General features: G+C 68.5%; 59 protein-coding genes (1 of these 59 running past the window's edge). 28 read left to right on the top strand and 31 right to left on the bottom strand.

Annotated features, from left to right (window positions below):
• Positions 1–378 precede the first annotated feature (378 nt).
• The gene (locus ACFQU4_RS03495; protein WP_377486993.1) at positions 379–1,464 is read right to left on the bottom strand and encodes a helix-turn-helix domain-containing protein; all 1,086 of its coding nucleotides are present in this window, start codon (positions 1,462–1,464) and stop codon (positions 379–381) included.
• Positions 1,465–1,499: 35 nt separating this feature from the next.
• On the bottom strand, positions 1,500–2,162 hold the full coding sequence (locus tag ACFQU4_RS03500) for a hypothetical protein (RefSeq protein WP_377486996.1): 663 nt from the start codon (positions 2,160–2,162) through the stop codon (positions 1,500–1,502).
• Positions 2,163–3,689: 1,527 nt separating this feature from the next.
• Here ACFQU4_RS03500 and ACFQU4_RS03505 point away from each other — a divergent pair.
• Entirely contained in the window at positions 3,690–3,839 is a 150-nt protein-coding gene (locus ACFQU4_RS03505) for a hypothetical protein (protein WP_377486999.1), read from the top strand.
• 199 nt (positions 3,840–4,038) lie between these two features.
• On the opposite strand, the gene ACFQU4_RS03510 is transcribed toward ACFQU4_RS03505, so the two are convergent.
• Positions 4,039–5,658, bottom strand: coding sequence for a helix-turn-helix domain-containing protein (locus ACFQU4_RS03510; protein WP_377487002.1), 1,620 nt, complete (start codon positions 5,656–5,658; stop codon positions 4,039–4,041).
• A 169-nt stretch (positions 5,659–5,827) separates the two neighbouring features.
• Between ACFQU4_RS03510 and ACFQU4_RS03515 the strand changes: the two genes are divergently transcribed.
• From ACFQU4_RS03515 to ACFQU4_RS03540, 6 genes are all read left to right on the top strand, one after another.
• On the top strand, positions 5,828–7,657 hold the full coding sequence (locus ACFQU4_RS03515) for an SIP domain-containing protein (protein ID WP_377487005.1): 1,830 nt from the start codon (positions 5,828–5,830) through the stop codon (positions 7,655–7,657).
• Between the two features lie 41 nt (positions 7,658–7,698).
• On the top strand, positions 7,699–8,700 hold the full coding sequence (locus ACFQU4_RS03520) for an ABC transporter substrate-binding protein (RefSeq protein ID WP_377487007.1): 1,002 nt from the start codon (positions 7,699–7,701) through the stop codon (positions 8,698–8,700).
• Positions 8,701–8,753: 53 nt separating this feature from the next.
• A complete protein-coding gene (locus ACFQU4_RS03525) occupies positions 8,754–9,746 on the top strand; it encodes an ABC transporter substrate-binding protein (protein ID WP_377487010.1) in 993 nt (330 codons plus the stop codon).
• Positions 9,743–10,801 (top strand): FecCD family ABC transporter permease, encoded by a 1,059-nt coding sequence (locus tag ACFQU4_RS03530; protein WP_377487013.1) that lies wholly within the window; start codon positions 9,743–9,745, stop codon positions 10,799–10,801. Before ACFQU4_RS03525 ends, ACFQU4_RS03530 begins: the two co-directional genes overlap by 4 nt.
• A gap of 68 nt (positions 10,802–10,869) precedes the next feature.
• Positions 10,870–11,907, top strand: a complete 1,038-nt coding sequence (locus ACFQU4_RS03535; RefSeq protein WP_377487016.1) for a FecCD family ABC transporter permease — start codon at positions 10,870–10,872, stop codon at positions 11,905–11,907.
• Between the two features lie 68 nt (positions 11,908–11,975).
• A complete protein-coding gene (locus ACFQU4_RS03540; RefSeq protein ID WP_377487348.1) occupies positions 11,976–12,773 on the top strand; it encodes an ABC transporter ATP-binding protein in 798 nt (265 codons plus the stop codon).
• A gap of 284 nt (positions 12,774–13,057) precedes the next feature.
• Here ACFQU4_RS03540 and ACFQU4_RS03545 read toward each other — a convergent pair whose 3' ends face one another.
• The 3 genes from ACFQU4_RS03545 to ACFQU4_RS03555 are packed head-to-tail and all read right to left on the bottom strand — an operon-like array spanning position 13,058 to position 14,676.
• Complete coding sequence (locus ACFQU4_RS03545; RefSeq protein ID WP_377487019.1) at positions 13,058–13,441, bottom strand: hypothetical protein; 384 nt, start codon at positions 13,439–13,441, stop codon at positions 13,058–13,060.
• Positions 13,442–13,459: 18 nt separating this feature from the next.
• Positions 13,460–14,500 (bottom strand): methyltransferase, encoded by a 1,041-nt coding sequence (locus ACFQU4_RS03550; RefSeq protein ID WP_377487022.1) that lies wholly within the window; start codon positions 14,498–14,500, stop codon positions 13,460–13,462.
• Positions 14,497–14,676 carry a hypothetical protein gene (locus tag ACFQU4_RS03555; protein ID WP_377487024.1) on the bottom strand — a complete coding sequence of 60 codons (180 nt, stop codon included), beginning with the start codon at positions 14,674–14,676 and terminating at the stop codon, positions 14,497–14,499. The genes ACFQU4_RS03550 and ACFQU4_RS03555 overlap by 4 nt, the downstream gene beginning before the upstream one ends.
• A gap of 147 nt (positions 14,677–14,823) precedes the next feature.
• On the opposite strand from ACFQU4_RS03555, the gene ACFQU4_RS03560 reads away from it, so the two are divergent.
• Positions 14,824–17,325 (top strand): ATP-binding protein, encoded by a 2,502-nt coding sequence (locus ACFQU4_RS03560; RefSeq protein WP_377487026.1) that lies wholly within the window; start codon positions 14,824–14,826, stop codon positions 17,323–17,325.
• Between the two features lie 256 nt (positions 17,326–17,581).
• On the opposite strand, the gene ACFQU4_RS03565 is transcribed toward ACFQU4_RS03560, so the two are convergent.
• Positions 17,582–18,061 (bottom strand): VOC family protein, encoded by a 480-nt coding sequence (locus ACFQU4_RS03565; RefSeq protein WP_377487028.1) that lies wholly within the window; start codon positions 18,059–18,061, stop codon positions 17,582–17,584.
• 112 nt (positions 18,062–18,173) lie between these two features.
• Between ACFQU4_RS03565 and ACFQU4_RS03570 the strand changes: the two genes are divergently transcribed.
• From ACFQU4_RS03570 to ACFQU4_RS03580, 3 genes are all read left to right on the top strand, one after another.
• On the top strand, positions 18,174–19,391 hold the full coding sequence (locus tag ACFQU4_RS03570; protein WP_377487031.1) for a Gfo/Idh/MocA family protein: 1,218 nt from the start codon (positions 18,174–18,176) through the stop codon (positions 19,389–19,391).
• Between the two features lie 276 nt (positions 19,392–19,667).
• Positions 19,668–20,915 (top strand): formaldehyde dehydrogenase, glutathione-independent, encoded by a 1,248-nt coding sequence (gene fdhA, locus ACFQU4_RS03575; RefSeq protein ID WP_377487033.1) that lies wholly within the window; start codon positions 19,668–19,670, stop codon positions 20,913–20,915.
• Positions 20,912–21,901, top strand: coding sequence for a hypothetical protein (locus ACFQU4_RS03580; protein WP_377487035.1), 990 nt, complete (start codon positions 20,912–20,914; stop codon positions 21,899–21,901). Before fdhA ends, ACFQU4_RS03580 begins: the two co-directional genes overlap by 4 nt.
• A gap of 108 nt (positions 21,902–22,009) precedes the next feature.
• Here ACFQU4_RS03580 and ACFQU4_RS03585 read toward each other — a convergent pair whose 3' ends face one another.
• Complete coding sequence (locus ACFQU4_RS03585; RefSeq protein ID WP_377487037.1) at positions 22,010–22,771, bottom strand: IclR family transcriptional regulator; 762 nt, start codon at positions 22,769–22,771, stop codon at positions 22,010–22,012.
• A 164-nt stretch (positions 22,772–22,935) separates the two neighbouring features.
• Between ACFQU4_RS03585 and ACFQU4_RS03590 the strand changes: the two genes are divergently transcribed.
• Complete coding sequence (locus ACFQU4_RS03590) at positions 22,936–24,300, top strand: hypothetical protein (protein ID WP_377487040.1); 1,365 nt, start codon at positions 22,936–22,938, stop codon at positions 24,298–24,300.
• Positions 24,301–24,317: 17 nt separating this feature from the next.
• Here the strand turns inward: ACFQU4_RS03590 and ACFQU4_RS03595 are convergent, their stop codons facing one another.
• Positions 24,318–25,034: a helix-turn-helix domain-containing protein gene (locus tag ACFQU4_RS03595; RefSeq protein WP_377487042.1), complete on the bottom strand. Its 717-nt coding sequence runs from the start codon at positions 25,032–25,034 to the stop codon at positions 24,318–24,320.
• Between the two features lie 62 nt (positions 25,035–25,096).
• Between ACFQU4_RS03595 and ACFQU4_RS03600 the strand changes: the two genes are divergently transcribed.
• From ACFQU4_RS03600 to ACFQU4_RS03610, 3 genes are read left to right on the top strand one after another with little or no spacing between them, the layout of a single operon-like run.
• Positions 25,097–26,068: an ABC transporter permease gene (locus ACFQU4_RS03600; protein WP_377487045.1), complete on the top strand. Its 972-nt coding sequence runs from the start codon at positions 25,097–25,099 to the stop codon at positions 26,066–26,068.
• Complete coding sequence (locus ACFQU4_RS03605) at positions 26,061–26,993, top strand: carbohydrate ABC transporter permease (protein ID WP_377487048.1); 933 nt, start codon at positions 26,061–26,063, stop codon at positions 26,991–26,993. Before ACFQU4_RS03600 ends, ACFQU4_RS03605 begins: the two co-directional genes overlap by 8 nt.
• A 46-nt stretch (positions 26,994–27,039) precedes the next feature.
• Positions 27,040–28,701, top strand: coding sequence for a hypothetical protein (locus ACFQU4_RS03610; protein WP_377487050.1), 1,662 nt, complete (start codon positions 27,040–27,042; stop codon positions 28,699–28,701).
• An 87-nt stretch (positions 28,702–28,788) separates the two neighbouring features.
• On the opposite strand, the gene ykgO is transcribed toward ACFQU4_RS03610, so the two are convergent.
• From ykgO to ACFQU4_RS03625, 3 genes are read right to left on the bottom strand one after another with little or no spacing between them, the layout of a single operon-like run.
• Complete coding sequence (ykgO, locus tag ACFQU4_RS03615; protein WP_377487052.1) at positions 28,789–28,911, bottom strand: type B 50S ribosomal protein L36; 123 nt, start codon at positions 28,909–28,911, stop codon at positions 28,789–28,791.
• A 33-nt stretch (positions 28,912–28,944) separates the two neighbouring features.
• On the bottom strand, positions 28,945–30,150 hold the full coding sequence (locus tag ACFQU4_RS03620) for a GTP-binding protein (protein ID WP_377487054.1): 1,206 nt from the start codon (positions 30,148–30,150) through the stop codon (positions 28,945–28,947).
• Positions 30,147–30,419 (bottom strand): type B 50S ribosomal protein L31, encoded by a 273-nt coding sequence (locus tag ACFQU4_RS03625; protein ID WP_377487056.1) that lies wholly within the window; start codon positions 30,417–30,419, stop codon positions 30,147–30,149. Before ACFQU4_RS03625 ends, ACFQU4_RS03620 begins: the two co-directional genes overlap by 4 nt.
• An 83-nt stretch (positions 30,420–30,502) precedes the next feature.
• Between ACFQU4_RS03625 and rpmG the strand changes: the two genes are divergently transcribed.
• From rpmG to ACFQU4_RS03640, 3 genes are read left to right on the top strand one after another with little or no spacing between them, the layout of a single operon-like run.
• Positions 30,503–30,670 carry a 50S ribosomal protein L33 gene (rpmG, locus tag ACFQU4_RS03630; RefSeq protein ID WP_377487058.1) on the top strand — a complete coding sequence of 56 codons (168 nt, stop codon included), beginning with the start codon at positions 30,503–30,505 and terminating at the stop codon, positions 30,668–30,670.
• A gap of 7 nt (positions 30,671–30,677) precedes the next feature.
• Complete coding sequence (rpsN, locus tag ACFQU4_RS03635; protein ID WP_377487061.1) at positions 30,678–30,983, top strand: 30S ribosomal protein S14; 306 nt, start codon at positions 30,678–30,680, stop codon at positions 30,981–30,983.
• 58 nt (positions 30,984–31,041) lie between these two features.
• Complete coding sequence (locus ACFQU4_RS03640) at positions 31,042–31,317, top strand: HU family DNA-binding protein (RefSeq protein ID WP_377487064.1); 276 nt, start codon at positions 31,042–31,044, stop codon at positions 31,315–31,317.
• Between the two features lie 157 nt (positions 31,318–31,474).
• On the opposite strand, the gene ACFQU4_RS03645 is transcribed toward ACFQU4_RS03640, so the two are convergent.
• From ACFQU4_RS03645 to ACFQU4_RS03665, 5 genes are all read right to left on the bottom strand, one after another.
• The gene (locus ACFQU4_RS03645) at positions 31,475–31,750 is read right to left on the bottom strand and encodes a hypothetical protein (protein ID WP_377487066.1); all 276 of its coding nucleotides are present in this window, start codon (positions 31,748–31,750) and stop codon (positions 31,475–31,477) included.
• Positions 31,744–32,130 carry a maleylpyruvate isomerase N-terminal domain-containing protein gene (locus tag ACFQU4_RS03650; protein ID WP_377487069.1) on the bottom strand — a complete coding sequence of 129 codons (387 nt, stop codon included), beginning with the start codon at positions 32,128–32,130 and terminating at the stop codon, positions 31,744–31,746. The genes ACFQU4_RS03645 and ACFQU4_RS03650 overlap by 7 nt, the downstream gene beginning before the upstream one ends.
• A 94-nt stretch (positions 32,131–32,224) precedes the next feature.
• The gene (locus ACFQU4_RS03655) at positions 32,225–33,607 is read right to left on the bottom strand and encodes a wax ester/triacylglycerol synthase domain-containing protein (protein WP_377487072.1); all 1,383 of its coding nucleotides are present in this window, start codon (positions 33,605–33,607) and stop codon (positions 32,225–32,227) included.
• A 71-nt stretch (positions 33,608–33,678) separates the two neighbouring features.
• Entirely contained in the window at positions 33,679–34,128 is a 450-nt protein-coding gene (locus tag ACFQU4_RS03660; RefSeq protein WP_377487075.1) for a pyridoxamine 5'-phosphate oxidase family protein, read from the bottom strand.
• Positions 34,129–34,133: 5 nt separating this feature from the next.
• The gene (locus tag ACFQU4_RS03665) at positions 34,134–34,541 is read right to left on the bottom strand and encodes a pyridoxamine 5'-phosphate oxidase family protein (protein ID WP_377487078.1); all 408 of its coding nucleotides are present in this window, start codon (positions 34,539–34,541) and stop codon (positions 34,134–34,136) included.
• Between the two features lie 162 nt (positions 34,542–34,703).
• Between ACFQU4_RS03665 and ACFQU4_RS03670 the strand changes: the two genes are divergently transcribed.
• Positions 34,704–35,093 (top strand): pyridoxamine 5'-phosphate oxidase family protein, encoded by a 390-nt coding sequence (locus tag ACFQU4_RS03670; RefSeq protein ID WP_377487081.1) that lies wholly within the window; start codon positions 34,704–34,706, stop codon positions 35,091–35,093.
• The gene (locus tag ACFQU4_RS03675) at positions 35,083–35,418 is read left to right on the top strand and encodes a hypothetical protein (RefSeq protein WP_377487084.1); all 336 of its coding nucleotides are present in this window, start codon (positions 35,083–35,085) and stop codon (positions 35,416–35,418) included. Before ACFQU4_RS03670 ends, ACFQU4_RS03675 begins: the two co-directional genes overlap by 11 nt.
• An 80-nt stretch (positions 35,419–35,498) precedes the next feature.
• On the opposite strand, the gene ACFQU4_RS03680 is transcribed toward ACFQU4_RS03675, so the two are convergent.
• From ACFQU4_RS03680 to ACFQU4_RS03690, 3 genes are all read right to left on the bottom strand, one after another.
• Positions 35,499–35,720 carry a hypothetical protein gene (locus tag ACFQU4_RS03680; RefSeq protein WP_377487087.1) on the bottom strand — a complete coding sequence of 74 codons (222 nt, stop codon included), beginning with the start codon at positions 35,718–35,720 and terminating at the stop codon, positions 35,499–35,501.
• A gap of 142 nt (positions 35,721–35,862) precedes the next feature.
• The gene (locus tag ACFQU4_RS03685) at positions 35,863–36,765 is read right to left on the bottom strand and encodes a universal stress protein (protein WP_377487090.1); all 903 of its coding nucleotides are present in this window, start codon (positions 36,763–36,765) and stop codon (positions 35,863–35,865) included.
• 23 nt (positions 36,766–36,788) lie between these two features.
• Entirely contained in the window at positions 36,789–37,274 is a 486-nt protein-coding gene (locus ACFQU4_RS03690; RefSeq protein WP_377487093.1) for a universal stress protein, read from the bottom strand.
• Positions 37,275–37,447: 173 nt separating this feature from the next.
• Here ACFQU4_RS03690 and ACFQU4_RS03695 point away from each other — a divergent pair, with 173 nt between their 5' ends.
• From ACFQU4_RS03695 to ACFQU4_RS03710, 4 genes are all read left to right on the top strand, one after another.
• On the top strand, positions 37,448–38,038 hold the full coding sequence (locus ACFQU4_RS03695) for a flavodoxin domain-containing protein (RefSeq protein ID WP_377487096.1): 591 nt from the start codon (positions 37,448–37,450) through the stop codon (positions 38,036–38,038).
• A gap of 13 nt (positions 38,039–38,051) precedes the next feature.
• The gene (locus ACFQU4_RS03700; RefSeq protein WP_377487099.1) at positions 38,052–38,630 is read left to right on the top strand and encodes a DoxX family protein; all 579 of its coding nucleotides are present in this window, start codon (positions 38,052–38,054) and stop codon (positions 38,628–38,630) included.
• Between the two features lie 2 nt (positions 38,631–38,632).
• A complete protein-coding gene (locus ACFQU4_RS03705) occupies positions 38,633–39,253 on the top strand; it encodes a pyridoxamine 5'-phosphate oxidase family protein (protein ID WP_377487102.1) in 621 nt (206 codons plus the stop codon).
• 160 nt (positions 39,254–39,413) lie between these two features.
• Positions 39,414–41,105 (top strand): GAF domain-containing sensor histidine kinase, encoded by a 1,692-nt coding sequence (locus tag ACFQU4_RS03710; protein ID WP_377487105.1) that lies wholly within the window; start codon positions 39,414–39,416, stop codon positions 41,103–41,105.
• Positions 41,106–41,118: 13 nt separating this feature from the next.
• On the opposite strand, the gene ACFQU4_RS03715 is transcribed toward ACFQU4_RS03710, so the two are convergent.
• Positions 41,119–41,805 (bottom strand): response regulator, encoded by a 687-nt coding sequence (locus ACFQU4_RS03715; protein ID WP_377487108.1) that lies wholly within the window; start codon positions 41,803–41,805, stop codon positions 41,119–41,121.
• A gap of 155 nt (positions 41,806–41,960) precedes the next feature.
• On the opposite strand from ACFQU4_RS03715, the gene ACFQU4_RS03720 reads away from it, so the two are divergent.
• Positions 41,961–42,827 carry a universal stress protein gene (locus ACFQU4_RS03720; protein ID WP_377487111.1) on the top strand — a complete coding sequence of 289 codons (867 nt, stop codon included), beginning with the start codon at positions 41,961–41,963 and terminating at the stop codon, positions 42,825–42,827.
• Positions 42,828–43,106: 279 nt separating this feature from the next.
• Here the strand turns inward: ACFQU4_RS03720 and ACFQU4_RS03725 are convergent, their stop codons facing one another.
• The 3 genes from ACFQU4_RS03725 to ACFQU4_RS03735 all read right to left on the bottom strand — a co-directional run bounded on the left by ACFQU4_RS03725 (position 43,107) and on the right by ACFQU4_RS03735 (position 44,848).
• Entirely contained in the window at positions 43,107–43,364 is a 258-nt protein-coding gene (locus ACFQU4_RS03725) for an SHOCT domain-containing protein (protein ID WP_377487114.1), read from the bottom strand.
• A 169-nt stretch (positions 43,365–43,533) separates the two neighbouring features.
• Positions 43,534–44,070 (bottom strand): hypothetical protein, encoded by a 537-nt coding sequence (locus ACFQU4_RS03730; RefSeq protein WP_377487117.1) that lies wholly within the window; start codon positions 44,068–44,070, stop codon positions 43,534–43,536.
• Between the two features lie 58 nt (positions 44,071–44,128).
• A complete protein-coding gene (locus ACFQU4_RS03735; RefSeq protein ID WP_377487120.1) occupies positions 44,129–44,848 on the bottom strand; it encodes a DUF4389 domain-containing protein in 720 nt (239 codons plus the stop codon).
• A 175-nt stretch (positions 44,849–45,023) separates the two neighbouring features.
• Between ACFQU4_RS03735 and ACFQU4_RS03740 the strand changes: the two genes are divergently transcribed.
• Positions 45,024–45,671 carry a PIG-L family deacetylase gene (locus ACFQU4_RS03740; protein ID WP_377487123.1) on the top strand — a complete coding sequence of 216 codons (648 nt, stop codon included), beginning with the start codon at positions 45,024–45,026 and terminating at the stop codon, positions 45,669–45,671.
• A 12-nt stretch (positions 45,672–45,683) separates the two neighbouring features.
• On the opposite strand, the gene ACFQU4_RS03745 is transcribed toward ACFQU4_RS03740, so the two are convergent.
• Positions 45,684–46,589, bottom strand: coding sequence for a universal stress protein (locus ACFQU4_RS03745; RefSeq protein WP_377487127.1), 906 nt, complete (start codon positions 46,587–46,589; stop codon positions 45,684–45,686).
• Between the two features lie 350 nt (positions 46,590–46,939).
• On the opposite strand from ACFQU4_RS03745, the gene ACFQU4_RS03750 reads away from it, so the two are divergent.
• The gene (locus ACFQU4_RS03750; RefSeq protein ID WP_377487130.1) at positions 46,940–47,248 is read left to right on the top strand and encodes a hypothetical protein; all 309 of its coding nucleotides are present in this window, start codon (positions 46,940–46,942) and stop codon (positions 47,246–47,248) included.
• On the opposite strand, the gene ACFQU4_RS03755 is transcribed toward ACFQU4_RS03750, so the two are convergent.
• The 6 genes from ACFQU4_RS03755 to ACFQU4_RS03780 all read right to left on the bottom strand — a co-directional run bounded on the left by ACFQU4_RS03755 (position 47,199) and on the right by ACFQU4_RS03780 (position 54,746).
• Positions 47,199–48,218 (bottom strand): ABC transporter ATP-binding protein, encoded by a 1,020-nt coding sequence (locus tag ACFQU4_RS03755; RefSeq protein ID WP_377487133.1) that lies wholly within the window; start codon positions 48,216–48,218, stop codon positions 47,199–47,201. The genes ACFQU4_RS03750 and ACFQU4_RS03755 overlap by 50 nt on opposite strands.
• A complete protein-coding gene (locus tag ACFQU4_RS03760; protein WP_377487136.1) occupies positions 48,215–49,285 on the bottom strand; it encodes an ABC transporter ATP-binding protein in 1,071 nt (356 codons plus the stop codon). The genes ACFQU4_RS03755 and ACFQU4_RS03760 overlap by 4 nt, the downstream gene beginning before the upstream one ends.
• A gap of 1 nt (position 49,286) precedes the next feature.
• Positions 49,287–50,144, bottom strand: coding sequence for an ABC transporter permease (locus tag ACFQU4_RS03765; RefSeq protein ID WP_377487139.1), 858 nt, complete (start codon positions 50,142–50,144; stop codon positions 49,287–49,289).
• Between the two features lie 9 nt (positions 50,145–50,153).
• Complete coding sequence (locus tag ACFQU4_RS03770; RefSeq protein WP_377487142.1) at positions 50,154–51,164, bottom strand: ABC transporter permease; 1,011 nt, start codon at positions 51,162–51,164, stop codon at positions 50,154–50,156.
• A 64-nt stretch (positions 51,165–51,228) separates the two neighbouring features.
• The gene (locus ACFQU4_RS03775) at positions 51,229–53,199 is read right to left on the bottom strand and encodes an ABC transporter substrate-binding protein (RefSeq protein WP_377487145.1); all 1,971 of its coding nucleotides are present in this window, start codon (positions 53,197–53,199) and stop codon (positions 51,229–51,231) included.
• On the bottom strand, positions 53,196–54,746 hold the full coding sequence (locus tag ACFQU4_RS03780; RefSeq protein WP_377487148.1) for an alpha-N-arabinofuranosidase: 1,551 nt from the start codon (positions 54,744–54,746) through the stop codon (positions 53,196–53,198). Before ACFQU4_RS03780 ends, ACFQU4_RS03775 begins: the two co-directional genes overlap by 4 nt.
• 76 nt (positions 54,747–54,822) lie before the next feature.
• On the opposite strand from ACFQU4_RS03780, the gene ACFQU4_RS03785 reads away from it, so the two are divergent.
• Positions 54,823–54,926 carry the 5' portion of a LacI family DNA-binding transcriptional regulator gene (locus tag ACFQU4_RS03785; protein ID WP_377487151.1) on the top strand. 880 nt of this gene lie beyond the right edge of the window, so only the first 104 of its 984 coding nucleotides appear in the window; it begins with the start codon at positions 54,823–54,825; the stop codon falls past the right edge of the window.

Consider the following 54,926-nt stretch of genomic DNA (forward strand, 5'->3'; position numbering starts at 1 on the left):
CCTGTATGAACCGTGACGGCACGAGCACGGACCCGGCCAGTGCCGCACCAGTGGCGATACGCCACGTCCCACGGTTCACACCGAAGCCGGGCAGGCGAAACCGGCGCGACCGTTCAGAAACGGCCGTTTGTGAGCAGATGACGTGCCCACCTCCGAGAGGTTCTCAGCGGTCGCCGCCTAACTGGGTGGCCCGCTACTTTCGGGCTGTTGAGGTCGCGTACGGTCAGCTGTTCGTCCAGCCGGATGGCCGCGCGCCGGGCGAAGGGCGTCCTGGTGCGGTAGTCGTCGAAGTAGGTGTCCGGCACAGGGATCGGGTCGCGATGCATACCCGCGTGTTTCTGATCGAGCTCCCAGGGGCCGGTGGGGCGCCGACGACAGTCAGTCGACGAGATGGAGGTGGTTGCGGAGCTTTCGGTCGGCGTCGCCGGCCCTGCCGGGGAGGACGGTTGGAGTCAGCCCGAGCAGGTACGCCTTGACCTCGGCGACAGTGAGGCCGAGATCGGCGGCGATGGTTTGCAACCCGAGGCCGCGAGCACGGAGTTGCTGCAAGACCTTGGTGAAAAGCGGCGAGGACTCGTGGAGAATCCCGTTCGGCTCTCCGTTCCGGTACCCCATGCGTGAGAGGTCGACGCACGCGGTCCGGTACGCCCACTCGGTCATGAGTCCGAGTTCGTTGGCACGGTGTGCCATGGCCATGGCGGCAACATTCCAGCGTTTCTTCGCCTCAAGAAATCGTTGGGCATGCGCGTTGTGGAGTCCCTGAGCCAGGACACCGGCTCTCGGCATGAGGAACGCCGCGGCGAACCGGTTGGCTTCCACTTCTGCCTCAGGGCCGTTGGGAGCCTTGTCCTCGCCGTGGAGGATCAGGTGTCCGAGTTCGTGTGCGGCGTTGAAGCGGTGCCGCTCGCCGGACTTTTCCCGGCTGAGGAAGATGAGGGGCCGCCCCTGCCAGGTCAGGCAATAGGCATCGAGGTCTTTCGTGTCGTCGGTGAGCGAGAAGATCCTGACTCCGTGCGCTTCGAGTAGCTGGATCAGGTTTCCGATCGGTTGCTCGCCGAGACCCCAGCGAGCCCGTACCTCCTGGGCTGCCAGTTCCGGATCGCGTCCGGTCAGGCTCGGCACGTCTGGGGCGGGAAGGGTGAAGTGGTCCTCGAGCCACTCGTTGATGAGGATGGCGATCCGTCCCGAGTTCAGGCCGCGATCCCGGGTGCGGGCCGTCATCTTGCTCAAGGCCCGAAAGCTCACGGCCTCGACCGGGATCTCGTCGAGTTCATCGCCCTCTAGGAAGAGCGGTTCGACGTTCAGCGCGGTGGCGAGTGCGATCAGAGTCCTCGGTGCGGGGTCCTGATGTCGGTTCTCGAAGGAGGACAGGGCGACCCGACTGAGCCCGGTTTCCTGAGCAAGCTTCGTGAGTGTCCAGCCGCGGCGCTTGCGGGCAGCGGCCAATCGCGTTGGGTTCAGCATCGTGACGTCTTCGGTCGAAGGTGCGGGAGGAAGGTTCAGCGCATGGTGATGTCGAAAGAATAGGCATCGCCGTCGGTGTCGCCTGGACCCGGGTCACTGAATGTGGCGCCTTCTGCGGACCCGGGGTCTTCGCGGGTGATGAGGGGGAGGAGGATGCGCTCCTGCCAGTCGGTGATCATGCCGTTCTTGAAGGCGGTCGGCAGGGAAACCTCGGCTTGGATGTGCTGCGGGGTCGTGTATTGCAGCAAGTACCAGGTGCTTTCGACGCGGACTCGCTCGGCGATCGGTTCGGCGAACTCCTCCCCGAAGTCGAAGGCGTCCTGGACGGCATTCCGCTGGACCGCGACCTCGGTCAGATCGCCCTTTGGGTACTTGGTGCGCGGCGACGTGCCGTGGATGTCCAGCCCGGTGAACTCGTCACCCGAACTGACCACGATCGAATGCCGGCGGCTGGGATGGACGGTGCGACAGAAGTTCCGGTAGTTGTCGGGATCCCAACCCAGCGGAACCAGTTCCTCGCGCAGAAAACGCACCGTCTTGAAGTAGCGCGTGCTGCCTTCTGCGGTCGGCGGCTCGAGTCCCGTGGTCTGCTTCGCCTCGGCGTCCGCACGCTGCAGGGCCCGAACCAGCAGAGGCACGTCGAGGCCGAGGTCATGAAGTCGGTGCTCAGCAGTCCTGTCGAAGGTGACTACGGTCAAGGCCCACTCCTCTGCGCTCCGGAACTTGACGAAACCTTACCTCGTGCGAGGTGAGATTTCGTTAAGTCCGTGCGGGCGTGTCGTGGATCGGAACCGTGCGTGTGTTCGTGCGCCTGACTCGCCAATGCCGTTGGGCCGTTTCCGACTGCTCTGTGGTTCCCCGAGCGTGCTCGGCGGCCGCCAAGTCTGCTCGGCTGTTCCCGATGCAAGCGCAACGTCAGTACGACCACCGGACGCCGAGCACCACGGCGCCGTTCCAGGGATCCAGAATCCGTCCATGCTGCCGATCGCAAACTGCAACGCCGGTTACACGCATGATGGTGGACCTCAGCAGCCACTCCAGGGGCCGAGCTGCCGTCCCCGCGCGTCGGGCTCCGCGTCGCGATGCCGGATCCGGCCGTGATCTGGAACTGTGTCGGCCGCCCTGAGATACCCGGCTCTGATCAACGCCAGGCCGACGTCCTCGCCATAGTGCGATCAGTGGCTCAGAGTCCTCCGGATCCGTTTGTCACTCGTCGATGATCAGCTCTGCGGTCTTTCCGAGGAGCATGCGCGTGGCGGCGGCGAGCTGCCGTGGTTCTGCACTCAGGCGGCCGGCCGAGCCGGGGAACTGCTCGCGCCAAGCAGTCGGAGCCGCGTCGTCTCCCCTCGATCCGCAATGGGACGGTGTCCTCCGTGATCACTTTCAGCACCTGGTGACTGCCGGCAACGCGAACCGTCTCGGGATGCGCATGGTGGGGATTACATGCGGTGGCGATGGCGTATCCGCTCGGCGCGACCGGACACGCCGCGCCGACAGCGCCCTTCGACTGGTGAAGCGCGCCGCCGGGCGGCGATTCCCGCTGATGATCCGCGGGTAGCGGACGAGAGGCTGGCAATCAGCCGAGAGCCTGGCACGTTGGCGAGCTCAATGGTCGTTCGGGTAGCCAGCGGTCGTTGATTCTCTGGCTGGAGATTCTCCGGATGGGCCGCGAACGTATCGGCGAGGAAGCCAACGGCTTGCTCTCCGAACCCGCTCGGGTAGACGGAGGGCCTCGATTAGGCGCGGAGCTCGTGGCCGATGCGGCCGAGTGGACTACAAGACGACAGGGAACCCTCGACCGCATCCCTGTGGCGATGACGAACGCGTGACCGTGCCTGACAACACGTCGCCCCAGCCGTCAACCGGACCGCCGGCTCGTCATACGGCCTATGGAACTCGGGTCCCGGCTAGTGGACCTGGTGACCTGGCGGGTTGAGCCTCGGAAGGCTCTTGTGGTGGATCAATCCCAGCGTCCCGAACACCACGTTCCGAAGGCCCCCACTGAACTGCTCGGCTAATACGCGGAGAACCTGCTGGTCTGGGGTCGTCGTCGTGGGTGTTCTGCCTTGTCAGATGCTGCATGAGAGATCGTGTTCTGCCACCCTCTCAAGGCGGTAGCGCGGGTTCGAATCCCGTCGGGGCTACGAGCGGTAAAACGCCCCTCACCAAGCAGGATGCTTGGTGAGGGGTTCTTCCTTTGTGTCCGGCTGTCTTAGCCTGCTGACTTGGGTCGGGTTGGCGGCCCGGCGCCGATCGACGGCCGCGGTCGTGCGCTGTGGTGTCTTCCGGGCAGCGGCGGGGACGGGATTCTCGGTGATGATCTTGCGTTCGACGGCGTGCTCGGCGAGGTTGCTGATGATCTTCCGCCACCGTGAGACCACAGTTGCCGATCATGCAATGCCGTCGAGTCGGACGGCGATGCCGTCGAGAAGGGCGCGCAGCGCGTCGGGATCTGCAAGATCAGCTGCCGGTCGAGTGTGGCCGGCGATCCAGCGCAGTGCCTCTGTGACCCACTCGGGTTGGTCGGGCACATCGCGGCGGGAAGCTGTTGCCAACCACCTGACCGACCGGCGGCTACCCGTCCTGACCTTCTCGTGAGGTTGTGCCGCCGAGCTCGCGCTCCTGGTAGTCGCGTGGCGAGAGTCCGTGGAACCGGCCGAAGGCGGCGCTGAAGGTCGGCAGGTGGGCGTAGCCGAGGCGACGGGCGACGGCGCTGGGCTGGGCGCCGCCGACGAGCAGGTCGCGGGCAATGCGCATCCGGGCCGCGTAGCACCAACTGGAATAGGTCATGCCCGTCTCGTCCCGGAAGGTCCGGCGGACTGTGGCGGGCGCGTGCCGGTCGGCCGCTCTGCCAGGCAGGCCGAGGCGGCGCAGGTAGTCGGTCGCCACAGCGCGCGCCTGCGGATCGACAGGCATCGGTACCGACAGGGCACGTTGTGCGGCGACCTGCTCGGCGAACAGCCCGAGGATGCGGCCGGGATCGTGGTCGTCCGGGCGAAGGATGGAGCGGGCGCTGAGGGAGCAGTGCATCAGGTAGTCGTCCCAGGCGGGGGAGAACTGCACCTGGAGCGGCTCGGTCAGCAGGAGGTCGGAGGTACCGGCTTCCCCGAGCGGCAGGGAGATGGAGTTCTCCCGAAGGCCGGTGATGTGCTCCACGTCGGCCGGGATCCACGTGGCGAGGCCGCGATGGCGCTGGTAGCGGCGGCCGGCGACATCGAGGTAGCCGCTGCCGCGGTAGATCCAGCTGAGGACATGCCGGCCGTTGGTGTGCGGGGGCGTGGCGGCGGCCGGCAACAGGTCGGGTGGGGCCGCGGAGGTGGCGCCTTCTCGCACCATCCGGACGAGGTTGTCGGTCTGTCGTGCCGCCGTGTCGCGTCGCACCGGTCCACTCGCGGAGAGCCGCCGGCCGAACTCGTACGGCGTCGGTCCGAACCGCTGCTTGAACGCGCGCGTGAAGCCGTTCCGGCTGGCGAAGCCCACCCGGGCAGCCACCTGGTCGACGTCGTATTCCGCCGCGAGGAACTCCACGGCCGCGGTCAGCCGGCAGTGCAGCCGCCACTGCTCGAAGCTGAGCCCGGTGCCGGCGAGGAAGTCGCGGCGCAGCGTGCGCGGGCTGGAGACTGCCCGGGCCGCCCACTGCTCGACGGTGAGGTCGAGCGCGGGGTCGCGGATCAAGTCCTCGGCCACTGCTCGGGCTCCACGGGACTTCGGCATCGGCGGAGGCGTGAGCAATGCGGAAGGTTCGGCATTCCGACTTCGCGGAGGTACCGCCGGGCGTGCTCCAGCACGGCGGAGAAGGTCGGTGATCACGTCCCGGGAGTATCCGCGACCGCTCAGCGGGGTGACCTGCAGGTTGAAGTGCTGGATCAGCCAGTCCTGCCAGCCGTCGGGGACCTCGAATCGGACCGGTGCCGACGGTCCGTCGGTGCCGACGTCTCCCCGAGGCAAGTGCGGGAAGGCGACGGTGCCCGGCTCGGTGACGATCGCGCGGTGGTTCCAGCCGTCCGCGGGAATCCACAGGCCGTCCCCGGCGGAGAGGTGGAACGGCGCTGTGGCGTCGATGTGCACATGCGCGGTGCCGGTTCGGACCCAGATCAACAGCGGTCGGGCGGTGGCTCCCGTCGAATCCGACCGTGCTCCCGGGATCGGCGGCGGTTTGCTCGTGCCGGCGAGGTACGGAGAGGGGCGCGACACCTCCTCACCATACGGCAGTCTGCGCACACGATGAGAGGTGAGCATTACCTAACCTTGTTCCTGGTCTTCCTGCCGATGACGGCGCGCGGCCTGCTCACACTCCCCGGAACCGATCGGAAGGGCTCTCCTCAGCATGCCGAAAACCTCCCGCCGGCTGACCGTGCGCCCCGTGACGTTGCGCGAGGTCCAGGTGGTCCGAGTGCTGGATCTCTCGCCGGGGATGCGGCGGGTCACGCTGGCCGGCGACCAGCTCCGCGCCTTCACCTCGGCGAACGGGTTCGCGCAGCCGGCGTTCGACTCGACCGGCTTCGACGACGACATCCGGCTGGTGTTCCGCTATCCCGGCCGCGCGGAGCCGGTGCTGCCGGTGCAGCAGGAGCGGGGCGTCGAGCTGCCGAAGGACCCCCGCCCGCTGTCGAAGGCGTACACGGTCCGGCGCTGGGACCCGTCGGCCGGCGAGCTGGACGTCGACTTCGTCAAGCACGGCATCGGCGTGGGGACCACCTGGGCCTACCGGGCCCGGCCCGGCGACCGCATCCACTTCTACGGCCCGAGCGCGTCCCGGTCGTTCCCGCAGGACGCGGACTGGCTCCTGGTCGCCGGTGACGACACGGCCATCCCCGCGATCGCCCGGCTGCTCGAGGAGCTGCCCGAGGACGCCAGCGGGCAGGTGTTCGTCGAGGTCGCCGAGGACTCGCATCGGCTTGACCTGCGCAGGCCGGCCGGGGTCGACGTGACCTGGCTCGTGCGCGGTGCGGCAGAGGCGGGCACGACCGCTCTCCTCCGGGACGCGGTCAGGAGCAGCGACTGGTGGCAGGGCCGTCCGTTCGCCTGGCTCGCCGGGGAGCATACGGCCGTACGAGATCTGCGCCGCCATCTGGTCGAGGACCGGGGCCTGCCGAAGACCGACATCGAGTTCACCGGGTATTGGCGGCGCGGCGAGGTCGTGGCACTGGCTACCGACGCAGCGGTGCCCGATCCCGAGAAGTCGACCACGCCGTTCGAGCGCATCCATGAGCTGACCGAACTGATCCGGCCGATCGCGATCCGCACCGCCGTCGAGCTGGGCGTTCCCGACCTGATCTCCCGCGATGTGACGAGCGTGGTCGACCTGGCCATCAAGACCGACGCCGATCAGCGAGCACTGGGCAAGCTGCTCCGCTACCTGTACGCCCTGGGCCTGCTGACCGAGACCGAACCCGGCCACTACGGCCTGACCGCCGTGGGTGAGGTGCTGACCAACGAGTTCGTGGCCGAGTCGCTGCATCCGGCGGGCGTGGGCGGACGCGAACTGCTCGGCATCTTTGGTCTCACGGAGTCGATCCGTACTGGCACGGCGTCCTACGCCTCGGTCGCCGGGCAGACCTTCGCCGAGGTCCGGGCCGAGCAGGACTACGAGGACCGCTACCTGGAACGCCTGTCCAGGTTCCAACCCGCGCTGGCTGAACCGATCGCCAGGTCCGAACTGCTGGCCGGCGTCCGCCACCTGGTGATCCATTCCGGCGGCGCCGGCGCCCAGGCCCGCGAGTTCGTCGCCGCCCACCCCGACCTGCGGGTGACGATCTGCGCGCTGCCCGCCCAGGCCGACTGGCTGCGCCGCGACCTGCCCGACACGATCTCCGACGACCAGCAGCGGGCACGGGTCGGCGTGGTCGAGCAGTCCGTCTTCGAGCCCGGCCCCACGGCCGACGCGGTGTTCGTCATCCGAGCCTTCAAAGCCCTGCCGGACGCGGACGCCGCCCACGCCCTCCGCCGCGCGGCCGAGAACCTCACTCCGGGCGGCCGGGTACTGCTGATCGAGGAGACCTTCGACACCGACGATCCGGACGAGCACGACGGCGAAGCCGACCTGCTCGCCCTGACCTGTCACGGCTCCGGCCTACGCACCGCCACCGAACTCGACGCCGTGATCAACCGGGCCGGACTCGTTCGCCGTGAGAGGCACACCGTCGGCTGGGGCACCACCGTCCACGAGCTCGTACCGGCCGGGACGAACTGACCCTTTCCCGGCCAGAGAAGAGAAGAAGGCGGAACGCATCCATGTCCATGCCACCCCTGGGACGACACCGTGCTCCCTCGATCGCGGCCCTGGTGAGTGCCGCGCTGCTCCTGACGCTCGCCGCCTGCGGCAGTGCCACCGACGACGGCGGCAGCGCCGCCGACCCCGCCGCTGAGACCCGCACTGTCGAGGCGGACAACGGCAGGGTTGAGGTGCCCACTGACCCGCAGCGGGTCGTCACGATCGGTAACACGACTCTTCCGTTCATCGACCTGGGCGGCGAGCCGGTGGGCGTCACCGAGGTGGGTGCCTCCGAACTCAGCCTCATTCCCGAAGAACAGAAGGCTGCGTTCGAGGCGGCCACGAATCTCGGCTCCAGCGGCGACCAGATCGACCTGGAGAAGCTCGCCGGCCTGAAGCCGGACCTCATCCTGGCCCAGTTCCCCGCCGGCGAGTTCGAGCAGGTCGAGAAGAGGCTGGAATCGATCGCCCCGACGGTCTTCTGGGGACTCGACGTCGAGTGGAAGGCCTTCGCCGACGGACTCGCGGAGGCCGGCAACGTCACGGACGGGCTCGGCGAACAGAAGGCGGCGTTCGAGGAACAGGTCGCCGAGATGAAGCAGAAGTACTCGGGCATGATCAAGAACACCAGGTTCGTCCATGTCGACCGCTGGGACAGTTCTGACCCCGGGACGTTCTCCATCTCGGACTTCGGTTGTGTGGAGATTGCCATGGACGACCTCGGCCTGGACTTCCCCCGGGCGGCCGAGGGCGATGACCCCCTGGGCTGGACATCGTTGCCGTTCGAACAGATCAGCAGCCTGGCCGAGTACGACGTGATCACGTACCCCGTCGACGTCGACGGCCACCCGGCCGAGGCCTTCGCCCCGGTGGTCGCGACCAACACCTGGAAGGCGCTGCCGACCGTGAACTCCGGTCGCGCACTCGGACTCTTCTGCCCCGGCAACAACTCCTACGGTCCCGTCCTGCGGTACCTGGATTCGCTCGACCGAGCGCTGGCGTCGCTTCCGGCGAAGGAATGACGGCACCCGCAACACCCTGCAACCCAAGTACGCACACCAGAGAGCGACACTCGATGACCACCTTGAGACGACGAACGGTGGCGCTCGCCACGGCCCTGCTGAGCGCGGCCCTGGCCCTCACCGGCTGCGGCAGCGGCCCTGAGGCGACGCCGACCGAGACCACGAGCACGATCCGCAGTTTCGAGGCTGACAACGGGCCGGTCGAGATTCCCGCCGACCCACAGCGGATCGTCGCGCTCGGCTCGGCGCAGACCTATCTGGCGCTCGGCGTAGAGCCGGTGGGACTCGGGCCGAAGGCCTCCGAGGCGGACCTTCCGTGGTTGTCTGCCGAGGAGAAGCGAGCCAACGACGCGGCGGTCGACGTCGGTGACCCGGTTGACTACGAGAAGGTTGCCAGCTTGAAGCCGGATCTCATCGTCGTCAGCGAGCCCGATCATGTGCTGGAAGGCGACAAGTACGACGCGGAGCGGCTCCGGTCGATCGCGCCGACTGTCTACTTCGAGGTCGAGAACTCCAGATGGAAGACCCAGACCGAGCGGCTTGCCGACGCGACCGGCGCACTCGACACCATGAAGGAGGGCAAGGCCAAATACGACGCGCTCATCGCCGAGATCCAGGACCAATATGGTGACCTCTTCGATTCCACGACCTTCTCGTTCCTGAACAACTGGACTGGGTCGGCGGGCGAGTTCGCTGTCGAGTACGCCCACTCGTACTGCACCGCCTATGCCACCGAAGCCGGTCTGAGGATCCTCCCCGATCCTCCGAGTGAAGAGCTCGATGGACCCGGACCGTCGCAGTCGATCGAGGGCCTCAGCGACCTGGCCGCGAGCGTGGACGTACTTGTCTATCCGCTCGGTGCTGACAGAGAGGTGAACCCCAAGTTCAAACCGACCATGGGAACGAACGTCTGGACGTCGCTCCCACAGGTCAAGGACGGCCGAGCACTCGGAGTGCGGTGCAACATTGGCCCGACCTATGCGAGCAAGATCGGCAATCTGGAGTCGCTGAAGGAGGCGCTCAGCACGCTTCCCGGGGCCGAATGACGCTCACGGATGCGCAGCAGACGGCGGCTCGTCCGGAGTCGCCGTCCGCTGCGTCGACCGGACCTGGCCGCCGCCGTACGGTGGGGCTGATCGTCGCTCTCGTTGCGCTGATGGCGCTGGCGGTGCTGAGCGTGATGGTGGGCTCGAAGGCCATCCCGCCGACGGTGATCTGGGATGCGCTGTTCCATCCGTCGACCGACCCGGACCAGTTCTCGATCCGTGACTTCCGCGTTCCGCGCACGGTCGTCGGTCTCGTGGTCGGCGCGGCGCTGGGGCTGTCGGGTGCATTGATCCAGGCGCTGACCCGCAATCCGCTGGCCGATCCGGGCATCCTCGGCGTCCATGCCGGCGCGTCCTTCGCGGTGACGGTCGCCGTGGGTGTGCTTGGCGTCCGCGAGATTCAGGGCTATCTGTGGTTCGCCTTCGCCGGGGCGCTGATCGTCACGCTGATGGTGCTCGCCCTCGGGTCGACGCGGCAGGGTCAGTCCCCGGTGGTGATGGTGCTGGCCGGGGTCTGCGTCGGCGCGGTGCTCGGGGGCGCCAGGGAGGCACTCCAGTTGACCAACCCGGACGCCTTCGACGCGATGCGATCCTGGAACGCCGGTTCGATCGTGGGCCGTCCGCTCGACCTGGTGTGGCCGATCCTGCCGTTCTTCGTGGTGGCGCTGGTCCTGACTTTCGCGGTGTCGGGTCCGCTCAACGCCATGGCCCTCGGCGACGACCTGGCCGTCGCCCAAGGCGTCCGGCTGGCCCGCACCCGCGTCGTCGCGATCCTCGCGCTGACCCTGCTTGCCGGGGGTGCTACTGCCATCGCCGGACCCATTGGGCTTGTCGGGCTCATGGTTCCGCACGTCGCGCGCTGGATCGTCGGGCCGCACCAGCGCTGGATCTTCGCCTACAGCGCGCTGCTGGGCCCCAGCCTGCTGCTGGCATCCGACGTCCTCGGGCGGGTCGTGATGCGGCCCGGCGAGATACCCGTCGGTATCGTCACCGCCTTCGTCGGTGCACCGGTCCTCATCGCGCTGGTGCGGCGGAAGAGGGCGAGCGGACTATGAACGCCGACACTTCGACTCGGCCGCGGTCGGCTCGCCTTCGGCCGACGGGCGGGAATCCAGTGGAGCGGGTGGACTTCGGGCGGCCGGTTCTGGTGTTGCGGCGTTGGACGGTCGCGGTGCGGCTCGAGTGGCGTCCGGTCGTTGTCTGTGCGGTGCTCGTGGTCGCGGTCGTCGGTCTGGCGGTGCTCGCATTGATGACCGGCTCGTACTCGCTTGGCCCAGGCCAGGTGCTTTCCGCGCTGGCCGGCGGGGAGACCGGGCTGATCCACGACATCGTGGTCGAGTGGCGGCTGCCCCGCGTGGCCGCGGCGCTCGTGTTCGGCGCCGCGCTGGGTGCGAGCGGGGCGGTCTTCCAGTCGATGCTGCGCAACCCGCTCGCCGACCCCGGCATCATCGGGTTCTCGCAGGGCTCCTACAGCGGCGCGCTGATCGTGATCTTGGTGATCAACGGCACCTACACGCAGCTGGTCGGCGGAGCGCTGCTGGGCGGGATGGTCACGGCTGTCGCGGTCTATCTGCTCGCCTACCGGCGCGGGGTGCAGGGGTTCCGGCTCATCATCGTCGGCATCGGGGTCTCGGCGATGCTGGGATCCCTGAACACCTGGTTGATCCTCAAAGCCGACCTGGAAGTCGCGATGGCGGCCGCCGTATGGGGTGCCGGGTCGCTCAACGGGGTGTCCTGGAACCAGGTCTTGGTCGGCGGAGCCGTCATTGGTGCGCTCCTGGTCCTGGCGGGGATCCTGAGCCGGCCGATGCGGCAACTGGAGCTGGGCGACGACACGGCCGCAGCACAGGGAGTACGGGTCGTCGCGGTTCGGCTGGCCCTGGTCGTGGTGGGCGTGGCCCTGACCGCGACCGTCACCGCTGCAGCGGGACCAATCGCGTTCATCTCCCTGGTCGCGCCGCAGATCGCCCGCCGGCTCGCCCATACCGCCGGGATCACCCTCGCACCTGCCGCCTGCGTCGGCGCCCTGCTGTGCCTGGCGGCGGACTACCTTGCCCAGCACGCCGCACCGACTCCGCTGCCGGTCGGGATCATCACCGTCATGCTCGGCGGTGGGTACCTCGGTTGGCTGCTGTTCACCGAAGCCAGGAGACGCCTGTGAAACTTCATGCCGGCACGGTCAACGTCCGGGCGACGGCGACGGACCCGCCCGGACCGGACCCGTCGCCCATCGGCGGCTCACGCCTCCAGGTGCAGTCGGCGACGATCGGCTACGACCAACGCGTCATCTCCCGCGAGTTGTCGGTGGAGATTCCGGACGAGTCGTTCACGGTGATCGTCGGTCCGAACGCCTGCGGGAAGTCGACGCTGCTGCGCGGGCTGTCGCGGCTGTTGAAACCGTCGGCCGGCCGGGTGGTCCTGGACGGAGCCTCCATCCATGCCTTCAAGACCAAGGAGGTGGCGCGGCGGGTCGGGCTGCTGCCGCAGACCTCGATCGCCCCGGACGGGATCACGGTGGCCGACCTGGTGACCCGCGGTCGGTATCCGCATCAGGGCTTCATCCGCCAGTGGACCGAGGCTGACGAGCGGGCCGTGGTCGCGGCGATGGCCGCCACCGCCGTCACCGACCTGTCCGCCCGGCCGGTCGACGAACTGTCAGGCGGACAGCGGCAACGGGTATGGGTCGCGATGGCCCTCGCTCAGCAGACGCCCATCCTGCTGCTGGACGAGCCCACCACCTTCCTGGACATCGCACACCAGATCGAACTGATGGAGCTCTTCACCGACCTGCACGAACAGGGCCGGACCCTGGTGGCCGTACTGCACGACCTGAACCAGGCCGCACGCTACGCCACCCACCTCATCGCGATGAAGGACGGCGCCGTCGTCGCCGAGGGAACACCGGCCGAGATCGTGACCGCCGACCTCGTCGAGGCGGTGTTCGGACTGCGCTGTCTGATCGTGTCCGATCCGGTGGCCGGCACGCCGCAGGTGGTGCCCTTGGGCAGGGACCGAAAGCAGGCCTGACGAGCGCGGCGGACGCCGGACTCGTCCTGCCGGATCACCGGACAGACAGCTCGACTTTCCGCAACGCAGGATGCAGCACGGCCGTGCCCGGTGTGAGTCCCGACCAGAGATGCCGCAGCCCGAGCGAGAAGCAGGGGTCGAACTCTGTTGCTACTGGGCGCATGCATGCCTTCGATGTGACCAGCCGCCGCAGACGTGGCACCGACGCGGACCGGCCTGCACCGAATCAACAAGATGCCTCGGAACTGCGGAACGTGGTCTTCGACCGGCTCGGGGCACGTTGATCAACTAGGTCCAGGAGCAGCGCATCCGGCCGGAGCTCCAGTGGCAGATCCCGATGTCGTCGTAGTGGCCGCGTGTGAGGTAGGCCCTGCTGGCGCCGGGCCGGCAGCCGTTCCGGTCGTAGACCGTTCCCAACCGCTGCCGTTGTGGAGTCGGATGAAGGCCTGTGCGCGATCGTTGCAGCGGCGGTCGACGACGAAGGCTGACTTGCCGTCCTCGCTGATGCAGCCGTAGCCGTACTCGTCGCCCACGCACTGCCGGTATGACACGCGTGGTTCTGTCGCGTTCGCCGTACCGGTCCCGCCGGCCAGGGCGCTCAGGACGGTCGTCGCTGCGGCGATCCCGATGATGACGGCCGCGCGGCGGAGCTGCTTGGTGATGATCATCTGTTTCCTTTCCAGGGGCTACGGTTTGCGGCCGATGACGGCACCGTTCGCGCCCGGAGCGTCGAACCGGACAGTGCGGACGTCGGTGAATCCGAGATCACGGAGCCAGGCGGTGTACTCGGCGGACGTGTAGTTGCGGCCCTCGGTCTCGATCAGCATGTTGAGGCTCATGAGCGCGGCTGCCGGCGGACCGGCCTTGTCGTCGTCGACGAGCAGCTCGCTGATGATCAGTTCACCGCCGCTCGGCAACGCGGCCCAGCACTTCTGGAGGATCTCGTGATCATGCTCCTCGTTCCAGTCGTGCATGATCATCGAGAGCAGGATGAGGTCGTGCCCGGCGGGATAGACCGGGTCGGTGAAGAAGTCGCCGGTGATCGTCTGGATCCGCTCCGAGAGTCCCGCCTCCTTGATCTTTCCGGCGGCGAAGCCGGCCACGTCGGCGAGTTCGTACACGCTTGCGGTCAGGTCGGGATAGAGCCGGCAGAGTTCGATGTCGTAGGCACCGGAGCCGCCGCCGACGTCGAGCAGCCGACGGTGATCACTCAGGTCGATGGTCGCCCCGAGTGAGTGTGCGGTGTACGACGACAGCGAGTGCATCGCCTCCCAGAAGACACTCAGCAGTTCCGGGTCGACGTCGGCGAAGATCGACGTCTGGCGCTCGGGGTCCCAGGTGGTGGGGCGGTTGGTCCGGATCGCCTCGGTCAGCTTCCCCCAGCCTGGGTAGAGCCGCTGGTCCAGCATCGTCACGAAGCCGCCGAAGTAGTACGGCTTGCCGCGCACCAGGAACTCCTCGGCGTGCGGGCTGTTGACGTACGCGTCGCCGTTCTTCTCCAGCAGGCCGAGCGCCGCGCATCCGGTGAGCAGCATTTCTGCCGGCCGCGGGTGGAGGCCCAGCTCGGCCGCCAAACCGTCGGTCGTCGTGCCGTCGGTGCCGGACAGCCGGGTGAACAGGTCGAGTTCGTGGGCCGCGGCGAGTGTCTTGGATGCCCAGAAGCCGGTGGCCAGCTGCATCAGCGGCGCTGGCGACGGGGCCATTGGTGCCGAATCCGGCACGGTCATGGATTTCTCCTCCGGTCAGGGGTCGTGACGGGGATGCTGCGTTCGATCACGACAGTCAGCTCGCGGCGGACCCGCCACCGGCCGCAGTCACAGCGCTCGTACGCGACCGCGCCCTCGCTGGTCCGGTGCTGCGACACCGTCGTCCAGTGGTGCAGGTGGCTGGCGTTGGTGATCACGGTTTCGCTGCCTCCCCGGGGTGGTTCTCGGTACATCCACTGTTCGCCGAACCGGCCCGCCGAGACAGGTCGCGGACCGGACATCTGGCGGACATCTCCGATGCCGGTTCGCTCGTGATCGTCCTAAACTGCCTCGGGGGAGGCAGCGTGACCGTGACCCAACCTGGACCATCGACGTTCGGCGCGCTGCTGCGTGCCTGGCGGGAACGGGCACTGCTCACCCAGGAGGAGCTCGGGGAGCGGGCCGGCCTCGATCCGCGGACCTTGCGGCGTTGGGAGTCCGGTGCGTCCCGGCCGCACGGCCGGTCGTTGCGATCGGTCGCCGATGCCCTCGGGCTCAACGACGACGAGGCTGCTGCACTGGCCGCGGCCGCCCGTGGTGTGCCGTCGACGGACCAGGCCACCGCGAGGCCCGATCGTCCGCACCAACTACCACCGGCACCGTCGCACTTCGTGGGTCGCGGCGACGAGCTGGAGTCCGTCCGGGCGCAGGTCGCGGCGGGCCGGTCGGTCATCGCCATCGAGGGCATGGCGGGGGTAGGCAAGACGGCCCTCGCCATCCAGGCGGCTCGGTTGCTGGCCCCGCATTTCCCCGACGGCGAGCTGTTCCTCGACCTGCACGGCTTCAGCGAGCGCACCCGGCCACTCCAGCCGGCCGAGGCGCTGGCCCGGCTGATGCGGGGCCTGAACGTGCCGGCCACGGACCTGCCCGCCGAAGTCGAGGAGTGCGCGAGCCAGTTCCGCAGCCTGGTTGCCGAGCGTCGGTTGCTGTTCGTGTTCGACAACGCGGCCGCAGCAGGCCAGATCACGCCCTTGCTGCCGGCTACCCCGACTTGCCAGGTGATCACCACCAGCCGGCACACGCTCACCGGCCTCGACCGCGGCGCGACGATCCGGCTCGGCGCGCTGTCGCGGCCGGAAGCGGCCGATCTGTTCGTACAGGCCGCGGAGTCTGCCGAGGCGCCCGATTCCGAGGAGCTGTATGAGGCGGTGGACCTGTGCGGGCGGCTCCCGTTGGCGCTCCGGATCGCCGCGGCCCGGCTCCGTTCCCGGCCGTCCTGGCGGCTGGCCGACCTGGTGCCGCGGCTGCGGGCGCAGCGTGCCGCCGTGCTCGACCGGAGCGATGATCAGTCCCTCGGCGTGTCCGCGGCGCTCGACCTGTCCTACGCCGCGCTGGACGAGCCGGTCCGCCGCGCCTATCGGCTGATTGGATTGATGCCCGGCCGCGATCTCGACGCGCGCGCGGCTGCGGCCCTGCTGGCGACCGGCGAGCCGGCCGCCGAAGTTGCGCTGGACAGCCTGCAGGATCTGCACCTGATCGACGAGGAACCGGCCGGGCGGTACGGCATGCATGATCTGACCCGGGCCCACGCCGCCCGGCACGCGCTGGCCACCGAGAGCGAGCGGGACCGGACCGACGCGCTGATCCGGCTGCTGGAACACCACTGTGCCTGGGCGAGCGCAGCGATGGACACGGCGCACCCGTACACCAAGAGCCGTCGACCCGAGCCGCCGTACCGGGTGCAGCCGACCTGGACCGCAGGGGAGGCGAACGGCTGGCTGGACACCGAACTGCCGAACCTGCTGGCCGGCGCCCGGGCCGCCGACGAGCACCACCTGCACCGGCACGTCATCGATCTGGCCGGAGTGGTGCACCGGTTGTTGATCATGCGAAATCAGATCGCCGAGGCCGATGCGCTGCACGGAATGGCCTTGCGGGCGGCGGAACAGGCAGGCGACCGGGCGGCCGAGGCCCGGGCACATCGAGACCTGGGTCGGGTACGGCGACGGTTGAACGACTACCGGGGCGCGGCCGAGCAGTTCGACCGGGCGCTGTCGCTGGTCGCGCAGGAGCGGCAGCCGCTGGTGGAGGTGGACGCCCATATCGAGCTCGCCTCGACGGTGCGCTACGGCGGCAGCTCGGTCGACCATGACGAGCACCTCCGCCGGGCGGAACGGATCGCCCGGCAGGTGGGGGACGAGCTGGGCCAGCTCGAGGTCCAGGTGGAGATCGCCCACACTCGACTGAACGAGGGCGACTATCGGTCGGCAGCCCGCCATTTCGATCAGACCTTGGGCCTGGCGCAGCGGGTCGGTTACCGCGCGCGGGAGGTCACCGCCCTGATCGGCCGGGGCCGGACCGACGCCGAACTGGGGCAGCCGGCCGCCGCAGTGGACCGCTTCCGCAGCGCCGTGGAGTTGTCGCGTCGGTACGGCCTGCCGGTCGGAGAACTTGCAGGCCTGGTCAACCTGGGCCATGTCACCCGCCGCAGCGGCGACCCGTCGGCGGCGCGCGACTGCTACCGCGAGGCGTTCGTCATCGCTCGTCGTACCGGAGACCGGAACTGGCAGTACGAGGCACAGCTCGGGACGGGCCGTGCCCACGCCGCCGAAGGCGACGGCCGCTCGGCGCTCGAACATCATCGGCAGGCTCGCCTGCTGGCCGAGCGGGCGCAGGTGCGAACCGATCTCGCCCGGACCGAGGACTGCCTCGGCGATGCCCACGCCGTGCTCGGCGATCCGGCCCGCGCCGAGCACCATTGGCGGGCCGCACTCGCTCTGCTCGACGACCTCGAAGTTGATCACACCGACGATCCGGAGACCAGCCGGGAGACGATCAGGAACAAGCTGGTGGCGAACACGCACTGAGCCTGTCGAAGGGGGCAAGTGGGGGCCGCCATGCCCCAGTAGGGCGATGCCGACTGCGTTGTCGACATGCCGCGAGACCGGGTCGGCCCTCGGTCACTCGTCGTCGGTTACTGGTTCGATCAAGCCGGGCGGCTTCCGGGCGTCGGTCCGTTAGGGGCCCGGGTCCATGGGTTCTCCTGATCGGCGTCGGTGGCCTTGTTCCAGCACACCGGCGCGGCCCAGCAGACAAGGAACGTGAGAGTGAGTGCCTTCAGCTTCAGTCCAGCTGCAGGCGGGGCGTCGGGTAGAAGGTGGGTGCCCGGTCGGGTCCGAACTCGACGCCGGTGAACGGCGCGTGGTCTCCGAACGGCGACAGGATCCGGATCACCGTGCCGTCGGGGTCCGGTACGTCGAGTTGCACTCCGCCTCCCGGCCCGCGGTCGAACAGTGGGCCGTGCTCCACACCGAGTTCGTCGAATCGCTCGGCCAGTGCTTTCAGTACGTCGACGGACGGTACGCCGAGGCTGACGACGTCGAAGCCGGCCAATGAGGGATTGCCGGGCACGGTGTCGAGCCGTCGCAGGCCGATCAGGAACCGCTCGTCGTCATCGGTCAGGACCGCGCCGGTGACGACGCCGGGCGGGCCGAACTCCCAGGCCAGTCGCAGCCCGAACACCCGCCGGTACCAGTTGACACTGCGCTGGAGATCCGTCACCGGGATCTTCACCTGCAAGATCCGCTCGAAGCCCAGGTCCATGGCGATTCCCCCTCGAAGTCGGCCTTCCCCAAGGATGCGGCCACCCGGCGGCCTCGTCCACCTGGTGCGACCACCTGTTCCGTCCTGGGGCAGTGATGGAAGGCTGGTCCCCGTGAAAATCGGTGTGATCGGAACTGGACAATTCGCCCGCAGCTTCATCGGGCTCTGGCAACTCCATCCCGACGTCGAGGAGGTGTATGCCTGTGACGTCGTACCGGAGCGGGCCAAGGACCACGCGGAGAAGCACGGTCTGGCCGGGACGTTCGACACGTTCGAGGACGCGCTGGCCTCCGATATCGACTCGGTGGCGATTCTGACCCAGCGGTGGACCCACGGGCCGTTGGTGTTGCAGGCCCTCGAGGCCGGCAAGAACGTCTATTCGGCGGTGCCGATGGCGATCAGCGTCGAGGAGATCGGCGCCATCGTGAAGAAGGTCGAGGAGACCGGCCTGATCTACATGATGGGGGAGACCAGCTACTACAACCCGGCTGTGGTCTGGGCGCGGAGCAAGATCGCCCAGGGCGAGCTGGGCCGGGTCTTCTACTCCGAGGGCGACTACGTGCACGACATGGACAACGGCTTCTACGCCGCCTATCAGTACAGCGGCGGTGACGACTGGAAGCGGACCGCGAGCTACCCGCCGATGCTGTATCCGACCCATGCGGTGGGCGGCGTGCTCGGCGCGGTGCCGTCGTATGCCACCAGCGTCAGCTGCATCGGCATCCGCGACGATCGTGGCGACGGCGTGTTCGACAAGGAGGTTTCGCTGTGGGGTAACGAATTCTCCAACATGACCGCGCTGTTCGAGCTCGCCGACGGCGGCACGATGCGGACCAACGAGTTCCGTCGGGTCGGCTACTGGCACGGTCACGAGTCGCGGTTCCGCTTCTACGGGACCGAGGCGGTGATGGAGCAGTCCGGCCACGGTGCGACGTACAGCATCAAGACGGAGGGCGAGAACTACCGCAAGGGCAAGACGCTCGACATCAGCGACGAGTTCTACACCAAGGGCGGGCAGATCCCCGAGGGCTTCGGCGACGTCGACCCGGCGCTGATGCAGAGCTTCGCCTCCGGCAACGCCAAGGTGCAGGACCGGAGCCGGTTGCCGAAGGAGTTCGAGGGGGCCCACAACGGACACGAGGGCTCGCACCACTTCCTGGCCGACGACTTCGTCCGCGCGGTGACGACCAAGACCCAGCCGCCGGTCAGCGCCTGGCGGGCGGCCCGGTTCACCCTGCCCGGGGTGGTCGCCTACGAGTCGGCGAAGCAGTCCGGTGCCCGGATCGAGGTCCCCGACTTCGGCGAAGGCCCGGCGAACCCGAACTGGTGACCTGACCGCCGCTGATCACCGGATCGTGGCTACGAACGGCAAGACGCCCCTCACCAGGCAGTACGCCTGGTGAGGGGCGTTTCCGCGGATCCGGCTGATTCCGGCTGATCCGCACCCAAATGATCATGAGATGGGTCGCAGCCGGACGGGCTTCCGCTGCTGCGTGGCCCCACCTGACCGACCAGTCCGAATCCGGTCCCGGTCCATTCAACTAGCGCATCAGCACCGATAGGGTCCGAAGGGTCGGCGGCTGCCGACATGGGCGGAGGAGGACTGGTGGTAGGCAACAAAGCTGTGACCTATGTCGGTTCAGGCAAGGTCGAAGTCCGAGACATCGAGTATCCGGGGCTGGAGCTTCGCGACGGTCCGGGCGTCAACCCGGCCAACGTCGGACGGAAAGTGCCGCACGGCGTGATCTTGAAGAACGTCGCCACCAACATCTGTGGCAGTGATCAGCACATGGTGCGCGGCCGTACGACTGCGCCGGAAGGTCTGGTGCTGGGTCACGAGATCACCGGAGAAGTGGTCGAGAAGGGCCCCGACGTCGAGTTCATCGAGGTCGGCGACCTGTGCTCCGTGCCGTTCAACATCTCCTGTGGGCGATGCCGCAACTGCAAGACGGGCAAGACCGGCATCTGTCTCAACGTCAATCCCGACCGGCCGGGCTCGGCGTACGGGTACGTCGACATGGGTGGCTGGGTCGGTGGCCAGGCGGAGTACGTCATGGTGCCGTACGCCGACTGGAACCTGCTGAAATTCCCGGACCGGGACCAGGCCATGGAGAAGATCCTCGACCTGACGATGCTCTCCGACATCTTCCCGACCGGCTATCACGGCTGTGTCTCGGCCGGGGTGACCACCGGTTCCACGGTCTACATCGCGGGTGCGGGCCCGGTCGGATTGGCGGCGGCGACATCGGCGTTCCTGCTTGGAGCGGCTGTGGTGATCGTCGGTGACCTCAATGCGGATCGGCTCGCCAAGGCCAAGAGCTTCGGCTGCGAGACCATCGACGTCTCCCAGGGCGAACCGCAAGATCAAATTGAGCAGATCCTCGGCGTCCCGGAGGTGGACAGCGCGGTCGATGCCGTCGGGTTCGAGGCACGCGGGCACGGGCCGGACGGTGCGGCCATCGAGAAGCCGGCCAGTGTTCTGAACTCCCTGATGGATCTCACCAGGGCCGGCGGCTCGCTCGGCATTCCCGGGCTCTACGTCACCGGCGACCCTGGTGCCAAGGAGGAGGCGGCCAAGGTCGGTTCGCTGTCCCTGAGGCTCGGCCTCGGCTGGGCCAAGTCGCACGCGTTCTACACCGGACAGTGTCCGGTGATGCGGTACAACCATCAGTTGATGATGGCCATCCTGCATGATCGGGTGCAGATCGCGAAGAACGTCGACGCCACCCCGATCCCGATCGAGGACGCGCCCCAGGGCTACGCCGATTTTGATCAAGGGGCGGCCAAGAAGTTCGTCCTCGATCCGCACGGACTGATCCGGGCGGCCCACTCCGAGCAGGCGGTGAGCGCGTGACGGACTCGATCAGCGAGCCGGCTCTCGACTATCGATGGTCGGCCTTCCCGGAGGATCCGGAGCGGGCGGACGGCTGGGCCCACCACGGCGTGGCCGTGACGACGGACGGCCGGGTGGTGACCTTCGCACCGTCGGGTGACGAGGTGGTGATCTCCAACGCCGAGGGACAACAACTGGACCGCTGGCCCACCGGACTGACCGAGGGGCACTGCATCTCGCTGTCGCGCGATGACGACGGAGACCACATCTGGATCGCCGACCCGGGCAGCAAAATGGTGGCCGACTCGCCGGGAAGCTATCGCGGATTCACTCCCGGTGATCATGGTCGGGTGGCGAAGTTCGACCTGGCCGGGCGGTTGGTGCTCGAGCTCCCGCTCCCGGATCACCCGGCCTACCGCGAGGGACGATTTGCTCCGACCTCGGTCGTGGCGGACTCCACCGGCGACGGCGGTTCCGGCGACGTCTGGGTCGGCGATGGGTACGGCGCCAGCCTGGTCCATGTCTATGGTCCGGATGGCGCGTATCGGCAAACCTTGCCGAACGAGTTCAAGTGTCCGCACGGCTTGATCATCGACCGCCGCCGCGACGAGCCGGAGCTCTACGTCGCCGACCGGGAGAACCAGCGCTTGCAGGTCTTCGGGCTGGACGGTCAGTTCCGTCGGATGTCCGGCGAAGGGCTGCTCCGGCGGCCCTCGGCGTTCGCCATCTCCGGTGAGAAGTTGATCATCGCGGAGCTGGAGGCGCGGGTGGCCGTGCTGGATCTCGATGATCAACTTGTCGGCTACATCGGCGCCGACGACGAGGCGGTCTCACGTCCCGGCTGGCCCAACGCGATCTCCTCCGACGAGCTGACCGTGCGTCCCGAACTGCAGCCGGGCCGCTTCAACTCGCCCCACGGTGTTGCGGTGACGCCCGATGGCAAGATCGTCGTCGCCGAGTGGCTGATCGGTGGTCGGGTGAACCAACTGAACAACGACGCCGACTGAGGATGGGGCCATCGTGACCTCTCAGCTGCTCGGCCGACCTTCAGGCCCGAACGACGTCTACGACCAGGACCGTCCAGGGTGAGGGGTCACGAAGCGATCAGCGCGGGATCAGCTGATTGCCGCCTCGACCAGCCGGCGGGCCTGATGCAGCTTGAGGCGTACGCCCTCGCTGGTGAGGACGTCCGACGGGCCGGAGATCGCCAGGGCGAGGGGATGTCCTTCATGATCACGGAGTCGGGTCGCGGCAGTGACGTGGCCGATCGCAGCCCACTGCGGGAGCACCAGGGTCTGCTGCCGCAGTGATCGGCGGGCGACACGAAGCAGCTCCGACGGTGTGGACGGAACGGCAGCCGTCGGCTGGTCCCAACCGAACTTCGCACGCGAGCCGGCCAGCAGCTCGAGAGCAGACCGCTGTGGCAGTTCCAGCAGGAACAGCAGTCCGGGCGAGGACAGATGCAGTGGGAAGTCACGGCCGGAGAACAGTCGGGTGTCCTGGCCGTGCGTGGCCTGGTCGAAATAGAGCAGCTGGCGCCGCCAGAGCATGCACAGCGAGACGCTGAGGCCAGAACACATGGCGGCCGCGCGTTCCATCGCCAGCTTCGGTCGCAGAGTGATCGGAAGGTGCTCGCCCGCGCGCAGGCCGAGAGCCAACAGGCCGTAGTCCGGCGCAAACTCGCGATAGCCGAGCTTGCGGGCATAGCCGGCGGCGACAAGATCACGAAGGATCCGCGACGCGGTCGTCTGGTGCACCCCGCACCGGTGCCCCACTTCGGTCGCGGTCAGCGGCCCCGAGGCCCGGACCAACTGGTCGAGCACGGCCAGCCCCCGGCCCAGCGACTGCATACGGTCGACCCGCTCGATTACGGACATGGCGGCTCCGTCACGTTCCGGGCAGCCGGACTATGCGCCGGCCGCATGGTTGTCGGTCGTGTGCTGCGGCCTGCACAGCTCGGGTGGCAGGGGGTACGGGCCGGGAAGCAGACTCCGATACGGAACCCGCGGCCGAGCGTCCGCGGCCTGCAGAGAGGATGATCATGACCGACTCGCCCTTCGCCATCAGCGGCGTCGTCCCGGCAATCGCGGTGAAAGCTGATCATGGACATCGGTCGGAGACCGGGATCGGTGCCCTGATGCCGTGGGCCGGCCGTCTGTGGTTCGTCACGTACGTGGCACACAAGCGCGGCGGCGGCACCGGGCTGTTCAGCCTGGACGACGACTTCCAGATGATCAAACATCCGGAGAGCGTCGTCGGCACCTACGCGAATCGGCTGGTGCACAAGGAAAGCAGCCAGCTCTTCATCGGTCCGCACGTGATCGACACCGCCGGTGCTGTCCGTACCATCGACGGGCTGGTGAACACCCGGCTGACCGCGACCTGCCGGCACCTGACAGACCCCGCGAACAAGGTGTTCGTGCTCGGGATGGAGGGCGAGTTCTTCGAGGTCGACGTGCACACCCTCGAGGTCAAGCAATTGTTCGACCTGCTCCTCGAGCTCGACGTCGCGGGCCGGCCGCACTTCAAGGACGCCTATACCCGGCACGGCCGGGTCGTGGTGGTGAACAACTCCTACTTCGACGAGGACTTCCGGGCGGGGCAGAGCGACGGTCGGCTGGCCGAGTGGGACGGGACCGAATGGCGGATCCTGGCACGGACCCAGTTCAACACCCTGGCGAGTGCGAACGGGATCGGCGAAGCCATCTACGCGGTCGGCCAGGACCGGGCGTCCGCGTTGTTCCAGGTCTTCCTGCCTGACACGGGCTGGACGACGTATCGGCTTCCGAAGGCGACCCATACCCAGGATCACGCCTTCACCACCGAGTGGCCGCGGATCCGCGAGGTCGAGTCGGAACGGCTGCTGATGGACGCCAGCGGCCTCTACTACGAGTTGCCGGCGATGACGTACGACAACGCCGTCTGGGGATTGCGGCCGATCTCCACGCATCTCCGCGTGGTCGGCGATTTCTGTTCCTGGAACGGGCTGCTGGTCCTCGCGGGTGATCAGACGACACCGATCGGGGATACCAACCCGGTGGCCGGTCAGCCGCAGGCCAACCTCTGGTTCGGCACGACCGACGACCTGTGGAAGTTCGGCAAACCGTCGGGCTGGGGCGGGCCATGGTGGGACACGCCGGTCACGGCCGGGCTGCCGTCCGATCCGTACCTGATGACCGGCTTCGACGCCAAGTGTCTGCATCTCAGCCAGGACGCCGATCAACCGCTCGACGTCGCGGTCGAGATCGACTTCATGGGCACCGGGAGGTTCCACCGCTATCACACGATCACTGTCCCGGCAGGCGGGTACGAGTGCTTCACCTTCCCGCCCGGCTTCAGTGCGCACTGGGTCCGCCTGGTTCCGTCGGCCGACTGCGTCGCGACCGCGCAGTTCGTCTACACCTGAGCGGGATCGGGAACATGTCAGGGTCCGATCGCCCTGGCCGTCTTCCGGAGCCGGTCGACCAGGTCCGGCACCTCGCCGTCCTGGAAGGAGCCCGCTAGGCCGACGGCGGCGACCACGGGGTCGCCGACTGTGACGCCGACGGTGCGGACGTGTTGTGCGCCGCGGCCCTGGGTCAGGGCGAAGCCGTTGTTCCGGGTGACCCGCAGGCGGGTGAGCAGTCCCTCCGGTCCGTCGAGTTCGGTCGGACCGTCCGGCGCAGCGGCGTAGCGCTCCTTGACCTCGGCTTCGTCCAGGTCGGCGAGCAGGGCGAGCCCGAGCCCTGAGCCTGCGGCTGGGTAGGCGGCCTCCCGGCCGAGCATCTGTCCGGGTGTGTCCCCGGTGCGCGCGAAATACAGGTAGCAGACCTCAGTTCGCCACAGGACGCCGAGCGCGACCATGTGCCCAAGTGGCAGCAGTCGCTCCAGCGGTTCGACGGAACGACGCAGCAGGTCCGAGCCGTGCAGGGCCTGGGCGGCGAGCACGTGGATACCCGGGCCGGGCCGGTACTTGCGCGACTCGTCCTGCTCGGCCAGGCCGACGTAGGCGAGCGTCTTGAGAAGTCGGTTGGCCCGTGTCGGCTCGATGCCGAGGGACCGGGCCAGCTCCCGGGAGCCGATCGGGCCGTTCCTGGCGGCCAGGGCCTGCAGGGCGGCGAGTCCGTCGATCAGAGATTGGTTTGGCTGAGCCGGACGCATAGTGCTATCTTAGCAACACCTCGATGGTGCTAACAAAGCATCACTCATCGGAGGGTAGATCGATGGCGATACTCACGGCAAGGCGGCCGCTCTCGACCGATCGCCGCCCCCGGCCCCAGCGGCGGATCTCCGTCCAGGCCCGACTGCAGCGGGACAGTCCGCTGCTGGTGATGGCGCTGCCGGTGGTGATCCTGCTGCTCGTCTTCACCTACATTCCGTTGATCGGGAACCTGGTGGCCTTCCTGGACTACATCCCGTACCTCCCGCTGGAGGAGTCGCCGTGGGTCGGGCTGGACAACTTCGCCGCTCTGCTGTCTGATCCGGGCTTCTGGTCGGCCTTCGTCAATACGGTGCAGATCACCGCGCTGCAGATGATTTTCAGCTTCCCGGTCCCGATCCTCTTGGCGATCTTGCTGCACAGCCTGATCTCCCCGTTCATCCGTGGGTTCGTGCAGTCGGTGATCTATCTGCCGCACTTCCTGTCCTGGGTGATCGTCGTCGCGATGTTCGAGCAGGTGCTGGGCGGGGACGGGGCGGTGGCCGACGCGGTGCGATCCCTGGGTGGTGAGCAGGTAAACCTCATGACCAACCCGGACACGTTCAAGCTGCTGCTGGTGTCGCAGGGGGTCTGGAAGGACGCCGGCTGGGGCACGATCATCTTCCTCGCAGCCCTGACCAACATCGACTTGAGTCTGTACGAGTCCGCGGCGGTCGACGGGGCCGGCAGCGCCCGCCGGTTCTGGCACATCACGTTGCCGGGGATCCGGCCGATCATCGTGCTGCTGATGATCTTGCAGCTCGGCACCTCGCTGTCCGTCGGGTTCGAGCAGATCCTGCTGCAGCGCGACGCGGTCGGCGCCGACGCGGCCGAGGTGCTCGACACCTACGTCTACTTCCGCGGCGTCGTCGACGGCGACTGGAGCATCGGCGTCGCCGCGGGCCTGCTCAAAGGCGTGGTCGGTCTGATCTTGATCTTGGCGGCCAACAAGCTCGCCCACCTGCTGGGCGAACAGGGGGTGTATTCGCGTGACTGAACTGATCACCGAGCCGAGCCGACGGCGACGGCGCGGACCGGGGGTCGGCCGGCCGATCTGGATGGGGCGGCCGCCGGCCGTTGTGCTGGCGCTCAAGGCCCTCGCGTTGATCGTGATCGTCGCCCTGATCGCGTTTCCGTTCCTGATCGTGGTCTCGACCAGCCTGGCGACCGAGGCCGAGATCAACGCCGGCGGCGGTTACGTGCTGCTGCCGACCACGCCGACCCTCGATGCCTATCTGCAGGTGCTCGCCGGTGATGTGGTGACCCGCGCCATCGTGGTCAGCCTCGGCGTCACCGTCGTCGGAACCGCTGTCTCGCTGGTGTCGACCGTGCTCGCAGCCTACGCTCTGAGCCGTCGCGGCACCCTGCTGCACCGCCCGCTGCTGACCCTTGTGCTGCTCACGTTCCTGTTCACCCCCGGGCTCATCCCTATCTATTTGATGATCAAGCAGCTCGGTCTGCTGGATTCGTACTGGGCGCTGATCCTCCCGGGAGCCGTGAGCGCCTTCAACCTGGTCATCGTCCGCGGCTTCTTCATGGGCATCCCCGGCGAACTGCTGGACAGTGCCCGGATCGACGGCGCCTCGGAGTTCCGGATCCTGGCGCAGATCGTGGTGCCGCTGTCCCGGGCGGTGATCGCGGTGATCGGCATGTTCTACGCCGTCGGCTACTGGAACGCCTTCTTCAGCGCCCTGCTCTACCTGAACGACTCCACCAAGTGGCCGCTGCAGTTGGTGCTGCGCACCTACGTCCTGCAGGGCACCCCGATCGGTAAGGAGGCCGCAGAGGTCGGCGTCCTGCCGCCGACCCAGGCGCTCCAGATGGCTGTGGTGGTGCTGGCCATCATTCCGATCGCCTGCATCTATCCCTTTCTGCAGCGCCACTTCCGCCGCGGCGTCCTGACCGGCGCCGTCAAGGGCTGAACCCACCTCGACCGCCGACGTTCGATCCGAGAGGACTCCCATCATCATGATCAGCACAGTTCCCGGTCCTGCATCGGGGCCCATCACCCGGCGCGGCCTTCTTGCCTCGGCCTGCGGGATCGCGGCGTCCGCCGGGGCGTCCGGCCTGCTGTCCGGGTGCACCGGGGGCGGTTCCACTCCCGCCGAGCGGAACGCCGGCCACGTCCCGCTGCCGAACCAGACGCCGTTCACCAAGATCACGCCCGACCTGCCGGGAGATCAGAACAAGGGGATCAGCCCCGGCTTCTTCAGCTACCCACTGCCGGCCGAGCAGGTGCAGACCGTCACCGGCCAGGTGGGATCCGGCGGTGATCTGACGAACCTTGTGGTCACGTTCTCGCCGCCGCCGTCGACCATGGCGAAGAACGCGTACTGGCAGGCTGTCAACGCCGCGCTGAACGTCAACCTGAAGTCGATCTTGGTCCCGGACGACTTCGCCACCAAACTCGCCGCCGTTCTCGCCGGCAACGACTTGCCCGATCTGATCACGCTCTATCCCGCCGACGGCTGGGGTCTGCGGCGGTACGAGTCGGTGGTGCAGGCCAAGTTCGCCGACCTGAGCGACCACCTCTCCGGCGATGCCGTCCAGGAGTACCCCAACCTCGCCCGGCTGCCGCAGGACAGCTGGCGGCCAGGCCTGGTCAACGGCCGGATCTTCGCCACGCCGACGCTCCGGATCGGCACCGGTGGGGCCGTCTTCTGCCGGTCGGATCTGATCAGCAAGTACGGGGCCGATCCCCAGCCCGGTAACGCGAGCGACTTCGAGCAGCTGTGCCAGACCTTCTCCGACCCGGACGCCAAGCGATGGGCGCTTGCCAACGACGGCAGCTGGATGACCCGGCTGTTCTTCCCGATGTTCGGCGTGCCCAACGGCTGGCGTACCGACGATGGCGGCGGGCTGACCAACCAGATCGAGACCGAGGAGTGGAAGCAGGCGGTCGGCTATATCGCCGAGACCTGGCGCAAGGGCTGGTGGCACCCGGACAGCGCCGGCGCGCAGTCGGTGGAGTCCGATCCGCTGTTCGCCAACGGCACCGTCGCGCTGCGCGGCGACAACATCGTCCGGTACACCGTGCGCGGCAAGCTCAACTTCGCTGTTGATCTTGTCCGGCCGTTCCTGGTCGACGGCGGCCCCGCGCAGCACATCTCCCGGATCGAGACCGACTTCCTCACCTTCGTGAAGAAGGGCGAGGAGGACCGGGTGCGGGAATGCCTCCGGGTATTGAACTATCTGTCAGCCCCGTTGGGCAGCAAGGAGAACTTCCTCCGCACCTTCGGCCCTGAGGGGACCAACCACACCATCGAGGATGGCCGGCCGACCCTCACCGACCGCGGCGAGGCGGAGACGACGGCACTCTCCCTGCGCTTCGTCGCGGGTGGCCCGGATGTGCTGTTCGCGTCCAATGGCGACGCGGACATGGTGACCAAGATCCACGACTACCAGACGGCCGTCGCCGATCACCGGCAGCTCAGCCCGACCGACGGTCTTTTCGCCGAGTCGTTGTCCGGCACCACCCAGATCAACCAGTTGATCACCGACACGATCAACGACGTCGTGCTCGGCCGCAAACCCATCGGCGCGCTGGATGAGGCCGTGACCAAGTGGCGCAACGGCGGCGGCGACAAGCTCCGTGAGGAGTATCAGGAGGCCCTGGCCGGCGACCAATAGAGCCCTGGGGACTCCGTAGCGGAGGTGCGGCCAGCCGTCGACCGGTGCAAGGCCGGCGCCCGTCAAGGTCGTCCTAGTCGATCATGATCAGCCCTGACGTGCCTTGAGTCGGGGATCCAGCTTGTTGATCACGAAGACCCGGCCCCGGCGTCGTACGATCTGCGCGCCGGGCTTCTTCTTCAGGGCTCGCAGCGAGTTGCGTACCTTCATCGAATTCTCTTCCTCTCGTGGTGTTCGGTGGGTTCAGATCCGCAGGTCGGTCGAAGCGGCATGATCATGACCGAAGGACTCTCGGAGCCGGAGCGGGTCGGGATAGCGGCTCCAGCCCCGTGGGCCGAGGGCGTACTCCTGGTCGGTGAGCGCGCACCGGGCCAGGCCGGCCTCGAGGTCGGCGGGGTCCACCTCCTCGCCGGTGAACGCCAACCAGGTGCCTCGGTCTCCGTACCGGGAATGCCAGTTGAGCATGCCCTCGGTGTCCAGTGACTGTCCGGGCCGATCGGCCCGGTCGGCGAGCCACGGGCCGCAGTCCGAGAAGCCGATCTTGGGTCCGATGCCGGTCCAGCCGAGTTTGCGCTCGGGGATCGAGGCGATCCAGAGGCGGCCTCGGGTCCAGACGCAGCCCGCGGCCAGGTCGGTGAACGATTCCTCCAGCCGGGCGGGATGCAGGGGCCGCCGGGTCTGGGCCAGGAAGGTCCTGACCTGGTCCCCGCGGTGATCGAGCGGGATCATGATCGTCGCCGGCGACGTCCGCCAGGCGACCTCGACGGGATCGAAGCGCGAAGCACCCAGCACCGGTGCCGGGAGCGGCACCGGCCGCCGGTCGGTGCTGATCATGGTGGCACGGCTCTGCGGTGCGATGTGCGTGGTCAGCTCGATGCCGAGGGTCTGGTCCCGGTCGTCGGGGTCGAGCCGGTCGACCACGTGAACGTAGCTGTCGCAGAGGAGCAGCTCCTCGACGACGAACTCGCCGCACGGCTGATCATTGTGGCCCACCGCGACTCCGAGGTCGGCGAGAGTGGCCGCCGACCAGAGGGTTTCGGAGAGCGACGCGGGGTCGACGGCGGTCGTGATCGATCCCGGACCGACCGGGTCGCCGTCCAGGTCGAGGGCGTCGACCGCGTCGATCACCGCGGACGCCGACACCCCCGGCGGCAGACACACCAGCAGCACGGAACCCCAGCCCGCGAACGCGTAGTCGCCGAGCCGCCGGGTGAGGTCGAGCTGAATCGAGCAGGCCTGACAGTCCATGATCAACTCGACCGGCTCGCGGTCCAGCTCGATCCGTCCCCGCCGGACCGACCTGATCAGGTCGCCGTGATCGTCGGTGGAGTATTCGATCACCGGCAGGTGCCGATGCGATCCGCTGAGGCGGTCGCGGACCGCGATGATCGATTCGGCCCGGAGTCCGGAGACGGCGCTGACCTGGATCGCCGGTGACCGGCCGGTCACCGGTCGGTCTGCTCTGGCCGGGCGGACCGGCTGCCGTAGCGACGCCGGAACTTCTCGACCCGACCGGCGGTGTCGACCACCCGCGCGGTTCCGGTGTAGAAGGGGTGGCTGGCGGACGAGATCTCGACATCGACGACGGGGTAGGTCTGCCCGTCGGTCCAGCTGATCGTCTGATCCGAGGAACGGGTCGATCGGGTCAGGAAGGTGAGACCGGCCGACTTGTCCCGGAACACGACCGGTCGATACTCGGGATGGATTCCTGGCTTCACGCCGACTCCTAGCTGGGTCGTCTGTCATTCCGTAATGAACATGACTATCATATCCATGAACACAACCATGGTCAGGAGTACGGATGGCACGACGAAACGAGGTGCGCCCGTTGATCAAGCTGAGGTCGACGGCCGGTACCGGCTACACCTATGTCACCAAGAAGAACAAGCGGAACGACCCGGACCGGCTGGTGCTGCGGAAGTTCGACCCGCGGATCCGGCGGCACGTCGATTTCCGCGAGGATCGGTGATCCCGGGATGGCCAAGCAGAGTCTGATCGTCAAGAACCGGCGGCGCGCCGAGATCGTTGAGCGCTACCGGGAACGCCGGGCCGAGCTGAAGCGGCAGATCAGCAGCCGGACGAGTACGGAAGCCGAGCGGGACCTGGCCCGGCTGGCCCTGGCCCGACTGCCGCGCGACAGCAGCCCGACCCGGCTGCGCAATCGCGATGCCGTCGACGGCCGGCCGCGCGGGTTCCTCCGGGTGGCCGGCGTGAGCCGGGTCCGGTTCCGGGGTATGGCGCACCGCGGTGAGTTGCCGGGCATCACCAAGTCGAGCTGGTGAGGTGGTGCCGGCCATCCGAGAGAGGAATTCCATGATCAAGAACGAACGAGAAGGTGCCATGGCGAAGGCTGAACTGGTCGGGAAGATCGCCGCCGAGACCGGTCTGGAGCAGGGCGTCGTCGATCGGGTGCTGAGCGGGCTCGATCGCGCTCTGATCGACATCGTGCGGGCCGGCGACGAGCTGCGGCTCGCCGGCCTGCTCGTCCTGGACGTCGTCGATCGCGCGGAACGGCAGGGGAGGAACCCGCAGACCGGCGAGCCGATGACGATCCCGGCCGCCCGCCAGGTGCGGCTCCGCCCGGGCACCAGGCTCAAGCAGGCGGCCCGCGGCTGAACCGGGCCCCGCTTGATCAGCTGGACATCTCGTGATCATGGCCGGCCGGGCGTTGCACCACGGCCGGCTCGTGCGTGATCATCAGGAGCCGTCCTCACCGAGACGTTCGGGCCGACTGGTGAGGGGCGTCTGCCGTGTCTCGAGTGGTTGGTTCGCGCTATCCGAGGATCAACGGGAGCCTCGGGGCCAGCCGGCCCAGGGCGGTCCGCTCGGCGGCGGACGGGGCGCGCCGGCCGGTGCCGATCAGCAGTGCGTCCGCGTCGGACCAGGTCCCGGGAAAGGGTGCGCCGGCGATCTGCTCCAACATCGCGCGGGTGCGCGCGAGTGACTCGGCAGGTGGTTCGGTGGTGCCGGTCAGGTGGGCGATCAGGTCGAGGTGGTGCAGGGTCCACTCCAGCACGTACGCGGACAGGTAGTCGCCGGTCGTCAGCACCTGGTCCTGGGTACGGATCCGGCGATCCGGGTCGGCCAGTTCGGCTGCGCGTCCCGCCGCGGTGCCGACGTCGTCGAAGTGGTGCAGCAGCAACGCGGGTCCTGATAGGCCGCGGCGAGGCGCACGATCAGCGCGTCCAGCGGGTCGTCGCCGGTCGGCGGCGTCGTACCCACCTCCCAATACGTCACTGCGTCCCGGGTCGGCTCCTCCTCGGCGGGCGTGACGAGGGTGATCAGCACGTCCTGGGCGTCGATGATCAAGTGGCAGACCAGGTCCCGGACCAGCCAGCCGGTGCAGCCGGACGGCCGGGTGAAGTCCTCGGCGGAGAGGTCGGCGACGGCTCGGCGCAAAGCCGTCCACGAGTGTGAGAAGAGATCCACGGCGGCAACCTACTGGGTTGCGCGGGCGATCGAGGAGTGCGGGCGTCACAGGTCTGCTGATGGACTCGTGTCCCTTCGTGGTTGCGATGGGCGGTCAGTACGCAGCCGAATCCGGTACGGACTCCGGGACCATGATCATGGCCAGCTCGGTGGTGAGCGCATCGACGACCACGGCCGGGTCGGGGAAGCGGCGGGGATCCATGATCACCGAGATGGTCAGGGTGCCGGCGTAGGACAGCACGATGAAACCGAGCGACTGGTTGCCGTCGTCGGCGACACCGACCGGGATCGCGACCTGGATCGGAACGCCGCCGAAGGTGATCGGCTCGGCCGGGCCACGAATGCTGCTGACCAGCGTGTGCATGCGCCGCTGATGGTTCAGGTACCAGCGGAACCAGCCGGCGGCCGCGAGCAGCCGGAACACCCAGCCGAGGAGCGCCATCGGTGGCGGTCCCTGTGCGCCGGGCTTTCGCGCGCGGGTGATCGCCGCCACCTGGCGCAGGCGGGCGGCGAGGTCGCCGTGGGTCGGCACTCCGACCAGCATCGGGCTGACCTGGTTGCCGGCCGAGGACTCACCGACGGGACGGCCGGAGACCGGGACGCCGATCCGGAGGGTGTCGAGCTTTTCGCCACTCGACCGCAGCAACCGCTCGAACAGCGCGGCGACGGCGACCAGGATCGCGTCGTTGGTGGTCGCGCCCTGCCGGTGCGCGGCGGCGCGGAGCGGTGCCCGGGGTATCCGTACCACCGCGAGCCGACCTCGGCCGCCGGTGGGGCCGACCAGGGAGCAGGCGGCCGCAGGTGGTGGAACGGCGCCGCCGCTGGATGCGACGGAGGCTCGGAGCAGGCGTAGCCGGTGGCCGCTCTCACCCACTTTCTTGATCAGCTCCGACCAGGCGGCACGCGCCAGGCGGGCCCGGGACGGACGAGGCCGCGGGAAGCCCCGGTCAGGACCTGCGGCGCCCGGATCGGCAAGCTCGGTGAGGATGCCGAGGCCGCCGACACCATCGGTGAGCGCATGGTGCAGCGCGATTACGAGCGCGGTGCGGCCGCCGGCCAGGCCGGTGATGAACGCTCCCGACCACAACGGGCGGTCGCGGGGCATCGGCGTCCTGACGACCTGATAAGCGGCATCCAGCAGTGCTTGATCATCCGCGGGCTCGGGGCACCGCACCAGGCGCAGATGTCGGCCGAGCTCGAAGGCATCGTCGTCGACCCAGATCGGTCCGCCGCAACCGGCCGGCGTCTTGATCAAGCGCTGCCGGAGTCGCGGGATTCCCGCCACCCGTTCCGCCATCAGCTGCTGGGCCGAGCCGAGATCGAAGCCGTCCGCCTCGAAGATCAACAACACCCCGAAGTTCTTCGGCGTCCTCCCGCGGTCGATGGCCAGGAACGCGCGATCGGTGGCACTGGCGCGGTCGAGCACCGGCTCCGCGTGGCCCCGGGTCCCGGAGATCTGACCCGAATGAGCTGGCATGGCTACCTCCGACGTCCTGCTGCGTACGGACCAAGATCGACAACGGTGCCGCAGCTGAGCACGGTGCCGCGCTAGTCGGCCTGGTCGGTCGCGAGCCACTCCGGGGGCGTCCCGGCGACGACCGTGCGTCCGGTGATCTGGTCGAGGGTGACGGCGATGAAGAGGTTCCTGGTTCCCGGGGCCCAGGGCACCGGGTCCTTGGCCCGCCAGACCGCGACCAGATCTCCGGGGTCGGTGATGCCTCGGGCCCGGCCGTGGACCACGACGCTCCAGCCGGTCCGGGTGCTCGCGTCGAACGCGTCGACCTCGAACACGGCCGGTTGCTGCCGGTGCAGACCGGCCAGCGGCCCGTACGGAGAGGTGCGGAACACGATGGTCCGATCATGGAGGGCGTACGTGACCGGAAGCAGCTGGAGGCCGTCGTCGTCGGTCCAGCCGATCCGGCCGATCACCTGGGAACGGAGCAGGACCAGGCACTCCTCGGCCGGAATCGGGCGGAAGCTGCCCTGCGTGTCAGCCATGGAGATCAGACTCCTCCGACGATACGGCCGCTGAGGCGGTCGATCGCGATCGTGATGAACAGGTTGCGGGTGCCCGGCGCCCACGGCACGGGATCCTCGGCGGACCACAGTTCGGCAAGATCTTCGGCGGCGGCAACGGCGCGGGTACGGCCCTGGGCGACGACGCTCCAGCCGGACCGGCTGTCGACGTCGAAGCGGTCGACTTCGAAGGCCACGGCGCACGGATCGCGCAGTGTTGCGAGGAGCCCGTACGGAGCGGTACGGAAGACGATGCCTTGATCATGGACCGCGTACGTGACGGGTAGGACCTGTACACCCTGATCGCCCGACCAGGCGACGCGACCGATCACCTGGTGGGTGAGGAGTTCCAGGCACCGATCCGGTGGGAGCACGCTGAACGTTCGGCCCGACACGGGTTTCTCCTTGATCGTCGTCGCTGTTGTCTCCAGCGTTGCCCGGCCGGAAGCTCCGGCGCAGGGGCGAAAGTCCCGAGGCCGGGTGAGTTTCAGCCCTGCCGTCGACACGACCGGAGCAGTGGACTTTCGGTAACGGCAGCCGCAACGCCAGGAGAGATCATGATCACTGACCCGGACGTCGATTCGCTCACCGCAGAGGCGGACGGGCGATTCCTGTTGGGCGGCGCGGAATGTTCCGCGCTGATCCGGACGCATCGTCTCGGCCGGCTGGTGTGGACCGAGACGGCTGGACCGCAGGTCCGCCCGGTCGGCTACCGGTCGCGACTCGACGGGACCGAGATCATGATCGGCGGCGGGAACCTGAACACCCGGCTGCGGGCGGGCCAGTTGGTGGCGCTGCAGATCGACGATCTCGACCTGGAGACGGCCGTCGGATGGTCGGTGACGGCCTACGGCCGGATCACCCGGGGCGCGACGATCGGTGTACTGGCGGTCGCGGTCGATCGCCATAGCGGTACCTACTGGACGGGAGACGGACATGGAGACTGACCGGGGAGCGACGGGGCGGCGGGCCGGCGCGAGGCGGTGGGCCCTGACCGGATCGGCGGTGGCTCTCGTACTGCTGGCAGGTTGCGCGGCCGGGCCCAATGCGCTGGTGGGCCAGGGGCCGGACCCGGCCGGCTTCTGGCTCGGGCTGTGGCACGGGCTGATCAGCCCGATCACGTTCCTGATCTCGTTGTTCCGCACGGATGTGAACGTCTACGAGGTCGTCAACAACGGCAACTGGTACGACTTCGGGTTCATCCTCGGCGTCTTCTTGATCTTCTCCGGCCCGGCGGGTGGCGGCGTGGTCCATGGCAGACGGAGCCGCTGAGCCCGCGAGGAGGACCGGCAGCTACGGCCATCCCGACGGAATGATCATGAACCGTCCTGATCGTCGATCATGCTCGACGATCAGGTGACCGGTGCCGGACCGGTGTCGGTGGACGAGAGGCCGCTGCCGTCACCGGCGTTCGGTGCCGGCCACTGGACTCCCGCCCGGAGCGGCCGAAGCCATCCCCTGAAGTCGTCCAGGTCCTCCTCGTCCTCCTCGTCGTCGTCGTTGACATCGTTCCAGATGTCGTCCTCGATGATCATGCCATCGTCATCGTCGTCGGTGACGTCGCCCATATCCATGCCCCCGCTGTAGTCCCGTGGCGAGATCGTCGCACGCGAATCGGGGGAACGGGCCGAATGTGCCGAATTGGGATCTTCCGTGCTGGGCAAGGACAAATCCGGGTGGCAAAGGTGTCCCGGGTCAGGAACCGGTGTCCCTGTCTCAGCTCCGCACCAGGGGCCGGGCCCGCTGGGAACGGTTGCCGCGAACCCCTTGGAACAAAGGCCGGAGCCGGAGCCGGAGTGAGCCGGGCCGGACCACCAGGACGGGACGGTCGACCTCCATCATGATCGACTCGGTCGTCGAACCGATCATGGTCGGCAGACCGTAGCGGGGGCGACCGCCGATCACGAGCAGGTCGGCGTCGCGGGCGGCATGGCTCAGGATCACGGCGGGGTCGCCCTGGATGGACTCGGACTCCACGACGGCGTCGGGATGCCGGCGCAGCGAGGCGGCGAGAGCGACCCGAAGCCGGTTCAGCGCGACCGTCTCCAGGCGATGGGTCTCGTCCAGGAGCGACCGGCCCTTGCGGGGCGCCGGCTGTTCGATCGCCCTGATCACCCGGACGGTGCAGCGCTGCCGTACCGCGAGCTTGAGCGCGATGTCCAGGACCCGCCTGGCGTCGGTGTCGTCCTTGGTCCCGACGACGAAGTGACCGGTACGGCGGCGGCCGAACCGCCAACTGGCGGGCACGACGACCACCTGGCCGACCCCTCGCGACAGGACGCCGAGCAGGGTCGAGCCGAGCAGCGGCTGCGGCCGGCGGTGGCCCAGCACCAGCAGCCGGGCCCGCTTCGCCTCGTCGATCATCGTCTCGGACCGTGGCCCGTACCGCAGGTGCCAGGTCGTCGACGGTGGCTGCGGAAAGTGATGCTCGGCCAACCGCCGGTAGACGGCGGCCTGCACCTCGCTGGGTGCGAGGCCGCGTCCGCTCGCCACGTGAACGATCCGCAGCGGGCACCGGTGATCGGAGGCGTGGGCGGCGGCCCAGTCGAGTGCGGCGAGCGACCCGTCCGTACCGTCGACTCCGACGACGACCGGCCGGTTGACCAGGAACCTCGGCATGGCGTCCTCCTCGGGTTTGATCTTCAGGACGCCATGACGGCGGGGGCGACCGCGGCCGGGGTCCGGGGCAGGGCCGGCACGGCGAGCACCGGGCAGGCCGCGTGGCTGAGGCAGTAGTGGCTGACCGAGCCGTCGATCACCCGGGCGATGCCGTGCAGTTGCCGGGTGCCGATGACGAGCAGGGCCGCGCCGTGCGCCGCCTTGACGAGTTCCGGTCCGACCGATCCCTCGGCGAACTCCAGCGACGCGTCCGGCCGGCCCTCGGTGACGCTGTCGAAGAGTTGCGTGACCCGCTCCCGGTACGTCGCGGGATCGGTGCCGAGATCGGCGATGGGCACCCAGCCCATCGAACCGGGATACCAGCCGGACGGGAGGTCGAGCTCGTACGTGAGGACGTGGACGGCGCGCAGCCGGGCGCCGGTCCGGGCGGCCCAGTCGACCGCCCAGCCCAGTGCGGTCCGAGCCGACGCCGAGTCATCGATGCCGACGACCACAGTCGGTTCCTTCATGGCAGTTCCCTTCGGTACGGGTGTTCCGGACTTCCAGTGTCGAATCGGAACCTGCCTCGCAGCGACGGGCTTAGGTCCGCCGAGCCCGGGACCATCGTCCTCGCCTCGCAGGCGATTCAGCCCTGCCGGTGATCTTCCGTGGGCGATGAACTGACGACGTCGCATCACGCCACATGATCACGGAAGGGATCGACGATGTTGATCTTGCCCACCCAACGCCTCCGCCCGAGGCTCGCCGCCGGCGGCCCCCGATGAGCCGGGTCCTGATCACGTACGCGAGCCGGATGGGGTCGACCGCCGAGATCGCTCGCGCTCTGGGTGATCAACTGATCCGGCGCGGTGTGGACGCGGTCGTGCTGCCGACCGACCGGGTGCGGAGCCTGACCGGCTTCGACGCGGTCGTGGTCGGCAGCGCGGTCTACTTGCGCCGTTGGCTTCCGGAAGCCCTGCACTGGCTCAAGGCCAACGCTCCGGAACTCGCGGAGCGACCGACCTGGCTCTTCCAGAGCGGGCCGTGCGGCGCGGACTCACCGGATCCGGACCGCGTTCCGCGCGCGGTCGACCGCCTGGCCTTCGCGATCGGTGCCGAACCGCCGGTCACCTTCGGCGGCCGGCTGGATCGCGCGCTGGCGCGATCGCCCTTGCAGCGCTGGATTTCCGACGGCCCGCTCGCCGGCGACTACCGGGATTGGGACGTGATCGCCCAGTGGGGCGACACGATCGCCGACCGGCTCATCGAACAACCTCAGAACACCACACCGTAGGAGTTGAACCCTCATGACCACCACCGTTCACCGTCGCACCCCCGATCGCCAGATCGTGCAGCCGGAGACGCCGTTCACCGACCGGATCCGCGGTCCCGTGCTGGCGATCACCAGGATCGCGACCGGCCTGATCTTCCTCTGGGCCTTCGTCGACAAGACCTTCGGCCTCGGCTACGCGACGCCGGGGGAGCGGGCCTGGATCCGCGGCGGATCGCCGACCGCCGGATTCCTCGGCGGAGTCGACGTCGGGCCGTTCCAGTCCGCCTTCCGCGCCCTGGCCGGCAATCCGTTCCTCGACTGGCTCTTCATGATCGCCCTGCTCGGCATCGGCGTTGCCGTGATCATGGGCGCCGGGCTCCGGATCGCAGCCGTCGCCGGATCGCTCATGATGATCTTGATGTGGGCCGCGGAATGGCCGCCGGCGCTGCTGAACGCAGCCGGGGAAGCCACCCGCAGCACGAACCCGATCGTCGACTACCACCTCATCTACGCCCTCGTCCTGATCACCCTCGCCGTCACCGGCGCGGGCCGCTTCTGGGGTGTCGGCCGCCGGTGGGAGCGGATGGTCGACCGGCAGCACTGGCTGGTCTAGTCATGCTCCGGCCGTACGTCGGCGTCCTCGGCGACATCGTCGAGGACGCCGTCCGCCTCGAGTACCGCGACGACGAGCCGGCCGGGGCCCGCCGAGAACAGGTCGGTCGTCCGATGAACCGGGCCTTTCGGCCCTGCGGCGACCGCCGGGGCAGGAGCATCCTCGATCCCATGGAGCAGGGGCAGGGACGGCTGGAGGTACTCAGCGAAGCGGAGTGCCGATGGCTGCTCGCCGCCACGGACGTCGGCCGGGTCGTCTACACGGACGGGGCCCTGCCCGCGATCGCCGTCGTCAACTACCTCATCCACGGCGACACGATCGTGATCAGGAGCCTGCCCGGTGCCAAGCTGTCGGCGGCGCACCGGCGGGACGTCGTGGCGTTCGAGGTGGACGCCATCGATCCGCGCGACGGTAGCGGCTGGTCGGTCGTCGTCATCGGCGAGGCGCGCCTGGTCCGCGATCGCGTCGAGGCCGACCTGCTGGCCGCGCTGCCGCTGCGCAGCCGGGTCGCGGACCCGGAGCCGGCCGCGTTCCTGCGGATCCAGCTCTCCCTGATCTCCGGCCGTCGGGTCGTCGTGGACCCGACGGAGGCCCGGGAACTGCTGGCCGAGGAACAGACCTAGCCGTACCGGAGGCCGCTCAGGATCGTCGAGCTGGCGGTCCGGACCGGAGCGACCGGTCCGCACGGTTGCGATCCGCTCTCCCAGGGCTGACGATGGAGTCGTCCCCGCCCACGTGCCCGTGACGGGTCCCGGACGGGTCAGGGCAGAGCGGAGGCAGATCGTGTCGGAGGCCGATCGCCGCCACTTTCTGCCCGGGCTGCGGATCGACGAGCTGCTGACCGAGCTGCAGAGCCGGATCGGCGAGGCGATGTCGGAGCGGGAGAGCCTGCACGCCCTGCTCGACGCGGTGGTCTCGATCGGGTCCAATCTCGAACTCGAGGCCGTACTGCTGCGGATCATCGAGGCCGCCAAGACGGTGGCCGACTGCCGGTACGGGGCGCTGGGGCTGATCGGCGAAAACGGCCAGCTGACCGAGTTCATCCCGGTCGGGATGACCGAGGACGAGGTGGCCGGGATCGCGGAGTGGCCGCACGGACGCGGCCTGCTCGGCCTGTTGATCAAGCACCCGCAGACGCTCCGGCTGCCGGAGATCTCCGCCCATCCCGAGTCGTACGGCTTCCCGCCCGGCCACCCGCCGATGCACCGCTTCCTCGGCGTACCCCTGAGGGTGCGGGACGAGGTGTTCGGCAACCTCTACCTGACCGAGAAGTCGCAGCAGCGCGAGTTCGACGAGCAGGACGAGATCATCGTCAAGGCGCTCGCCACCGCCGCCGGCATCGCGATCGAGAACGCCCGGCTCTACCAGGTGACCAAGGCCCGAGAGGTCTGGCTCGACGCGATCTCGGAGGTGACCCGGATCCTGTTGTCCGGCGCGGACCGCCAGCAGGCGCTGACCATCGTCGCGGCCCGGGCCCGGGAGATGGCCGACGGCGGGGTCAGCCTGATCGCGTTCGTCGACGGTGATCGACTACGGGTCGAGGTCGCGGACGGCGATCCCGAGCTGGTCGGGTTCGAGGTGGCGCTCGCGGAGTCGGTGGCCGGCCGGGCGGTCGCCTCCGCCGAACCGGTGTTGATCAACGACCCCCGCTCCACCGGGCTGCCGACCCCGCTGGTGAGCCGGCTGCCCGGCCCGGCCATCCTGCTGCCGATCGCCGGCGCCCGTCCCGGTCTGCTGGTGGTGTCGCGACGCCGAGCCGGCGTCCCGTTCGCGGACGCCACGCTGCGGATCCTGGAATCCTTCAGCCAGCAGGTCGGGGTGGTGATGGAACTCGCCGACGCCCGCCACGAAGCCGAGCGGTACGGGCTCGTCGAGGATCGGGAACGGATCGCCCGCGACCTGCACGACCTGGTGGTGCAACGCCTGTACGGGATCGGGATGCACCTGCAGGGGGCGGCGAACCTGATCACCAACCCGCTGGTCGAGCAGCGGGTCCAGTCGGCGGTGGATGGCCTCGACGACACGATCCGGCAGATCCGCTCGACGATCTTCGGCCTGCAACTCCCCGGCAGCCCGCGCGGTCGCCAGGGGCTGCGGGCGCAGATCACGCAGATCGCCGACCAGTCGAGCGAACTGCTCGGCTTCGCACCCAGCGTGCGGATGGCCGGGCTGCTGGACACCGACGTCGCCGATGCCGTCGCCGCCGACCTGGCGGCGGTGCTGGAGGAATGCCTGTCCAACGTGGTCCGGCACGCCCAGGCCAAGCAGGTCGACGTCACCGTCGAGCTGTCGCCCGAGGGCGCCCTTGAGGCCCGGGTGTCGGACAACGGGGTCGGCCCCGGATCGGGGGAGCGCCGCAGCGGGCTGCTCAATCTCGAGGAGCGGGCCATCCGCCACGGCGGCACGTTCCGGGTCGAGCCGGGAGCCGACGGCGGCACCACCGCGGTCTGGTTCGTCCCGCTCGCGGTCGGCTGACCCCGGCGATCAGTCAGTCGTCGTCGGAGGACCGGAAGGTCGTCTTCCGGCGGCCGGCCTTCAGTGTCGCCGCCAGGGCGGCCGCCTGGGTGCGGCGGTTCATGTCGAGCTTGGCCAGCAGGTTGGACACGTAGTTCTTGACGGTCTTCTCGGCCAGGTAGAGGCGTTCGCCGATCTGCCGGTTGGTCAGGCCCTCACCGATCAGCTCGAAGATCCGCCGCTCCTGATCGGTCAGGGTGCTGGTCGGATCGGCGGGATCCTGATCACGCTCGCGCAGCCGGCGCAGCATCCGCTGGGTGCTGTCCGGGTCGAGCAGCGACTTGCCCTCGGCCAGCGTCTTCACGGCACCGATCAGGTCGGTGCCGCGGACCTGCTTGAGGACGTACCCGGAGGCTCCGGCCATCACGGCCTCGAACAGGGCGTCGTCGTCGGGGAACGAGGTGAGCATCAGGCAGGCGATCTCGGGCAGCTTGGACCTGACCTCGCGGCAGACCATGATCCCGTCCCCGTCCGGCAACCGGACGTCGAGCACGGCGACCCTGGGCCGCAGGGCCAGGATCCTGGTCACCGCCTCGGCGGCCGTGCCGGCCTCGCCGATGACCTCGAGGCCCGGGTCGGCGTCCAGCAGGGCGCGCACTCCTTGCCGTACGACCTCGTGGTCGTCGACGACAAACACCGAAATCGGTTGCTCGGGCTCCATGATCGAACTCAATCACACGTCAGCCCCGCGAGCGACGGTTCGCGCTTTGTTCCCCGGGACGAAGGTCCCGATCTCCGGGTCCCTCGGTCCCTTACCGGTCGGGAGGTTCTCGGCTGGACTGGTGACCGTCGAATCGGTCGAGAGCTGGAGGATGCATGACCAAGATCGTGATCGGGGTGGACGGCTCGCCGCAGGCCTTGGCCGCGGTGCGCTGGGCGGCGGCACGGGCCGGTCTCGGCGACGCCCGGCTGAACCTGGTGGCGGTCGTCCCGACCTGGGCGAACGAGATGGCAGAGGGAGACCCGCACGCGTCCGTCGGCCGATGGGCGCGGGAGGACGGCGACCGGTCTCTGGCCGAGGCGCGGGCGGCGGCCGAGGAGAGCCGGCCGGGCAGTTCGGTCAGTGTCGAACGGCGCGGCGGCGAGGCGTGGTCGGGCCTGACCGAAGCGGCCCGGGACGCCGACCTGCTGGTGGTCGGGAGCCACGGCTCCGGCGGCTACCTGGACCAGTTGTTGGGTTCGGTGGCGACCTGGGCCGCCGCGGCCGCGGACTGTCCGGTCGTCATCGTCCGCGAACCCAAGGATCCGACCGTCACGGGGATCGTGCTCGGGATCGACCTGTCCGACCCCGTCCTGGCCGACCAGGATGTCGCGGCATTCGAGTTCGCGGCGACCGAGGCCTCGCTGCGCGGGGTGGACCTGCGGGTCGTTGCGGCGGAACGCGGCTGGCCCGGCTCGGCCGCCTCCCGCCACCGCGTCCTGCACGACTTCACCGAGCAGGCGGGGTCGGCGTTGCGGCGCCGGCTGAGTGCATTGCTCGCCGATGCGTCGGTACGTCACCCAGGGCTCGACCTGGCCGGCGAGGTCGTCGCCGGGCACCCGGTGGACGCCCTGGTCGCCGCGTCCGGCAAGGCCGAGCTGCTGGTGGTCGGTCGACGTCGCCGCGGCAGCGGGCTGCACCTCGGCTCCGTCGCCAACGGAGCGGTCCACCAGGCCCGGTGTTCGGTGGCCGTCATCCCCTGAGCGGGAGCAGAAGTCATCGTGTCGTCGAACCTGCGGCCATCGGAGTCCGGATCGGGCCGGCGTTGTTGATCAAGACCGACACGTGTCCCGTCGCCTCCTCGGCGACCTCGCCGGCCAAGATCCAGTCGACTCCTGGGGACGTCCAGACGAAAGAATCGGGTTCCGCCGCCGAGGTCGCTCGCGAGTCGTTTTCCTTGTTCGGCAAGGATGTCGGCAACGGACCGTCCCTCGGCACTCTGCATCGGTTCGTCCTTTCCTACGGTGGTTGGCGGACGAGCCTCAGTGCGGTTCCGGCCCGTGCCGGAGCACGTTCAGCCGGGAGCGGTACTCCTGTTCGTCGAGTTCACCGCGCGCGAAGCGCTCAGCGAGCAACTGCTCTGCGGAGGTATGGAGGCCTGCGGCCGGTCGCTGCGTGCGGGACAGGTGGCGGGTCAGCGCCACGACCAGGAAGATCACCGTGCCCCAGAAGATCACCATGCTCACAGTCATCAGCAGCGAACCCCAACCGCCCATACCGTCGCCGTACCAGAACATCATCGTCGGACTCCCTTCCTCATCTGTCAGGCTCGTCGCCGCGGCTGCGGGCGGCCAGTGCCGTTCTGCCCGTCGTCACCTGTCCTCCGGCCCGGCCCGGCGGGCCGGATCGAGGACCTTCGCCCCTGGCCTGCGACGCCCGAGGTCGCGCGGCGCCAGGACGGTGCGGTGATCACGAGCGGCTCGACGACGGCGCAGCCGGACTCGGATTCGGAGTTCCTGGCCGCCATCGACGGCCGGCCGGCCGCAACGGGGCTCGCGGCAACCAGCCGGCGATCCCGGCCAGCGCGAACACGAAGATCAACTGCAGCGTGCCGGTGCCGAAGTAGGCCAACTGGAGCGCGGAGCCCTCGCCGATCACCAGCAGTTCGCCGAACACCCAGATCTGCATCCCGAAGCCGGCGACGGCGGCCGCGATCAGGGCCGTCTCCCGACGCCGGAGCAGCAGTACGGCGGCGAGGGCCTGGCTGCCGCCGACGACGATCAGCAGGATCAGACCGGGCCAGACGAAGGTCGGAAACGGGCCGTCGGCGAGGATGGCGATCGGCATCCCGAGCCCGCCGGTGATCAACAACCCGATTCCTCCGCCTGCGGCGGTGACGGCACTGAAGATCGTGATCACGATCAACGCCCAGTACGACACGGAGCGCAACCCTCGGATCTCGTCGCTGCTCAGGAAGACCCTGGTCTCCCGGCGGTCGGTGTGCATGCTCCGCTCCCTTCCTGGTGGTCCGGTCCTCGACTCGAGCGAGGGCGTGCCGTCGGCTTCAGCGAACGTCACTTTCGGCCAGCTGTGGAGCTCGTTCGGCCGGGTGATCGCCGGCAGTCGGCTCGCTGCCGCCCTGGTCGAGCCGGAACGGCGGGTACGTGTCGGTCATCAGAGCGGCGTACGCGACGACCCGGAGCACCCACCGGTTCAGGCCAAGAACAAGATCGAAAACGGTCCGGGGATAGCGGCCGGTGAACAGCAGCACGACCGCCGCGATGATCACCAGGATGCTGATCAGACTGCCGCGCCAGGCCACCGGTTGGGTGGCGCCGGTCTCGGTGGTCAGGTAGACGCCGCCGCCGAGGAAGATCGCGGTGACGAGGTAGTGCGGGATGACCAGGAGCCACCACTTGACGAGGACCAGGCCCCGGGACAGCCGTACCGGATGGTCCACCTCCAGCCGCGCCGGATAGTCGGGCTGATCCGCCAGCGAGAACGGCGGGTAGCGGTCGGTGCCGAGCGCGCCGTACGAGTAGTAGGTGACCCGCCAGCTCCACCGGAGCACGCCGACGTTGAAGTCGAAGATCGCCCGTGGATAGCGCCCCGTGAAGAGGATCGCGAAGAACGCGACGACGCTGAGCACCAGGAAGGCCAGCCACAGAAAGGCCAGCACGACATAGTGCGGTATCGCGAGCAGCCATTTCACCAGCCATTGCCAACGGCTGAGTTCTGGATCCAGGCGGCCCTCGATACGAATCGGATAGTCGGCGGCGTCCATCGGACCGTCCCCTCGGTAGTCGGACTCCGAGCGTCTCTCCGGCAGCCGGCCCGGGGTCAGGGTCAACGGTCGCCGACCCGGCTCCGATCGCCCCTGGCCCGCACGGGCCGAAGGTCCCGGGTATCCGTGCCGTTCGCTCGTGGCGGTGAGCGGCGGCGCGGACGACCGTTTGATCATGGATATCCCGGTTGATGTGGTCCCGTCGGTGAAGTTCCTCCTGGTCGTGAGTGCTCGGCCGGACGACATGGTGTTCGCGCTCGGCGGGATGATCCGGGCGTTCGCGGACGCCGGCTCGGTCGTCCAGGTCGTGTCGTTGTCCGACGGGCAACGGCTGGGCGCGACACCGGGCCACTGGATCGGCCTCAGCCATCGGATCGTCGAGGCCGCGGACGACCTGGGCGTCGGCGAGTTCGAGATTCTTGATCATGGACTCGCCGAGTTGCCGGTCACGCCGGTGTCCACGCTCGCCCGCGAGGTGTGGGAGACGGTCGGGCGGGCGGATGCCGTGCTCGCCATCGATGCGGCGGGTCGGGTCCGCCCGACCCAGGTGGTGGCGTTCCGTACGGCGCAGCGGGTGGCGAAGCTGCTGGACGCACCGCTGCTGCGCTGGTCCGGTACGGCACCGCGCCGGCGGCCGGCCGACGCCGGCACGATCACGGTGGAGGTCCCGCGGGCCCGGCACCGGGCCGCCTTCGCCCGGCTGGTGGGCGCGGCGAGTGCCGACCGGTCCTGGGTCGGCACCGCCCCGGAACCCTGGGAATACCTGACGGTCCCGGTCCCGGTCGGCGCCGTTGCGCCGGCGTCGGTGATCAAGGCCCGGTGACCGCGACCATGATCAATTCAGCTCGTCGACCCGGGTACCCGCCGTACCGTTCGTGATCATCGACGATCGCGAGCGGTCGCCGGCGGACTGTCGCAGCGGCCGGCGCCGGGACGGGTGGGCGATCGCCACCGGCCGGTCGCCGTGGATGAGCGACTGCTCGACCACGGAGCCCAGCCGGACCGGGATCTCGGCCCAGAGGCGCCCGCCGAGCACCAGCAGCTCCGCATCGGAGGACGCCCGGAGCAGCACCTCGCCCGGGTCGCCCTGGACCACCTGAACGTCCAGCGGTACATCGACCCGGCGGTTCACCTCGTCCAGCACGGTCTGGACGATGGCGTGGCCTTCGGCCTCGATCCGGCGGGTCTCCTGGGCGACCGTACGGTCCGGATGCGGCACCGGCCGGCGCGTCACGTGCACCACGCACAGCGTCGATCCCTGGGCGACGGCGAGGTCGTACGCGAGGTCGAGGGCGGGCACCGACCGCCGATCACGGATCCCGACGACGATCCTTCGCGAGGGCGCCGGGTCCGGGGTCCAGGAACCGGGAACGACGGCGACCCGGCCGACGCCGCGGATCAGGACGCCCCGCAGCGTGGAGCCGATCACGGGCCGCGGCTCGCGGTGGCCGAGCACCAGCAGCCGGGCGGCAACCGCCTCCTCGGAGAGGATCTCGGCGGCCGACCCCGGCCGGACCTTCCACGCCACCCAGGTCGGGCTCGGGTTCATCGCCGCGAGGGTGGCCGCGACCCGCCGTTGCAGGGACTCCGTCTCGTCGAGATGCCGCCCCGGCACGTGGACCATCCGCAGCGGGTGACGATGCCGTACGGCGAACCGCGCCGCCCACTCGAGCGCTGCCAGGGAGTACGGAGAGTCGTCGATCCCGACGACAACGGGGCGGTTCAGCAGGAACCTGGCCATGATCAACTCCACTTCGGCCGACGGAACCCCCAGTCCATCAAGCGAACGGGCGCCGGTTAAGGGGCGAAGGTCCCGGGTGCGGATGACCCTGGAAACCGGGCCCACGGTGGAGGCCGGCGCCGGCCGGCCGCTGCACCGGACCGCCGGCCGGGGCTAAACTGGCGCTTTCGGGCCCCGGACCCTGGCCACTGTTCGTCGTGCCGGAAGGGTCGGACCATGGAGTTCATGCCGAGGTCGAGCCAGCGACGACGACCAGAGGCTCGGTGCGGGCCTGGTTCCCCGGTCGGACGTCGATTCAGGGTGGTGCGGGAACGAGGAGCGACGGCCGCGACCGGGCGTCGGCTGTCGCCATGACGTACGACGGTCGGATCGACGGCGACGACGCGACGGCCGAGACGATCCCCGAACTCCATCATCGCGTGATCCTCAGCCTCTCCCGGGCTGCGTTCGAGCTGTCCGCCGTGGCCGGCCTGGCCGACGGCCGCGTCGAGGCGCGCGCCACTCAGGCCGTTGCGGCGATCGACGAGGCGATCGCCATCCTGCGGCACGCCGCCTTCTCCGAGATCCTCCGCAGCCCGCGGGACGGAGTCGCCGAGGACGAGTCCGCGGTCACGGCTTTCGGTCGCCGACCTCCGCCCGGTCGTACAGATAGCACTTGACCTGCCGGTTCCCGACCGGGAAGTCGGGCGGGTCGGTCAGCCGGCACCGCTCCATCACGGAGGGGCAGCGGCTGGCGAACTTGCAGCCGGCCTGGTTGAACTCGCGGGCCTCGGTCGCGCCGAGGGTGATCTGACGGGTCCAGGCCGCCTTGTCCTCCGGGGCCGGCTCGGGGATCGACTCCTTGAGCAGCTGCGCGTACGGGTGCGCGGGATGGTCGAGCACCTCCTCGACCGGGCCGGACTCGACGACGAAGCCGCGGAGCATGATCGCGATCCGGTCCGAGATGTAGTAGGCGGTCGCCAGGTCGTGGGTGATGTAGATGACCGTCACCCCCTCCTCGTCCCGGAGCCGCTTGAAGACGTTGACGATCTCCATCCGCAAGGACGCGTCGACCATGGAGACCGGCTCGTCGGCGACGATGACCTTCGGCTTCGGGATCAACGCCCTGGCCACGGAGACCCGCTGCAACTGCCCGCCCGACAGCTCGTGCGGGTAACGCTGCTGGACCTCCTCGAGCGACAGGCCGACCGTCCGCAGTGCGGCATCCGCCGCCTCGGCGGCCTGCCGGCGGTTCTTCGCGACCCGGAAGTTCAGGGCGGTGTCGATCAAATACTCCTGGACGTGACGCAGCGGGTTGAAGGTCTCGAACGGGTTCTGGAAGACGGGCTGGACCTCCGCCATGAAGGCCTTGTGGCCGCCCGCCCTGATCACCTCCGCCACCGGCGTGCCCTGGAACCGCACCTGGCCGCCCGACGGCGCCTGATCACCCAACATGACCCGGGCCAGGGTCGTCTTCCCGCTGCCGCTCTCGCCGGCCAGCGTGAAGATCTCGGGCTTCTCGGCCGCAAGGCTCAGCGAGACGTCGTTGACGGCGACCAGCCGGCTGCCGGCCAGCAGCGAGCCGATCCGGAACGTCACGACGGCATGGTCCAGCTCGAACAGCGGCGGCGCCGGCTCGGTGGCGGTCACAGCAGGTCCTCCGTCCGGTTCGGGGCGGCGGTGCTGCCGGTGGCGGGCGCCAGGTCAGGCCGGGGGAGCGGGAGGCCTTCCTCCATGGCGACGGCGTGGCAGGCGACCCGGTGCCGGTCGGCGAGCTGGAGCGTCTCGGGGACCACGGTCCGGCAGACGTCCATGGCCGCCGGGCAGCGGGGGTGGAAGCGGCAGCCGGCGGGTGGGTCGGAGAGGTTCGGTGGGCTGCCGGGCAGGGAGGCCCGGGCGGTGCGCTCGCCGATCTTCGGCAGCGACGCGATCAGATGTTTCGTGTACGGATGCCGCGGCGCCTGGAAGATCGTCTCGGTGACGCCCTCCTCCATGATCCGCCCGGCGTACATGATCATGACCCGGTCGGCGACGTTGGCGTGGACCGCCATGTCGTGGGTCACCAGCAGGACCGTGTTGCGGCTCTCGGCCTGGACCTGCTTGAGCATCTGCAGCACGCCTCGCTGCACCACCACGTCGAGCGCGGTGGTCGGCTCGTCGGCGATGATCAACTTGGGGTGGAAGATCGTCGCCAGCGCGATCGCCACCCGTTGCCGCATGCCGCCGGAGAGCTGGTGCGGGAACGAGTGCAGGACCTCGGACGGCAGCCCGAGCCGGGCGACATGGTCGCTCATCTCCTTCCGGAACTCGGCCCGGTCGCGGATTCCCCGGTGGGTGGCGACGATGTCGGCGAACGTGCGCAGAATCCGGCGGACCGGGTTCAGCACGCTCATCGAGCCCTGCATGACGTACGAGATCTGTTTCCAGCGCATCGTCTTGCGCAGTTCGTCGCTGGTCATCGACACCATGTCGCGGTCGATGCCCTCGGCGGTGAATCGTACCTGGCCGCCGACCACCCGGAGCGGGTTCTTGATGTTGCCCGAGATGACCTTGATCAACGTGGTCTTCCCACAACTCGACTCACCGGCGAGACCGTAGATCTCGTTGGGATACAGGTCGAACGAGACGCCGTCGACGGCCCGTACCGTCCGGGAGACGCCGTAGGCCTCGGTCCGGTAGTACGCCTTGAGGTCCGTCACGCTCAGCAGGGGATCCATCTCAGGCTCCGATCAGGCGAAGTCGGGTACGGGGATCGATGTACTCGTTGACGCTCGACATCAACAGGTAGAGGCCGACGAACAGCACCATCGCCACCAGCACCGGCGCGCCGATCCACCACCAGACGCCGGCCACCAGCGCCTGGTGCTGGTTCGCCCAGTACAGCGAGGTGCCGAGGCTCGGCCGGCTCAGGTCCGACAGGCCGAGGACGCTCAGCGTGACCTCCATGCCCATCGACCACAGCATGTTGTTGATCGAGGTCGCGAACACGATCGGCAGCACGAACGGCAGATGCTCGGCGATCATGATCCGCCAGGACGGCGCGCCGCTGTAGGAGGCGGTCCGGGTGAACGCCCGTTCCTTCAGGCTCAGCACCTGGGACCGGATCAGCCGCGCGTCCCAGGGCCAGCCGAACAGGCCGAGCAGCACCGCCAGCAGATAGATGTTGAGCTGGCCCTTGAACAGGAAGCCCAGCAGGATCAGGATCGGCAGCAGCGGCATGACCACGAACGAGTCGTTGATCGACATCAGCACCCGGTCGACCCAGCCGCCCCGGTAGCCGGCGGTCAGCCCCACCGCGATCGCGATCACGCGGCTGATCAGGGCGGTCATCACGCCCAGCAGCAGCGAGTTCCGTACGCCGAAGGTCATCCACCAGAACAGGTCCTGGCCGCGCGACGTGGTGCCGAACGGGTGCTCCAGCGAGGGGCCGGAGTCCATCGCCACCACGAAGGTCTTGTCGGGCGGGAACGGCGACACGAACGACAGCAGGACCATGATCAGGATCAGCCCGATCATGGCGAAGGCGAAGCGGAAGCGGACGTCGTACTTCAGCAGATCCCGGATGATTTTGATCATGAGGCCGCCTCACTGGTGCCGGACGCGCGGATCGAGCAGCGGATAGAGGAGATCGATCACGAAGACGGCGGTCGCGACTCCGATGATCGAATAGAGGGTGATGCCCATCATCAGCGAGTAGTCGTTCCGGAACACCGCCTGCAGGCTGAGCAGGCCGATGCCCGGATATCCGAAGACGACCTCCATGATCAGGGCGCCGGAGAAGACGGTGCCCAGATCCAGTCCCAATCCGGTGACCTGCGGCAGCATCGCGTTCCGCGCGACGTAGTGCGGCAGGATCCGTTTCGGCGCGATCCCCGCCGTCTCGGCATAGACGACGTAGTCCTCCGAGATCACGTTGCTGGTCAGGGCCTTCATGCCGACGAACCAGCCGCCGAAGCCGACCAGGACCAGGGTCAGTCCGGGCAGCGCCGCGTGCCACAGGTAGTCGAGGATGAAGGCGGCGGAGAACTCCGGTCTGGTGCCCACCTGGTAGGCGCCGCTGAAGGGGAACAACGGCAGCACGTAGGCGAACACGACGAGCAGCACGATCGCGACCACGTAGTACGGGATCGGCCGGACGGCCTGGCTCGCGACGTCGATCACGCCGAGCAGCCGCTTCCGCGGGTAGTAGCTCGCCAGCACGCCGAAGAGGTTGCCCAGCACCCAGGACAACAGGGTGGCTGCGAGCACGATGGACAGCGTCCACGGCATCGCCCGCCCGACCAATTCACTGACCGGGGTCGGGAAGCTCGACAGCGACGGTCCGAGATCGCCGCGGAGCAGCCTGCCCCAGAACGCGAAGTACTGCTGGACCGGACTGCCGGACAGGCCGTACATCTCGGTCAGCGACTCCCGGAGATGTTGGATGGCCTCCGGATCGATCGACGAACCGCTGCTGGTGATCAAGCCGATCTGTGATTCCACCGGGCTCGTCGGCGAGAGCCGCGGAATGATGAAGGCCACCGTCACGCCGATCAGGATCACGACGATGAACTGCACGATGCGGGGAATCAGATATCGGAGAAGAAAAGTCCGCACTCGCCCCTCCTTTGGGGTTGGTGCTCCCGGCGCCGGCCGCGCCGGGAGCGGGACCTGTCGATGATCAGCTCTTCGGCTTGATCTTGATGAACATGTACTTCGTGTTGCCCCAGTTGGGCACCGGGTTCGTATACGGATTGTCGACCGTGGGGTAGCCGTCGAAGTACGTCGTGTCACAGACCGTGAAGACGTTGTAGCTCATCATCGGCGTGACCGGCATCTCGGCGGCGGCGAGCTTGATGAACTCCTGGCCGAGCTCGATTCCCTTCGGATCGTCGAAGTCCAGGCTCTGGATCTCGGTGATGATCCGGTCCAGGTCGGGGTGCTTCCAGCGCATCGTGTTCGAGCCGGTCGCCCGTTTCCCGGACGGTACGTAGAACCTCGAGTGCCACGAGTTCAGGAAGTAGAACAGGTCGGGATGGCCGCCCCAGGTCTCGATCGTCCAGCCGATCGCGGCCGAGTAGTCGCCCGGGCCGACCAGATCGCCGGTGTTGTCGCGGGCGTCGTGGCTGGCATCGATGCCGAACTCCTTCCACGATTCCACGACCATGCTCGCCGCCCGGTTCATCGTCGGATTGCTCTCCGCCGCGCTCAGCAACGCGATCTTGAACGGCGAGCCGTCGGGCAGCGCCCACTTGTCGCCCGACTTCTTCATCCCGGCGGCCAGCATCAACTGCTCGGCGGCCGCCGGGTCGTGCTTCCACCAGCCGCGACCGAGCGCGGTCTTGATCTGCTCCGGGTCGGTCGGGACAAGATCACCAAGGGTCTTCCGGGCCTCCTCCGCGACCCGGTTGGACGCTTCGGCATCGAAGGGCTTGTACGGACTGCCGCCGACGTCGATGGTGAATTCGTTGAGCCAGGGCTCCAGCGGATCGAAGTAGTACTGGGGATAGAGACCGGTCGGCGGGACATGGATCGCCGACAGCGTGGCCGCACCGCGGTAGGAGGCGAGGGACACCCGGACGATGTCGATCGCCAGCGTGAGCGCCCACCGGACCTCCTTGCGATCAAGGCCCGGCTTCTCGTTGTTGTAGATCACCATGGGCAGCGTGGGGTCCGGGTGCGCCCACGGGAAGCTCTTGAACCAGCCCACCGACGAGGGGCTCTCCTTGGCGAGCTTGATCATCCCCTCGGGCGCCAGGTCGTGGATCACGTCGAGGTTGTGCTGGGTCTGGGCGATCACGCGCTTGTCGCTCGGGCCGGGAGCCGTGTACATGGCGTACTTGGGGCCGGGCTCGCCGATCAGCCCCATGGACGTCTTCTGCCAGTCCTCCCGCTTCTCCCACAGGTACCAGTTGCCGTTCGGGTCGAAGTCCTTGAGCTTGTACGCACTCAGGCTGACCGGCGGGTTGAACTTGAAGGCGAGCGGGTCCGATTCCTTCTCGAAGATGTGCTTGGGCATCATCCAGCAGGCCGCCCACCGGACGGTGAAGTACGCGTGGAAACGCGAGTTCGGCTGCTTGAGGTTGAAGATCACCGTGTACTTGTCGGGCATCTCCATGCTGGCGACGTTGCCCTGGAATTGTCCCGTGAAGGACCACCCGTCGTTGTTCATGTGGAGATCGACTGTGTAGTGGAGATCCTCGGCGGTGAACTCGACCCCGTCGCTCCACATCAGGCCCTCGCGGAGCTTGACGGTCATCTGGGTGAAGTCGCTGTTGTAGATCGGCTTCTCCGCGGCGCAGGCGTTGTCCCAGACGCCGTTCACGCCGGCGTCCGGATCGATGTACCAGAGCGCGTCCAGGCCGATCTGCTGGAGTCCGGTCGACGACCCGGTGAAGCCGGGCCGCCACCGGTTGAAGTCGTCCGGGGTGGTGATCCGGCCGGTGGGGTTCTCCAAGATCAGACAGTCCTTGCGCAGCACGCCCGGAGCGACTTCCTTGGTGCCGTCGGGTGGTGGGGCCTCCTCGCCGGGCGCCTGCCCGGGCCCCTGGTTGGGCGCGCCGCGGTTGAGGTTGCAGGCGGCGAGTCCGGTGGTGGCGGCCGCGGCGGTGGCGGCCGCCAGAAAGCCGCGGCGGGTGATCGGATGCATCATCGTTGGTCCTCCGATTCGGATGGTTGGGTACGGCCGGTGACGAACCGGACCGTGACGAAGGAGTGGGCCGGGATCGTGACCGTGAGCGTGTTCCCGGACAGGGCGGTGCCGTCGTAGGCGGCCGGCGCCACGGTGTCCGGGGCTTCGCGGGTGTTGTGGGCTTGCGGGGAGTCGGCCTGCAGGATCCGGGCCGAGAGGTCCGACGGGGCACCGCCGCGCAGGTCGTAGGTCACGGTGTGATCGGCATCGGGGTCGAGGTTGGTCAGCGAGATCAGGGCGTGGCCGTCCTTCGTGGTGGCCGTCGTCGTGATCAGCGGCACCGACCGGTCGTCGTTGTCCTGCGCGGTCGGTACGGCGTCGAGCAGGTGGACGTCCAGCCGGGCGGCATCGTGATGATCTTGGTTCATCTCGAAGACGTGGTACGTCGGCGTCTTGATCAACACGTCGTCGGCGGTCAGCAGCATGGCCTGCAGGACGTTGACGGTCTGCGCGATGTTCGCCATCACGAGGCGTTCGGCGTTGCGGTGGAACGCGTCGAAGTGCAGGCCGGCGATCAGCGCGTCCCGGAGGGCGTTCTGCTGGTAGAGGAAGCGCGGGTTGGTGCCCGGCTCGACGGCCCACCAGGTGCCCCACTCGTCGAGGACCAGGCCGATCCGGCCCTCGGGATCGTAGACGTCCATGACGTTGCTGTGCCGCTTGATCATGGACTCGACCCGCCAGGCGTTGGCCAGAGATTCCAGGTATTCGTCGGTGCCGAAGTCGATCGCGCTGCCGTGCTTGCGGTTGGTCAGGCCGGTGTAGAAGTGGAACGAGACGGCGTCGAAGTAGTGCTTCGGGTTGCAGCCACAGCCGTAATCGCCCATCGTCTGCATCAGCGACTGCGTCCACGCGTAGTCGTCGCTGCGCGCGCCGGAAGCGATCTTGTACAAGACGTTGCCGTCGTGGTTGCGGCAGTAGGTGGAGTACTGGCGAGCAAGATCAGCGAAGTAGTCGCCGCGCATGTTGCCGCCGCAGCCCCAGGTCTCGTTGCCGATGCCCCAGTACTTCACCCGCCAGGGCTCGGCCCGCCCGTTCTCGCGCCGCAGGGCCGACATCGGGGCCTCGCCGCCGCGGGTCAGGTACTCGACCCATTCGGCCATCTCGCGGACGGTGCCGGAGCCGACGTTGCCGCTGATGTACGGCTCGGTGCCGAGTTGCTCGCACAGATCCATGAACTCGTGGGTGCCGAAGCTGTTGTCCTCGACGACGTTTCCCCAATGGGTGTTCACCATCGACGGCCGGTCCTCGCGGGGACCGATCCCGTCGCGCCAGTGGTACTCGTCGGCGAAGCAGCCGCCGGGCCAGCGCAGGTTCGGGATCGCGATCCCGCGCAGCGCCTCGACGATGTCGGTACGGATGCCTCGTACGTTCGGGATGCTCGAGTCCTCGCCGACCCAGATACCGCCATAGATGCAGGTGCCCAGATGTTCGGCGAAGTGGCCGTACAGGTGCCTGCTGACGGTGGGGCCTGCCACGTCGAGATTGATCACGGCGCGCAACTGGGACACGGGATTCTCCTCAGGGGTGGACGTCACGAACGGGTCGGGATCGGGGGGTTCGCCTATAGTTCGGAGGGTGACAGCGATGGCGGACGTTGCTCGCCGGGCGGGCGTTTCGACGATGACCGTCTCGCACGTGATCAACGGAAACCGGCGCGTGCGCGAGGAAACGAAGGCGCGCGTGCTGGC

It is taken from the genome of Microlunatus sp. GCM10028923, assembly GCF_042666975.1.
Taxonomy (GTDB): domain Bacteria; phylum Actinomycetota; class Actinomycetes; order Propionibacteriales; family Propionibacteriaceae; genus Microlunatus.

Bases quoted from the DNA above. Each gene is read 5' to 3' on its own strand.
- ACFQU4_RS03680 (WP_377487087.1), bottom strand. From the start codon at position 35,720: ATGGATATGGGCGACGTCACCGACGACGATGACGATGGCATGATCATC.
- ACFQU4_RS03700 (WP_377487099.1), top strand. From the start codon at position 38,052: ATGACCACCACCGTTCACCGTCGCACCCCCGATCGCCAGATCGTGCAG.
- ACFQU4_RS03670 (WP_377487081.1), top strand. From the start codon at position 34,704: ATGATCACTGACCCGGACGTCGATTCGCTCACCGCAGAGGCGGACGGG.
- ACFQU4_RS03750 (WP_377487130.1), top strand. From the start codon at position 46,940: ATGACGTACGACGGTCGGATCGACGGCGACGACGCGACGGCCGAGACG.
- ACFQU4_RS03595 (WP_377487042.1), bottom strand. From the start codon at position 25,034: ATGCGTCCGGCTCAGCCAAACCAATCTCTGATCGACGGACTCGCCGCC.
- ACFQU4_RS03695 (WP_377487096.1), top strand. From the start codon at position 37,448: ATGATCACGGAAGGGATCGACGATGTTGATCTTGCCCACCCAACGCCT.
- ACFQU4_RS03745 (WP_377487127.1), bottom strand. From the start codon at position 46,589: ATGGCCAGGTTCCTGCTGAACCGCCCCGTTGTCGTCGGGATCGACGAC.
- ACFQU4_RS03640 (WP_377487064.1), top strand. From the start codon at position 31,042: ATGGCGAAGGCTGAACTGGTCGGGAAGATCGCCGCCGAGACCGGTCTG.
- ACFQU4_RS03545 (WP_377487019.1), bottom strand. From the start codon at position 13,441: ATGATCATCACCAAGCAGCTCCGCCGCGCGGCCGTCATCATCGGGATC.
- ACFQU4_RS03550 (WP_377487022.1), bottom strand. From the start codon at position 14,500: ATGACCGTGCCGGATTCGGCACCAATGGCCCCGTCGCCAGCGCCGCTG.
- ACFQU4_RS03585 (WP_377487037.1), bottom strand. From the start codon at position 22,771: ATGTCCGTAATCGAGCGGGTCGACCGTATGCAGTCGCTGGGCCGGGGG.
- ACFQU4_RS03675 (WP_377487084.1), top strand. From the start codon at position 35,083: ATGGAGACTGACCGGGGAGCGACGGGGCGGCGGGCCGGCGCGAGGCGG.
- ACFQU4_RS03725 (WP_377487114.1), bottom strand. From the start codon at position 43,364: ATGATGTTCTGGTACGGCGACGGTATGGGCGGTTGGGGTTCGCTGCTG.
- ACFQU4_RS03660 (WP_377487075.1), bottom strand. From the start codon at position 34,128: ATGGCTGACACGCAGGGCAGCTTCCGCCCGATTCCGGCCGAGGAGTGC.
- ACFQU4_RS03610 (WP_377487050.1), top strand. From the start codon at position 27,040: ATGATCAGCACAGTTCCCGGTCCTGCATCGGGGCCCATCACCCGGCGC.
- rpsN (WP_377487061.1), top strand. From the start codon at position 30,678: ATGGCCAAGCAGAGTCTGATCGTCAAGAACCGGCGGCGCGCCGAGATC.
- ACFQU4_RS03525 (WP_377487010.1), top strand. From the start codon at position 8,754: ATGACCACCTTGAGACGACGAACGGTGGCGCTCGCCACGGCCCTGCTG.
- ACFQU4_RS03690 (WP_377487093.1), bottom strand. From the start codon at position 37,274: ATGAAGGAACCGACTGTGGTCGTCGGCATCGATGACTCGGCGTCGGCT.
- ACFQU4_RS03760 (WP_377487136.1), bottom strand. From the start codon at position 49,285: ATGGATCCCCTGCTGAGCGTGACGGACCTCAAGGCGTACTACCGGACC.
- ACFQU4_RS03730 (WP_377487117.1), bottom strand. From the start codon at position 44,070: ATGCACACCGACCGCCGGGAGACCAGGGTCTTCCTGAGCAGCGACGAG.
- ACFQU4_RS03590 (WP_377487040.1), top strand. From the start codon at position 22,936: ATGACCGACTCGCCCTTCGCCATCAGCGGCGTCGTCCCGGCAATCGCG.
- ACFQU4_RS03530 (WP_377487013.1), top strand. From the start codon at position 9,743: ATGACGCTCACGGATGCGCAGCAGACGGCGGCTCGTCCGGAGTCGCCG.
- ACFQU4_RS03715 (WP_377487108.1), bottom strand. From the start codon at position 41,805: ATGGAGCCCGAGCAACCGATTTCGGTGTTTGTCGTCGACGACCACGAG.
- ACFQU4_RS03765 (WP_377487139.1), bottom strand. From the start codon at position 50,144: ATGATCAAAATCATCCGGGATCTGCTGAAGTACGACGTCCGCTTCCGC.
- ACFQU4_RS03705 (WP_377487102.1), top strand. From the start codon at position 38,633: ATGCTCCGGCCGTACGTCGGCGTCCTCGGCGACATCGTCGAGGACGCC.
- ACFQU4_RS03685 (WP_377487090.1), bottom strand. From the start codon at position 36,765: ATGCCGAGGTTCCTGGTCAACCGGCCGGTCGTCGTCGGAGTCGACGGT.
- ACFQU4_RS03600 (WP_377487045.1), top strand. From the start codon at position 25,097: ATGGCGATACTCACGGCAAGGCGGCCGCTCTCGACCGATCGCCGCCCC.
- ACFQU4_RS03740 (WP_377487123.1), top strand. From the start codon at position 45,024: ATGGATATCCCGGTTGATGTGGTCCCGTCGGTGAAGTTCCTCCTGGTC.
- ACFQU4_RS03655 (WP_377487072.1), bottom strand. From the start codon at position 33,607: ATGCCAGCTCATTCGGGTCAGATCTCCGGGACCCGGGGCCACGCGGAG.
- ACFQU4_RS03720 (WP_377487111.1), top strand. From the start codon at position 41,961: ATGACCAAGATCGTGATCGGGGTGGACGGCTCGCCGCAGGCCTTGGCC.
- ACFQU4_RS03565 (WP_377487028.1), bottom strand. From the start codon at position 18,061: ATGGACCTGGGCTTCGAGCGGATCTTGCAGGTGAAGATCCCGGTGACG.
- rpmG (WP_377487058.1), top strand. From the start codon at position 30,503: ATGGCACGACGAAACGAGGTGCGCCCGTTGATCAAGCTGAGGTCGACG.
- ACFQU4_RS03775 (WP_377487145.1), bottom strand. From the start codon at position 53,199: ATGATGCATCCGATCACCCGCCGCGGCTTTCTGGCGGCCGCCACCGCC.
- ACFQU4_RS03495 (WP_377486993.1), bottom strand. From the start codon at position 1,464: ATGCTGAACCCAACGCGATTGGCCGCTGCCCGCAAGCGCCGCGGCTGG.
- ACFQU4_RS03520 (WP_377487007.1), top strand. From the start codon at position 7,699: ATGTCCATGCCACCCCTGGGACGACACCGTGCTCCCTCGATCGCGGCC.
- ykgO (WP_377487052.1), bottom strand. From the start codon at position 28,911: ATGAAGGTACGCAACTCGCTGCGAGCCCTGAAGAAGAAGCCCGGCGCG.
- ACFQU4_RS03735 (WP_377487120.1), bottom strand. From the start codon at position 44,848: ATGGACGCCGCCGACTATCCGATTCGTATCGAGGGCCGCCTGGATCCA.